This is a genomic window from Comamonas sp., from assembly GCF_009360615.1.
Lineage (GTDB): Bacteria > Pseudomonadota > Gammaproteobacteria > Burkholderiales > Burkholderiaceae_C > Comamonas.
The window spans coordinates 56,623-98,587 of the sequence record NZ_SPEY01000025.1; the positions used below are offsets into that span (position 1 = coordinate 56,623).

A 41,965-nucleotide genomic window follows, 5' to 3' on the forward strand; every position below is an offset into this window, starting at 1 on the left:
TGCCGAAGTCTCGGCCCGCTTCACCCTGGACGCGATGCCCGGCAAGCAGATGGCCGTGGACGCCGACCTGAACGCCGGCCTGATCGACGAGAAGGAAGCCAAGCGACGCCGCGCCGAAGTGGGCGAGGAAGCCAATTTCTTCGGATCCATGGACGGTGCCAGCAAGTTTGTACGCGGTGACGCGATTGCCGGCATCCTGATCCTGGTGATCAACGTCATCGGCGGCCTGATCATCGGCATGGCCCAGCATGGCCTGTCAGCGGGTCAGGCGGCCGACAGCTATATCCTGCTGGCCGTGGGTGACGCGCTGGTGGCGCAGATTCCGGGCCTGCTGATCTCGGTGGCTTCTGCCATGGTGATCTCGCGGGTGGGCAAGGAATCCGACATGGGCCGCCAGATCGTGCAGCAGCTGTTCATGTCCCCCAAGGTGCTGGGCATCACGGCGGGCGTGATGATCCTGCTGGGCCTGATTCCCGGCATGCCGCATCTGGTGTTCATCGGCATGGGGATCCTGCTCGGCTGGGGCGCCTGGATGCTGGACAAGCGCGAAAAAGCCCGTCAGGCCGCTCAAAGCAGTGCTCCGGCAACCCAGCAGCAGGCCGCGCCAAATGACGGCGAAGCGAGCTGGGACGATCTCCAGCCCGTGGACCTGCTGGGCCTGGAGCTGGGCTATCGCCTGATTGCGTTGGTGGACAAGAGCCGCCAGGGCGACCTGTTGACGCGTATCAAGGGCGTGCGCCGCAAGTTTGCGCAGGAGGTGGGCTTTCTGCCGCCGGCCGTGCATGTGCGCGACAACCTGGAGCTCAAGCCCAGTGCCTATCGCATGACGCTGCGCGGGGTCATGGTGGGCGAGGGCGAAGCCTTTCCCGGCATGTTCCTGGCCATCAACCCTGGCGGCATCACCACGCCGCTGATCGGCACGGCCACGACCGATCCGGCCTTCGGTCTGCCTGCACACTGGATTGACGAGCGGCAGAAGGAAGCGGCACAAATGGCCGGTTTTACCGTCGTTGATTCGGAAACCGTGATGGCGACGCATTTGTCACACTTGATGCAAGTGCACGCTGCCAAGCTGCTGTCTCGTACCGAGACGCAGCAGCTCGTTGACCATGTGGCCAAGCTGGCCCCCAAACTCATCGAAGAAGTCATCCCGAAAATGGTGCCCATCACAACGTTCCAGAAAGTGCTCCAGCTGCTGCTGGAGGACTCTGTGCACATTCGTGATATCCGCACCATCATCGAGACGCTGGCCGAAAACGCCACGCAGACGGCCGATCCGGTGGAGCTGGCGCGTCGCGTGCGCATTGCGCTGTCGCCTGCCATCGTGCAGCAGATCTACGGTCCGACCCGCGAGCTCAATGTGATTGCCATCGAGCCCGGCCTGGAGCGTCTGCTGGTGCAGGCACTGTCGAACCCCAATGCGCCATCGCTGGACCCCGGCGTGGCTGAAATCCTCACACAAAAAGCGGTCGATGTGGCCAACCAACAGGAAGAGCTGGGTCTGCCCGCCTGCCTGCTGGTGCCGGACGTCATCCGCAACTCTCTTGCCAAGCTGCTGCGCCGTGTGGCGCCGCGTCTGCAGGTGCTCGCGCACAGCGAGATTCCCGAGACGCACACCATCCGCATCGGCCCGATTCTTAAAGGTGCAACCGCATGAATATCAAACGCTTTTACGCCCCGACCGCCCGCGAGGCCCTGGCCAAGGCGCGCATGGTTTTTGGCGACGGCACCCTGATTCTCTCCAACCGCCAGACGCCGGACGGAGTGGAAGTCATGGCCACGGCCGAAGAGACCCTGCAGGACATGGATGCCGGCATGCAGACCGGCTCGCCCCTGCAGAAGGCGCTGGAACGCCGGGCAAGTGACGAAGACAGGAGTCTGCGCAAGGAGCACTCGCCCCTGGCGCCTGCTGCTGCCAGACGCAGCCCAGGCGGTGACGCCATGAGTACCCTGGAGCATGTGCAGGCGCGCCAGACGGCCAGAGAAGAGCAGGCCCGCGAGATGCAGGTCCAGACCAAGCCCGTCAAGGCCATCAACGAACTGGCCCAGCACTCCGTGCAGGACGATGTGGAGCAGCTGTCCATGAGCACGCTGACTTTCCAGGACTATGTGCGCGAACGCATGCTGCGCCGCCGCCATGAGTCGTCGCTGGAGGGCAGCGAAGCACTGCCCACTTTTGCCCAGCGCGTGCAGGAGCGCAATAGCGAGCGCCCGGCCATGGCTGCCAAGTCCCAGATGGCTGCGGCGGGGGTGGTTCGCCACAATCCTCTGCGCCCCGAGAAGATTCAGCTCAAGGAAAGCGCCAGGCCCGCCAGTATGGCCGTGCCCCAGAACTTCATGCAGGAAATGCAGTCCATGAAGGACCTGATCGAGGAGCGCTTCAACACGCTGACCTGGCTGGGCCAGACGCGCCAGAACCCGATCCAGTCCAGCCTGATGCACAAGCTCATCCGCGCCGGATACTCGCCCGCATTGGCACGTGCACTGATCGAGAAGCTGCCCGAGACGCTCTCCGCCGGTGACGCCGTGCGCTGGCTGATGCAGGTGCTGGAGCGCAATCTGCGCACCGATGCCGCCCAGCCTGCGATCTACGAGCAAGGCGGTGTGTTTGCCCTGGTCGGTGCGACCGGTGTGGGCAAGACCACGACCACGGCCAAGCTGGCGGCGCTGTGCGCGGCCAAGCACGGTCCTGCATCCGTGGGCCTGATCACGCTGGATACCTATCGCATCGGTGGCCATGACCAGCTGCGCACCTATGCCCGCATGCTGGGCATGGTGGCCCATCAGGCCCATGACAAGGCTGCGCTGCAGGACCTGCTTGGCCTGCTGCAGAGCAAGAAGATGGTGCTGATCGACACCACCGGCGTGGCCCCGCGTGATCCGCGCAAGGACGAGATCATGGATGTGCTGGCGATTGACGGCGTGCAGCAGCTGCTGGCTGTCAACGCGGCCGCACAGGGCGATGCGCAGGACGACGTCATGCAGGCTTTCAAGGCGCGCGGGTCGCAACACGCCATCCTCACCAAGGTCGATGAAGCCGTGAAGGTCGGCCCCTCGGTGGATACGCTGATTCGCCACCAGATCCAGCTGCGCGGCGTGACCAACGGCCAGCGCGTGCCCGAAGACTTCGAGCGCGCCAATGCGCAGCTGCTGGTCTCGGCCTCCATGCGCTCGGCTGCCAAGTCGGCGTTTGATCCCCAGTCGCTGGATCTGGACTTTTTCTTCACCCCTTCGTCCGCCAGCGGCCCAGAGGCGGCCCATGCTTGAGAGCCGCTCTCCACTGCATCAGGGCATGGCTTTGCATGTGAGCGATGCCAGCACTGTCGGCTTGCGCGTGTTGGCCGTGCTGCACAGCGCATCGGGTGCGGCCGCCGAGCAGGCCGTGCTCTGGCCGCTGTGTGCCCAGCTGCAGCGCCTGGGCCAGAAGGTGCTGGTGCTCGACGGCAGCCAGGCCGAATCCTTTCACACGCCCGGTCTGGCCCAGTTGCTGGCGCAGCATGCCTGGCACGCCCAGGCAGGTCTGCGCTCCGGCGCCGGCGATGCCCAGTCGGTGGCCAGCCTGCCCGCGCGGCTGGGTCTCAAGCAGCTCAAGGCCTCGGCCGACGAGATGGGGCTGGACATGCTGACGGCCCTGCAAGCCTATGTGCGCGGCTATACCACCGTGATCATCTATGCCAGCAGCGAAAGCTTGACGCCGCTGCTGCAAGGCCAGGGCCTGCAGCCGCTGCTGGTCGTGCCGCCCGACACTGAACACCTGATCGAAAGCTACCGCCAGCTCAAGCATCTGGCCGTGTTTGCCGGCGTGGAGTGCACGATTGCCGCACTGGAAGCACCGGTCGTGGCAGACGGCCCGCAGAAATACGACTGGAGCCGCAAGCAGAGCCGTTCGCAGACAGCCCAGCAAAACGCTCAGACACGTCTGCAGCGCCTGAATGCACTGCTACAGTGTTCGCAGCGCCACCTGGGCGATGCCCCGGTGCTCATGCGACTGCGCTGGCGCCAGTCCAGCGATCTGCATCAGCTCACGCTGCACATGCTCAAGACGGCCTGCATCCTGCCGATGCATGCCCAGCCCATGGCCGCTGCCGCGCCTGAACCCCTTGTCTGGAGCCATTGACTGCCATGTACACCGCCAAAGGCCAACTCGACCGCGACGCGCTGATTCGTCAGCATGTGCCGCTTGTGCGTCGGATTGCCTTGCACATGATCGCCAAACTGCCGCCGAACGTCGAACTGGATGACTTGATCCAGGTCGGCATGATCGGTCTGGCCGAAGCGCTGTCGCGCTTCGAGAGCGAGCAAGGCGTGCAATTCGATACGTTCGCCAGCCAGCGCATCCGTGGCGCCATGCTGGACGAACTGCGCGAAGGCGACTGGATGAGCCGCAGCTCGCGCAAAAGCCAGAAGGAAATCGAGCAGGCGCTCAACCGCCTGGAGCAGCGGCTGGGCCGGCCTCCGCTGGAGTCGGAAATTGCATCCGAGCTGGGCATGGCCCTGGACGACTATCAGTCCCTGCTGGGCAAGGTGCGCGGCACGCAGCTGGTCTATCTCGAGGACATCGGCGGCGGCGACGGCGACGATGGCGACGACTACCTGGAGCGGCATGTGGCCGACTCGGGGTCCGATCCCTTTGCGTTGCTGCGCGACCAGCGCATGCGCGCGGCGCTGGTCGAGGCCATCAAGGCCCTGCCGGAGCGTGAGCAATATGTGATGGGCATGTACTACGAGCACGACATGAACCTCAAGGAGATCGCTGCTGTGCTCGGCGTGACCGAATCGCGGGTCTGCCAGCTGCACAGCCAGGCCATCGCCCGCCTGCGCACCAAGATGCGCTCGCATTGATCCCCCTGAAACGGTGCGCCAGGCGCGGGCCGTTCACCACCACAGAAGCCGCCGGGCGGGCAGATTCCATCTGCCCGCCCGGCGGCTTTGCCTTTTGCGCTGCGGCAGCGCGGCTGTCTTCTGGTGCATTCCCCTTGATCGCTCGCAGCGCTTTGAGGAATCGGGCTCAAGGCCCTTCAGACTTGACTCCTCAGCCGTTGTTGCTGCCAGCAAAAAGCCCTGTTGCATCGCTGCAGCAGGGCTTGGGGCTGGATGATCCGGCGATCAGTGCATCACATGCGGCTGGCCGTCGAACATATGTTCGAAGCTGGCCAGCCAGGGCTCTGCCAGTACGCGAATCTGGGCATCGTTGCGCAGGATGCGCTGCATGATGCGCGCCTTTTCCTGGCGCAGCTCGGGTGCCAGCTTCTCGTCACGCGAGCGAAAGCGCAGCTGCTCGATCAGCACGGCACAAGTGCCCTCATAGCGCGCAACACCGTCCCAGTCCTTGGCCTGGGCGGCCTGCAGCATCTTGGCGCTGCTTTCCTCAATGGCGCGGTAGAAGTCGATCAATGTGTGCTCCATTTTCTAGTTAGGCGGTTTGGCCCATTTCGCGCCAACCCTGTGCGACGGGGGCAATCACATTCTGTGCAGCCTCGAGCAGGGACACATCATTGCGCAGGTTGGCCAGTGTGATCTGGGTGATGCTGTAGTCATAGAGGGAGGCCAGGTTCTGGGCAATTTCACCTCCCTGTTCCTGATTCAGCGCTGCTTTGAGCCCTTCTTCAAGAATGCGGACGGCCTTGCCAATCTGACGGCCTTTCTCATCCACATCGCCGCGTTGCATGGCGCCCTTTGCCGCGTTCAGAGAAGCTTCAAGAGCATCGAAAAGCAACTGGATCAAGGTGTGCGGCGAAGCGCCGTCCACCACGGATTGCACCCCCATCTGCTTGTAGACGTTGGCCGCATTGCGATTGAGCGATGTGTACATATTTTTTTCCAAGTGTCTGGCTTTTGTATCGACACTTCAGCTGCAAACTAAAGGCCGAATCAGCCCCTGTTCCACTGCGAGATTTGCTGCGACATATAGGCACTGAGCCCCGAATACGAGCCCATCTTCTTGTCCAGCGCTGCGTACTGCGCACGCATGCGCTGCTCGAAGAGCTGGGCCTGGTCGTTCACTCGATCCTGGGCCTTTTCGTTGTCCTTCTTGAGCTGCGTCAGGCTCTTGGTCTTGGTGTCGAACAGGCCGGTGTCGAACGTCAGCATCTTGTCTGCAAATTCGTACATGCGCACGGCCAGGCCCTGGGTTTGCGGTTTGCCTGCCTCCCCTTCCGCCGAGAACATCTGAGCCAGCTTGGCAGGATCCTGCAGAACAGACTCCAGCTTGGCCTTGTCGCTTGTAGAGGTGCCAAACTGAAGCTTGCCACCCTTGGCCAGTTGAATGCCCAGATCCGACAGATTGATCCCCCCAAGGCTCCCAGACAACACTCCCCGCAGGCCCGAGAGCAGGCCGACGATGGTTGAATCGCCTTGCATGGCTCCGGCGGTCTTGCTTTCGGAGTCGTACTTGGTCAGCTCACTCAGCTTGTCGTTGAGTGCGTTGTACGCATCCATGAACGTCTGCAGGTTCTTCTTCATGCCCTCGGTATCGGACACCACCGACACCACTGCTGGTGCGCCGGCCTGCGTGACTTGGCTCGCCGTGAAGCTCAAGCCTGGCAGAACCTTCTTGAATTCATTGGTGGCCGATTCCACGGCAATGCCGTTGACCGTAGCCTTGGCATTTTGTGCCGGCTGAAGCACGGCGGAGGGGGAGGCTCCCGTCGTGCCGAGGGCATCCGTGATCACGCTATCGCCGGAGACGGTGAAGGCGTTGGTGGCCCCCGAGTCTTTGGAGCGCATCACCAGACGCTGGCCGTTCGCATCCTGCAGCACTGAAGCCGTGACGCCACTGGCAGCCGATTTCTGATTGATGGCTGCCGCCACTTGGTCCAATGTCATATTGGCCGTGATGGCGATCGGCCCGGTCGTCTTGGACGGATCCGACGAATTCGTGATCGTAAGATTTCCCGCCGCACCGAAAACAGCCGAAGTGGCTCCATTCGCAACGGCAAAGTTTGCGCTGGCCAGCGACTGCGCACGCGCCAGCTGCTGCACCGAGATTTCCGATGCACCAGGCGCAGCCGCGCCGGTCACCTTGATCGCAACCGCCGTATTCGACGAGGACGCCGTGGTCAGCTGCCAGGCACTGCTGTCGCTGAGTTTCTTGGCGGAATCCTTCAGGGTGGACATCAATGACTTGAGTGTGCCCACTGTCGATATCTTGGTATCGATGGAGGATGCCTTGGTCTGCAACTGCGTCAATGGCTGCTTTTGCAGTGCGACCATTTGCGAAATCATCGACTCGACATCCAAGCCGCTGCCTATGCCTGCTGCCGTCAATCCCATGGCGTATCCCTTTCAATTATCAGCCCCGGCAAAGCTACCCTGGACCAGTCATGCAAACCGTCTGCACCTTCCTCGATCGTGCACTGAAAGCCCTGTCAACGTCTTGTCGGCATGCCATTGCCGAACTTGAGGGCAGAGCCATCCGCCACTTCACTTTTTACTGAATCAGCTTCAGCACCGACTGGGGCATCTGATTGGCCTGGGCCACCATTGCCGTGCCGGCCTGTTGCAGAATCTGCGTGCGGCTCAGGTTGGCGGTTTCTGCGGCAAAGTCCGCATCCATGATGCGCGAGCGTGAAGCCGATGCGTTCTCGGCGGCCACCTGCAAATTGGAAACCACCGCCTCGAAGCGGTTTTGTGCAGCACCCAGCGTGGCACGATTGTCATTCACCAGGTCCAGTGCCTTGTCGATGGAATCCATGGAGGCGCGGGCGGCCGTCGCATCCGTGGAGCCGGAAGACAAAGATCCCAGTGCACCGTTCAGCGAAGCCGGGCTACCTGCGGTCACATCGAGGGCCGATGCAGCGCTCAGATCCACAGACGTCAGCGTGATCTGGTTGTCAGACCCCGTGTTCGCGCCGACCTGGAATACCGTGGCAGCCGTATTGTTGAGCAGCTGACGGCCGTTGAATTTCGTGCTTGTGACCACGCGGGCGATTTCCTGGGCCAGCTGCTGATACTCCTTGTCCAGAGAACCGCGGTCTGCCGAGTTGTTGGTATCGTTGGCGGCCTGAACGGCCAGCTCGCGCATACGCTGCAGATTGTCGCCAATCTTGCTCAGCGCGCCTTCGGCCGTCTGTGCCATGGAAATTCCGTCGTTGGCATTGCGCATGGCCACATTCATGCCGCGGACCTGCGCATTCATGCGCTCGGCAATGGCCAAGCCCGCCGCATCGTCCTTGGCACTGTTCACGCGCAGGCCGGAGGACAGGCGTTGCATGGTCGTCGCCAGCGATCCCTGGGATGTATTGAGATTGCGTTGAGCGTTCAGCGAAATGAGATTGGTGTTGATGGTGGATGCCATGGGCAGCTCCTCGTTAGACACGAACAATGGCTAGCCGCTCCGCAGCCCTCACCCTTGAAGACTATGGAACGTCAGACAGCGCGCCGGAACATTGCCCAGCCTTACCTATCTGATGCCATGCATTGTGCTGATGATGCGTCACGCCTAAACAGCGATAAACGCCGGCTTCCCCCGCCAATTTCCATCGTTCATCTGCACGCGCATGGTTAGGCTTGGCTGTCTTTCACCCATAGCCGCTGCCCAGCGCACTTCTCTCATGACTCAGACCTTTTTGCATGTAGGCTGCGGCCCGCAGCGCAAGAGCACCACGACACCCGGCTTCAACACCGAGGCCTGGCAAGAGCTGCGACTCGACATTGATGAGCGGGTGCAGCCTGACCTGATCGGCACCATGACCGACATGTCTGCCGTAGCCGATGCGTCGGTGGATGCCATCTACTCCAGCCACAATATCGAGCATCTCTATCCTCATGAGGTACCTCTGGCGCTGGCCGAATTCCGGCGCGTGCTCAAGCCCGACGGTTTTGCCATCATCACTTGTCCGGACCTGCAATCGGTCTGCGCGCTCGTGGCCAAGGGTCAGCTGACCGAGCCGGCCTATGTGGCTCCTGCAGGCCCCATTAGCCCGCTGGACATTCTGTACGGCTGGCGCGCGGCGATGGAGCAAGGCAATCTCTACATGGCCCACCGGTGCGGCTTCACCTGGCAGTCGATGAACGACGCCCTGCGCGCCGCAGGCTTCCCCATCGTTGCGTCCATAGCCCGTCCCGAAGTGCTGGACATCTGGGCCATTGCCAGCAACAGCAGCCGCAGCGAGGCGGAAATCCACCAGCTGGCCGCCCAGTACTTCCGCCTGTAGCGGGAGCAGTCCGACATCGGGCGCCCGAACGCAAAAAAGGCCATGTGCCCAGCACATTGCCTTTTTTTTGAATGCCAGCCGAGTTCGGCTGACACAAGGTTCGGAATCGCTGTTGCGCGATCAGCGCAGCAGAGACAGAACGCCCTGGGGAAGCTGGTTGGCCTGGGCCACCATGGCGGTGCCTGCCTGCTGCAGGATCTGCGAGCGGCTCAGGTTGGCGGTTTCGCTGGCGAAGTCGGCATCCATGATGCGCGAACGAGCGGCTGCGGTGTTCTCGGAGTTGATCTGCAGACCGCTGACCACGGCTTCAAAACGGTTCTGGGTGGCACCCAGGTCGGCACGCAGGGCCGAGACGGCATCGATATCCTTGTCCAGGTTGTCCATTGCCGTCAGTGCGGAAGCCTGATCCGTCATGGCGCCCGAGGTGGCGTTCATGGTCACACCCAGCGAAGCCACGGTGATCTGGTTGTCGGTGGCGGTATTGGCACCCACCTGGAACTTCAGGTCAGCGCCGTTGAAGACGCTCTTGCCGTTGAACTTGGTGGCGGTCAGCAGACGGCTATTTTCCTCGGCCAGCTTGTTGTATTCCTTGGCCACGGAGCCCACGTCGGCAGTGCCATTGGTGCCGTTGGCGGCCTGGACAGCCAGTTCACGCATGCGCTGCAGGTTGTCGCCCATCTTGCCCAGAGCGCCTTCAGCCGTCTGAGCGAAGGAGATGCCGTCGTTGGCATTGCGCACGGCCACGTTCATGCCGCGAACCTGGGATTGCATGCGCTCGGCGATGGCCAAGCCAGCAGCATCATCCTTGGCGCTGTTCACGCGCAGGCCGGAAGACAGGCGCTGCATGGTGGTGCCCAGTTGGCTTTGCGAAGCGGTCAGGTTGCGCTGAGCGTTGAGCGATTGCAGGTTGGTGTTGATGGACATGGCCATGGTGGAACTCCTCAATGAAATCTGTTTGAACCCAAGGTCGCCGCCACATCCTTCCGCAACTTGCGGAGCGGGCGGCGTCGGCCCAGTCAACCTGCCAGTACCCAGTAATCAATGGGTTTCTGGAGGGGCGTTGGATGCTTTCATCCATCTGCTGAGAGTGTTTTCGGCGCCCCGATTCCGGACTTGAGAAGTTTTTTGATCTTTTTTGCCACCCTATGCTGCAGCCCCGAGGAGTGCCTGCATCCGGGTTTCAGGTGCTTCCAGCCCCAGATCCTCGTAACTGACACACAGATCGGCTGCTGCCTCTCCTTTGCACCAACGCGACCAGGCCTTGCGCAGCCCCATGGCCAGCGCCTGCGATACCACGCCTGCCTGGCTGCTCTCCTGAGCTTGCAGGGCACCGCGAAGCGCCTGACGGATATCGGCCAACTGCTCCAGGTGGCCGTTCCAGTAACGGGCCAGGTTCAGTAGCTCCTGCAAATCGCGCGCAGCGAAGTCGCCCGCCAGACCCACCCGCGCCAGCACTTCGGCGGACTGACGCCCACCCAGCAGATCGCCCACCAGCGTCAGCGTGGGTACACCCATCCAGAGCGCATGGTTGGTGACCACTCCCCCCGTGAACGGGAACGTATCCAGGCAGATATCGATATCGCCATGAGCCTTCAGGTAGTCGGCAAAACCGGAGCGAGCCACAAAACTCACGCGCTCGGCGGCGATGCCTTCCTGCTGCAGCCACTGGATCAGATGTGCCGGAGGCCCTGATGGCTCGCAGGCGCCGATGACCAGGCGCGCATCGGGGATGCTGCGCAACACCTGCGCCCAGACGGCCACGACTTCGCGGTTGACCTTGACCAGTCGATTGAAGGAACCAAAGGTGAGATGTCCTTTGCGCAGTGCGGGCAGTGGCGCCACGGGCTCGGCATGGATGCCGCCTTCGAACACATAGGCCAGCGGCAGGCGCAACATGTGCTCTGTGAGCTGCTGGCGCACGGCATGGCCGTCCAGCAGCAGGTCGCTCAGTACCATGTAATCCATGGTCTGAAGGCCCGTGCTTCCAGGGTTGCCGATCCAGGTCAGCTGCAGCGGCGCCGGCCGGCACGCAAAAACATCCAGTCTCTGGCCCGCTGTGTGGCCGCTGAGGTCGATGAGGATGTCGATGCCGTCCTCCCTCACCAGGTGCGTCATGGCTTCGGTGGACATTTCCCGCACGCCGCGCCATTGCTGGAACAGCGCCATGAACTCGTTGGTCACGGCGTCATGTACCTCGTTGTTGCAGTAGGCAATGCACTCCATATCCCGGCGACCGGCCAGATCTCGCATGACGGGCATGAAGAACTTGGCCGCCGCGTGGTGGCGCAAATCTGCCGAGACAAAACCAACGCGCAACACCTTGTCCGGGTCTTTGGCATTGGCATGTCCGATGTCCTCGGCTGCGCCGTGCAGGGACTGCATCAGTCGGCCATAGGCCCGGCATGCCTCGCCGATCTGTGCAGGGGAGACTCCGGGCTGATGGGCCATGGTCAGCAGGCGTCCGCTATGGCCTACCGCACTGTGTGGATATTTCGCCAGCAAGGCGTCATACTGGGCCATGCCACGCTGCACATCGCCGCGGCGACTCCAGTAAATGGCCTGGGCCTGCATCAGATCGTGCTCGTCGGGCCAGTACCGAAGCGCTTCCCGCAAGGCCGCATCCATGGCTTCCAGATCGTTTCTTTCCATGGCCATCCAGCAGCGCAGACGATGCACATGCACAGCTGTCTCGTCTTCTGCCTGGATTTCATCCAGGGTCTGTTCGCAGGCGCTCCAATCCCCTTGTTTGAAGTACACATCCGCCAGCACCGAGCGGATGTTCAGGCGCATCTCGGCGGACAGGTCTTCCTGGGCCAGAATCTGGCGCAGGCACGTGGCGCGCTCCGCCATCCGGCTCGAATCCTTGTTCAGTGCTTCGTGCAGCCCGATCAGCGCGGGTCTCCAGCCGGGCTGGACCTGTAAGGCCATGCGGTATGCCATCTCGGCCTGAAGGTGCCAGCCCAGCGTGCGCAGCACATCGCCACCGGTACGATAAAGTCGGGCACTGCGGTTTGGCTGCTGCATCAGCAGGGCCAGCAACTGTGCGCAGACCCAGGAGCGGCCGTCCGCATGCAGGGCTTCGATCAGCCGCACCTGGGCCTGTGTCTGAGAATCCTCATCTTCAGCCCTCAGCAAGGCATGCACATACCAGGGATAGGCTTCCGCTCCCTTTCCCTGTGCAAACAAGGCATCGCCCAGCAGCCAGTAGATCTTGGTCGATTGGGGCTGTAAGACCAATGCCTTGCGAAAAGATGACTCGGCATGTTCCGGCTGACGGCCCTCCAGCAACAATTCTCCCTGAAGCAACAGCAGGCCCGCGTCTTCGGGCAAGCGCCTCACGGCCTGGGCTGCGGCCTGAAGGGCAGCGGCCGGCCGGCCCCGTTCCTGCTCGAGATTGATGCGGGCATGCCACAGCAGAGCGCTGCGCGGGTACTGTCGCATCAGCGCAGTCAGTTTTTCATCGGCCTGGCTGAAATTGCGCTGTTGCAGCAGCTGGGCGAGTGCCTGCGACGGACCCGGCGGCAATGAGGGCTGTGCCGCCGCAGCGACCCTGACCTTCGGTGCAGGAGCGGACAGCAAGGCCGCCTGCTCTTCCAGAAAGGCGGCTGCTTCCTCTCCGCGAGACAGTGCCAGGTCTTTTTCCAGTTGTACCAGCGCGATTTCCTGCATGCCTTGCTCGCGGGCCATGCCGATCAGCGAAGACGCCATATCCAGCAGTCCTTCGCGGATCAGCATATTGATATAGGTACGCCAGTAAACAAAGGCTCTGGGGTTGGCGTCGATGGCGGCTTCGAGGTAGGGCAAGGCTTCGGCGCTGCGCAGCATGTGCTGCCCCAGCAACAGGCCCATGCCATAGAGAGCTTGAACATGGCCCGGCTCCTGCGCCAAGACCTGTGCATAGGCCTGTCTCGCGGCTTCGTATTTCCATTGTTCGTGCAATTGCAGAGCTTGCTGCAGGAGGGTGGTGTCAGTCATCGATGTGGCGGATTGCGGGCAAATAGCGTGCATGGTGCCCTGAGCTGCCCGGCTCCAAAGCCCGGATCAGCAATGGAAAGCTCCCTCAGCTCAGGCGCTGCCGCAACTGCGCCAGCTCGGCATCCCAAGAGTCTTGCTGTGTCTGGAACAGCAGCTCAACATGTGGATACCAGCCACAGCTTCTCTCGCACACCTGCCAGCGCCAATTCGGTAGATGAGGTACCAGTGCATAAGTCGGAGCACCCATGGCTCCGGCCAGATGCAAGGCGGTGTTGTCGATGCTCACTACTGCATCGCAACGAGAGATGACCCAGGCCATTCCTTCCACATCGGCAAAGCAGTCCGCCGTGCTGACGAGCTCAAACCCGGCCTGCCGCGCCCGCTCCAGATCCTGTGGGGGGGGCAGATATTGCAGATTGACCAAGGCATGCCGCGCCGGATCGAACGCCGACAGCAGCTCCTGCATGGCGACGGAGCGCCGGGCACCGAAGTCCTCGTTCATGCTCAACCAGCTGATGCCCACATATTGCTTGCCGGGCTGCCTCAGCCAACCCCACTCCGGCCGTACCGCCGGCACAGGATGCAGTACAGGCTCCATCAATGGCGGCGTATTGATCCGGTCTGACCAGAGTGTGAAGAGGCCCCCCAAGGGCAGATGGGCATCGAAGCAGGACAGTTGCCGCGGCTGCCCGCGTGGCAAAAAGCGCAGCCAGGGGAAATTTTCCGCATACAGCCCCAGCAGACGCCGGTCGCACTCCACCGTGAACTCGCCGGGCAGGTCTCTCAGGAAGACGAAGAAACGCGAGAACATGATTTCATCGCCCAAACCCTGCTCTGCCCAGATCAATACCTTGCGGGATGCCTCCGAAGGCTCCCAGAGAGCGAGGTGATGGAATTCCTGCAACTCCCCGTCACAGAATCGATGCGCGTAGTTTTGCGCACCGTCCGCCAAGTAGCCTGCCGAGAGCTGGGAAAGCGACAAATGGAAGATGCTTTTGGCGGAAGGTTCCAGTTCTATGGACTTCAGATAGCAGCCCACACTGCCCTGAAAATCCATTTTTTCATACAGAATCCGACCCATGTGGAACCAGCTGCCTGCATGATCCGGTTTCAACTGGAGCGCCGACTCCAGAATGACGCTGGCCATGTCGAGCTGCTGCGACTTGGCGCAGTACAAAGCCAGCGCATGGTACAGCGGAAGATGCTCCGGATACTGGCTGATGGCGGCAAGATGCTCTTCCACCACGTTTTCAAAATATCCATTCTCAGCGAGCCGGAACAGTTTCTGCAGGATTTCTGGTGGAGGGGTCATCGGGCAAACACCAGAAAGCTGCTTTCATTGCTCAGCTGATCATCCATGCCGAATGCGGATTTATGCGGTGTCTTGAGATATTTCACTAGCCGTAATCCGTTCATGTTGGCCTGCTGAATATAGGCTTCAGAATCCCGGTAAACATGGCCGTCCTCGAATGTCCGGCTCCAGCGGGAATCCATGATGCCCTGCAGCCACACCTGTGAGGCAGGCATTTCCGCCCACAGCTGCTGCAGAGTGTCGCTCTCCAGTGTCTGAAGCACCTCGGCCAGAAGCAGGCAATCGCCGGCATCTGCATCCAGGCATCGCAAGATATCCCGCAAACGGCGCCCTTGTTGCAGCACCCGGCCTGAAGCCGTATCCACCATGCGCCAGCCCGCCCGGATGTCGCCCTGCAACTCCAGAACCTTCCGGCCCTGTGCCTGCGCTTGAATGAAGTCTGTCAACGACCATCCGCACGCTGCCTGCTGCGGTGCCAAGGTCGTCTTGGGTTGCCACTGTCGGGTTGCCACTGTTCCGTTGCGATAGAAGTCCGGTCGCTCGACAATCGGGCATAGCAAGTAATTGCTTGCATGCACCAGCTCGAAGCTGCGGTGCACCCGGTAGCCACTGTCTGCCATCCAGGAGAAGAAGCGCCCCTTGTTGACGTTGCTGACTTCGATGAGGATGAGGGGGCGATGCTGAAGGATCAGCTGTCGCCCGCCCTCCAGGACTTCCAGCTCCATGCCCTCCACGTCGATCTTCAGCAAATCGACGGGCGCGCCGGGAACCTGGTTGTCCAGCGTGTCAATGCGGATGGCCCCTTGCTCTGCCAGGCTCAGGCGGCTTGCCCCCTGATTGGCAATATCGTAATTTTCCAGCGCCGCGGCACATGGCCTGTCGCCCATGCCCAGTTCATGCACCTGATAGCGTGATGGCTCAATGCCGTTGATTTCGAAATTCCTGTGCAGCTGAATCGCGTTGGACTTCACTGGCTCGAAACAGTCGACTCTGGCGGCATCGGCGATGCAGCTCCAGAATATGGCGTGGTTTCCGATATTGCTGCCCACATCCATAATGCGCGGCTTCTGTGGCAGCACGTAAAGGGTTTCAATCAGCTCCCTGGTTTCAAAGAATGTTTCGTTGGCCAGATAGTTCTGAATATGGTCCAGGGTGTTGCTCAGCTGGAACTTCGCGTGTCTCCCGGCAAAATCAATGTCCACGATTACGTCATTCTGCTTGCAGAACTGTGCAAACACATCGTGCACCATCCAGCGCCAATCTTGCCCGGATGCCGAGCGTGGCCCCGTTGAATGCTGGCCCCTGATATTGAAGAAGAGGGGCTGATCCAGCTTGAGGCAGGTATATTGGCGCCACAGCTGAAGATAGTATTTGAAATCTTCGCCACAATCCATGTTCTCGTCGAAGGGATTGTCCAACGCGATCCGAGCTTTGACGAAATGCCCCATCTGCAGGGTAAGAAACGGATCGTTTCGCAGTATGTCCTCAATGCGGTGAATCGGCATTACCTGGTTCGGCCGGCAGTGGCGTCCATGTCCATCGGGGCTGCATTCATGAATGGCTCCCCAGATAGCTTCATGATGTTCAAGATAGTCTGCAACCTGCTCGAAAGCCCGCTCGTCCAGCAGATCGTCTGCATCCAGAAAGAAAATCCAGTCCGCGCCCTCGGCCACGGCCTGCCGCACCGCCAGGTTTCTGGCCCTCGATCGGCCTTGCCCGGCGTTGTCGTCCCAGCACAGGACCTCGACCGCTGAAAACGCGCCCATGCCTTTTGACATGGCCTGATACACGGAAGCGCAGGCTCTTTCCGCCAAGATGGCATGACCCGGTCCAACGGGGATCACGACGCAGCATTTCATAATGGGTTCCTGGTTCGAGGCAGTCCGAAGCCGCAGCGGGAACGCATGCGCATGCCGGACGGCATTCATCTTTGCCACTGTGCCTCAATCAGCGCCCTACAAAGTCGCTGAAAAATGCCGATGTGAAGGGGGTTCCCCGGGCTTTTTCAGCCATCTCCACCTGCCAGTTCTCCCACAATCACTCCCCATGCTTGTCCTCATTGGTTATATCGTCGCCTTCGGCTGCATCTTCGGCATGTACGTGCTGCACGGCGGCAGCGTGGGCGTTCTTGTCAAGGCGCTTCCGTTCGAGATGGTGACCATTGGCGGTGGCGCCCTGGGCGCTTTCATCGTCAGCAACCAGCCCAAGGTTCTCAAGGCCACGGCCAAGGCGATTCCTTCGGCGCTAAAGCCCTCGCGCTATAACAAGGCGCGCTATATGGAAGTGATGGCGCTGCTGTACGAGCTGCTGCAGAAGGCGCGCAAGGAAGGCCTGATGTCGATCGAGGCCGATGTGGAAGATCCGCAGTCCTCGACGGTGTTTCAGAACTATCCTCAGCTGATGGCCGACCACCATGTCGTCGAGTTTCTGACCGACTACCTGCGCATGATGGTCTCGGGCAATCTCAACTCGCACGAGATCGAGGCGCTGATGGACAGCGAAATCGAAGCCCATCATGCCGAGGCCCATGCGCCGGTGATGGCGCTGAATCGCCTGGCGGGCGCCTTGCCGGCCTTCGGCATTATCGCGGCCGTGCTGGGTGTGGTGAACACCATGGCTTTCGTGGGGCAGCCCCCTGCGGTGCTGGGCGGCATGATTGCCTCGGCGCTGGTGGGAACCTTCCTCGGCATCTTGCTGGCCTATGCGCTGGTGGAGCCCATGGCCGCGCTGCTGGAGCAGCGTGCCCAGGATGCGGCCAAGGAGTTCGAATGCATCAAGGCGACGCTGCTGGCCAGCATGCAGGGCTACAACCCGGGCACGGCCATCGAGTTCGGTCGCAAGGTGCTGTTCTCCACCGAGCGTCCAGGCTTTCTGGAGCTGGAGTCGCACGTCAAGGGTAAGAAGTGATGAGTGCCCGCTCTCGCCAGGAAGTCGTGATGGAGCCCTGCCATGGCTGACAAGAAGCTGCAGCCCATCATCATCAAGCGCGTCAAGAAGACCGCCCATGCCCACCATGGCGGTGCCTGGAAGATTGCCTATGCCGACTTCGTGACGGCGATGATGGCCTTCTTTTTGCTGATGTGGCTGCTGGGCTCGACCGCCCAGGGCGAGCTGCAGGGGATTGCAGCGTATTTCAATTCGCCGCTGAAGGTGGCCATGTCGGGCGGCAGCGGTGCGGGCAACAGCTCCAGCATCGTGCCGGGCGGCGGCAACGACCTCTCCAAGGTGCACGGCCAGGTGCGCCGCTCGGAGTCCGAAGACAATGCCAACCGCCGCTCCAGCCAGGCCATGGGCCGGGCCGAGGAGTCGGCGCGCGATGCACAGCGTCTGCACGCGCTCAAGGCCAAGGTGGACAGCATGATTGCCAACAATGCGCGCCTGAACGAGTATCGATCGCAGATTCGCACGGAGATCACGCATGACGGTCTGATGATCCAGATCGTCGATGATCAGAACCGCCCCATGTTCGATAGCGGCAGTGCCGTGGTCAAGCCCTATATGCGCGACATCCTGCGCGAGATCGGTGCGGCCATGGGCAATGCCGAAAACCGCATCAGTCTCTCGGGACACACCGATGCCGCACCTTACGGCAATGCCGATCGAGGCTACAGCAACTGGGAGCTGTCGGCTGACCGTGCCAATGCATCGCGTCGTGAGCTGGTGGCCGCCGGCATGCCGCTGGACAAGCTGGCGCGCGTGGTGGGTATGTCCAGCAGCGATCTGCTGCTGCCCGAGGAGCCTCGTGCGGCGCAGAACCGCCGAATCACGATCACCGTGCTGACCAAGGAGGCCGAGCGCCGCGTGCTGGGCAACGACAAGGAGCGCAGCACGGAGCGCGTGGCCAGCGCCGAAGAGGCTGCCAGCACGATCAACCAACCCAAGGTCCGTCGCGCAGCCCCCAGCGCTGTCGACAGGCAGTCCCTGGATGCCAAGGAAGAGTTTGTTGTAACAAACCCTGAAGTTGCCACGGAGACTGTCGAAAAGCCTGACAATGCACGTCCAACGCCATGAGGTTGACAAATTGTTACCATCACGGCTGAAAACTTGTTCCCACGCACCTATTCCGACCGAAAGGGCCTCTCGTGGCTAATGCCCTGCGATTTTTGATTGTTGACGACTTCTCCACCATGCGCCGCATCGTGCGCAATCTGCTCAAGGAGAGTGGCTTTGCCGATGCCGATGAGGCCGAAGACGGTGTGGTTGCCATCACCAAGCTGCGTGCTAGCAAGTTCGACTTTGTGGTGACCGACATCAATATGCCGAACATGAACGGCTTTCAGCTGCTGAGCGAAATCAAGCAGGATGAGAAACTCAAGCACCTGCCGGTGCTGATGGTGACCGCCGAAGCCCGCAAGGAAGATATCGTGGCTGCTGCCCAGGGCGGTGCAGCCGGCTATATCGTCAAACCCTTCACCAAGGCTACGCTGGAAGAGAAGGTCAATCTCATCATCAAGAAACTCGACCTCTGAGCCATGAGTAGCGACCAGGCTTCCGCCAACGTCCATTACAAGATTGGCGTGCTCACGCGCCAGTTGCATAACTCGCTCAATGAGCTGGGCTATGCGGATCGTTTGCGCGGCAGTGCAGGGGAGCTGCCCGATGCGCAAAGCCGCCTGTCCTATATCGCCCGCCTGACGGGGGAAGCTGCCGACAAGGTGCTCGGTCAGGTCGAGGTGACGCAGAGCCACCAGGATGCCCTGGCCGAGCGTACCCGTTCCATGCGTGCAGAGCTCATCCAGGATCCTGTGGCCGCCGTGGCCAAGGGGCGCGTGATGAACTATCTGCAGGAGGTGGAAGAGGCCACGGAGCGGACCAATAGCCACCTCACCGAGATCATGATGGCTCAGGACTTCCACGATCTCACCGGCCAGGTGATTGCACGCGTGGTAGCGCTGGCGGCCGATCTGGAGTCGCAGTTGCTGGAATTGCTGATCCAGACTTCGCCGGACGTTGCGCAGGCACCGGTCCTGGCCCCGGTGGAGGCCCTGCAGCCGAAGCTGGCCGGCCCTGTGGTGGATCCGGAGAAAACGGCCGACGTGGTGACCTCGCAGTCCCAGGTGGATGATCTGCTGGCCAGTCTTGGCTTCTGAACATAATGCTGCCTGCGCTTTGCCGGTAAGCGTTTCAGACCGGAAAGCCTGATCCTTCGAGTGGATCAGGCTTTTTTATGGGCGTTGACAGGCGTGCGGAGTGCAAAAAGCCCGCATGCCATCACGACATGCGGGCAAGCCTTGGAGGGCAATCTGCCTTTTGAGGATCTGCGGCGTCTCGCCGGTCACACCTGCATGTTCATCACATCGGAGTAGGCCTGCACCAGGCGGTTGCGCACGTGCAGCGTGGCCTGGAAGCCGATCTGCGATTTCTGCAGGGCCACCATGGTCTGCTCCAGGCTGACTGCCGGGTTTTCCAGCTGTACTTCGCGCTGCAACTGGCTGGAATGGTTCTGCGCGGCGCTCACCGACTGCAGTGCATGTTGTAAAGCCTGGCCAAAGCCGCCGGCCACGGGCGCAGTGCCGGCACTTGCGACCTTGCTGAGCTGGTTGCCCAGTTGGGCGGGATTGATTGCTGGGATCTTCAGGTCCATATCTTTATCCAACAGGCTTGGTGAGTTGGGGGTGATCGTAGGTTTTTCGCCGGATCGCAGACGGGCAATAAGTGGGTGAATCGGCTCGCTTATCGGGGGAACGCCAGGGGCCCCAGTCCGAATAATCCACTGGACGCTAGACCTCGTGTGGGGTCTGACACCATGGAATCAAGATGTCTGCTGTAGCTGAAGTACCTGTCCCCAATGCCGTTCCCGGTGCCACGTATGCGCCCAGCCCTGCGCTTGCGCAGCGCTGGAATGCGCTCGATCGTGGCCAACGTCTTCGCTGGGGCGCGCTGGCGGCCTTGGTCGCCGTAGGCCTGGTGGCGGCGGCGGTGTTCTATCGCCAGCCTGATTACAAGATGCTGTTCTCCAACGTCAGCGACAAGGATGGCGGCGCCATCGTGGCGCAGCTGACGCAGATGAACGTGCCCTACAAGTACACCGAGGGCGGTGGCGCCATCCTCATCCCCGCAGACCGCGTGCATGACGTGCGCCTGAAGCTGGCTACGCAAGGTCTGCCCAAGGGGTCGGTGACGGGCTTCGAGCTGATGGAGAACAGCAAGTTCGGCATCACCCAGTTCCAGGAGCGACTCAATTTTCAGCGCGGCCTGGAGGGCGAGCTGACCCGGTCCATCCTGGCGCTCAATGCCGTGCAAAGCGCCCGCGTGCACCTGGCCCTGCCCAATCAGAACGGATTTTTCCGTGAGCAGCAAAAGCCTTCGGCTTCCGTGCTGCTGAGCCTGCATCCGGGACGCATGCTCGACCGTGCGCAGATCGCGGGCATCGTGCATCTGGTGGCCTCCAGCGTTCCCGAGATGGAGCCTTCGGCCGTCAGCGTGGTGGACGACACCGGCAAGCTGCTGTCCCAGTCGCCCGACGGCAATGCCGGCGGCGTGGACATGCAGCAGTTTCTCTACACCCAGCAGGTGGAGCAGCAATATGTGCGCCGGATTCTGGACATTCTGGAGCCCGTGGTCGGCAAGAACAATGTGAAGGCCCAGGTGTCGGCCGAGCTGGACTTCAGCCAGACCGAATCGACTTCCGAACAGCATCGTCCCAACCAGTCGGCCGACGGCGGGGCCGTGCGCAGCCAGCAGGTCATGGAGACCAATGGCGAGAAGACGGCCACTCCACCGACCGGCGTGCCGGGCGCGACCAGCAACCAGCCGCCTCAGAACTCTACCGCGCCCATCAACGGTGCCAACCCCGCACCGCAGGCCGCGGGCGCAGGCCAGGGCAATGGCCAGGGCAGCAAGCGCGAGTCCATCACCAATTACGAGGTGGACAAGACCGTCAGGGTCACACGCGGCAGCACCGGCACCGTCAAGCGCCTGACGGCGGCGGTGGTGGTCAATGCACCTCTGGCCGCAGCGGCGGGCACCGATGCGGCCACAGCGGCAACGGCAGCCGCAGTCAGCTCCGGCCTGCGTCCCCTGACGGCGCAGCAGCAGGAGCAACTGCTCACGCTGGTGCGCGAGACCGTGGGCTACAGCGCCGATCGTGGCGACTCGGTGAATCTGGTCAGCGCGCCCTTCGTGGACAGCGGTGCCGCGCCGGCCGAGCTGCCGATGTGGCGTGACCCCGAGGTTCAGGCCATGGCCAGGAGCCTGGGCGTGCCGATTGCGCTGGCGCTGTTTGGTGCGCTGGTGCTGCTGGGCCTGGTTCGCCCCCTGCTCAAGGGACGCAAGACCGGCCCCGGCGGCCAGCTCAACGCCATTGAAGCCGAGGCGCTGGATCGACCGGCTCTGCCCGCCCCGGCAAAGGAGCTGTCGCCGACCAAGGAGCAGGAGCGGCTGGAGCAGGCCCGTCATCTGGCCAAGCAGAACCCGATCGCGGTGGCGAACATCGTCAAGACATGGATTAACGGAGAGGGCTAGCCCCCTGAGCGGCTGCGCCGCATCCCCCCGATGAGGACGGCAGCCTTGCTGCGGGGCGGCGGGGCCGCCTAGGCCCCTGCTTGCTGTCACAGGGGAAAGAGTCGATGGCAAGGCTGGTGATGAGCTGGCCCGGTTTTTGGATCATTGAATAGAGAGTTTTGAATATGGACGATAGAGGTCTGAACGACGCTGCCATCTTGCTGGTCTCCCTCGGTGAGGAAGAGGCGGCCGAGGTGTTCAAGCACCTCACGCCCAAGGAAGTGCAGAAGCTGGGCGAGACGATTGCCCGCATGCGTGGCGTGACGCGGGAAAAGGTGGACTTCGTGATCGACCGCTTCACCAGCGATGCTGCGTCACAGAGTCTGCTGGTGGACGATGCCAGCGACTATGTGCGCTCGGTGCTCAAGCGTGCGCTGGGCGATGACAAGGCAGCTTTGCTGATCGACCGGATCATGCAGGGAGGCGACATCTCGGGCATTGAAAGCCTGAAGTGGATGGATCCGCTGTCCGTGGCCGAGCTGCTGCGCGGCGAGCATCCGCAGATCGTGGCGGCGATTCTGGTGCACCTGGAGTATGAGCAGGCTGCGGCAGTGCTGATGCAGTTCCCCGACCGGGCGCGCAGCGAGGTCATGTTGCGCGTGGCCACGCTGGAAGGCATTCAGCCCACGGCGCTCAAGGACTTGAACGAGGTGCTGTTCAAGGTCCTCGCGGGTGGCGACAAGGTGCGCAAGACCTCGCTGGGCGGCGTCAAGACCGCAGCCGAGATGCTCAACCAGATGGGCGGCAATGCCGATGTGGCAGTGCTGGACACCATCCGCAATTACGACCCCGAGCTGGCGCAGAAGATCATGGACAAGATGTTTGTCTTTGACGATCTGGTCAAGCTCGACGACCGCTCCGTACAGCTGGTGCTGCGCGAGGTGGTGTCCGAGACGTTGATCGTGGCGCTCAAGGGCGGGTCCATGGAGGTGCGCGACAAGATTCTGGCCAATATGTCCATGCGGGCAGCCGAATCGCTGCGCGAAGACCTGGAAGGCCGTGGTCCCATGCGGCTGTCCGAAGTGGAAGCCCAGCAGAAGGAAATCCTCAAGGTCGTGCGTCGTCTGGTCGAAGAAGGCCAGGTAACCATCGGCAGCGGTCCGGAGGACAGCTATGTCTAAGGGCCAGGCACCGCGCTCGCACTCGCGCTTCATCCCGCAGGAAGAGATCGACGACAGCACCGTGGTGCAATGGCACTTCGGCGCGGTGGATGCGAAAGGCAGTGGTGTCTTTGCGCCTGCACAGCCGGCGGCGTTCATCCCGGCGGGGACCACGCATTTCAATGGTTTTTCCCCCTCGATTGCCCATCAGCCTCAGCCACAGCCGGAGATGCAGGCCGTGGAGCCCGTGGAGCCAGCCGTCCCGGCTTTCGACGAGGAGCAGCTGCAGCAGATGCTGGAGCAGGCGCGCGCCGAGGGTCATGCCCAGGGCCTGACCGAAGGCCGCGCCCAGACCCAGCAGCAATGGCAGCAGCACCTGGACGACCATATCAATGGCGCGGGCCGCGAGAGTGCGCAACGTGTCGATGGCGTGTTGCAGGGCCTCGAAGACAGCTTCAAGCAACTGCTGTCGGGCATGGCCCAGGAGTTGCTGAACCTGGCCTGCGACATCGCACGCCAGGTGGTGCGCCAGGAGCTGCGTAGCCAGCCCCAGGCCTTGCTGCCCGTGATTCGGCAAGCGCTGGACATGCTGGTCGAGGAGAGCCGCCCGGTGACAGTGCGTCTGAATCCCGCCGATTTCGAGCTGCTCGATGAAGCCCTGCGTACCGAGCATGGAGCGCACAGCCGTATCCAGTGGCTGGGCGATGCCTCGATTGAATCCGGCAATGTCAAGGTGGAATCCGGCGGTGCCGAGGTCGACGGCAGCCTGGACAAGCGCTGGCGCCGTGCCGTGGCGGCTCTGGGCCTGGTCTCCACCTGGTATGACGGAGACAAGGCATGAATCCCTGGCAGCAGTTCATGAGCCAGGCGCGCGCGCGCTATGACGAGCCGGTGCCGCTGGAATGCCAGGGGCGTCTGACCCGGCTGACCGGCATGGTGCTGGAGGCCTCGGGGCTGCGTGTACCCGTGGGAGCGCAATGCCATATCCATCAGCAGGGGCAGGAGCCGGTGCTGGCCGAGGTGGTCGGCTTTTCCGACGAGCGCGCCTTTCTGATGCCTGCGGGCGACATTCAGGGACTATCCAGCGGCGCCATGGTGACGCCGGCTGCCCCCTTTGTTCCTGTGCCCCGTCTGGGCGTGGCGGAGACCGAGAAAGTCAGCCAGACCGTGGGGGTGCTGCGACTGCCCATGGGCGATGGCTTGCTGGGGCGGGTGGTGGATTCGCAAGGCATTCCGCTGGACCATGCGGGCGAGCTGGGCAGTGTGGTGCCCGAGGTGCTGGACCGCAACCCGATCAACGCCATGGACCGGGACCCCGTGCGCGAGTCGCTGGATACCGGTGTCAAGGCGCTGAATGCACTGCTGACCGTGGGGCGCGGGCAGCGTCTGGGCCTGTTTGCCGGCTCGGGTGTGGGCAAGTCCGTGCTGCTGGGCATGATGGCGCGCTATACCCAGGCCGACGTGATCGTGGTGGGTCTGATCGGCGAGCGCGGCCGCGAGGTCAAGGAGTTCGTCGAGGACATTCTGGGCGTCCAGGATCGAAGCCGTGCCGTGGTCGTGGCCGCTCCCGCCGATGCACCGCCGCTGCTGCGCATGCAGGGGGCCAGCTACGCCACGGCGATCGCCGAGCATTTCCGCGACAAGGGCAAGCATGTGCTGCTGCTCATGGATTCCTTGACCCGCTATGCCATGGCCCAGCGCGAAATCGCCCTGGCCATCGGCGAGCCGCCGGCCACCAAGGGCTATCCGCCGTCCTGCTTTGCCAAGCTGCCCGCGCTGGTGGAGCGCAGCGGCAACGGCCTGCATGGCGTGGGCTCTATCACGGCCTTCTATACCGTGCTGTCCGAGGGGGACGACCAGCAGGACCCGATTGCCGATGCGGCCCGGGCCATTCTCGACGGCCACGTCGTGCTCTCGCGGGCCCTGGCCGAGACCGGGCATTACCCGGCCATCGACATCGAACAGTCGGCGTCGCGCGTCATGCACAACGTGGTCTCGCGCGAGCATTTCGAGCTGGCACGTCGCTTTCGCGCCGTCTATTCGCGCTATCAGAAAGGGCGCGATCTGGTGCAGGTCGGTGCCTATGTGCCGGGCTCCGATCCGCAACTGGACGAGGCGATTGCGCTGCAGCCCGCCATGACCGGGTTTCTGCAGCAAAGCATGTTTGAAAGCTCCAGCATGGAGCAAAGCCTGGCCGGCATGGCGCAAGCCATGCAGCGGGGCTGAGACTAAACGGGTTAGCCAGAGGGAGAGTCGCAGATGTCGTCCTTGAATGCCTTGAACGTTGCCATTGATGCCGCAGAACGCAAGCGTGACGCGGCGCGGACTGCCATGCAGGAGCGACAGCGCGCCCAGCAGGCAGCGCAGGCCCAGATGGATCAGTTGCAGGGCTATGTCCTGGAGATGCAGGCGCGCTGGGGGGCTCAGGAAGGTCAGGCCGTGCAGCCCGAAGTCATGCATCACCAGTATCAGTTCATGGAGCGCCTTCAGCACGCCATCGGCTTGCAGACCCGTGTGCTGGCCGATCAGGACATTCGCCTGGAGACGGCGCGCCAGGCGCTGCTGGCGGCCGAGCTGCGCGTGAGCAGCCTGCAGAAGGTGGTACAGGCCCGCCGCCGTGATGTGGCACTGGCCCAGATGCGGCGCGAGCAGAAAGATACCGACGAGCGCGCCAGCATGGCCTTTTTTCGACGCAGCTTCGGCCTGCAACTTCAGGAGGCCTGAGCATGGCGGAAACCAGAATTGAGGGACCGCGCAGCGTCGAGGCGCGCACCGGCAAGGCCGTGGCGCAGTCCATGAGTGCAGCCAAAAGCGTGACGGCCGCAACTGGCGAGGCCGGACAGGGTTTTTCATCGCTGTTGGCGTCGCTGGACGGCATCGGCACTGCGGGCCTGCCGCAGGCTGTGTTGCAGAGCACCGAGATGTCGGACACCAGGTGGGGGCCGGGCGAGCAGGAGGCACTGCTGGTTGCTCAGGGCCATGCGCCGTGGATGAGCCTGGTCGGCCAGACTGCACAGCTGGACGGTCAGGGCGATACCGATCTGCGCCAGGGCGTGGCCACAGACTTTCTTTCGGGCCGAGGCCATGCCGCGCAGCTGGCACACCGCCAGGCTCTGCAGCCCGAGTCCGGGCAGGCGCATGCTGCATTCATGGGCAAGGAACTTTCGTCAAATCAGACGCAGGCATATGGAGAGCAGGCGCAGGTAGCTATCAATTCTGAGGGGGCTGCCTTGCAGTCGCCGCAGGACGTGAGGACGCAGGCAGGGGATGGCGTGCACAGTACGCTGGCGTCGGTGGCAGAAGAAGCGCCTGCTGCACGCATCGAGTCTGCGGTGCATAAGGCGCAGGCATTGCCGCAGCAAGGCATCAGCCTGCAGGGCATGACGGGCGTACAGCCGCAGGCTCTGGAAGGGCTCAAGGATTTGCTGCGTGCGGCCCGCTCGCCCCAGCAGGATGAAGCTGCGCCGCAGGGCAGGACGGCCGCCGTGCCGGGCGGACCCGACCTGCAGGCTGCAGCCGCTGCCGTCGGGGCAGCCATGGGGGCGGCGAGCGCGGGCACGCAGGGCGGTGGCCAGAGCGGCTCCGACGTCGGCCAGAGCCTGGCGGGCCAGGATGCGGCGCCTGCCGAGCGCGAGCAGGAGGTTTCCGAGCAGGTGGCCTTCTGGGTGCACCAGAAGACGCAGAATGCCGCACTGTCGATCCAGCATGAGGGCAAGCCGATCCAGGTTCAGGTGCAGCTGAACGGCCAGCAGGCTCATGTGCGTTTTGCGGCGGGCGATGAGCAGGCTCGCCAGCTGCTGTCCGATGGTCAGGCTCAGCTGCGCGAGCTGTTGCAGGCCCAGGGTTTGCATCTGAGCGGCGTCAGCGTGGATGCGGGCGGTGCCGACGCACGATCCAGTGGCAACAGTCAGGACGATGACGCCCGGCGCGGCCAGGCCAGGGTGTCCCGGGTCTCGGTCAATGCGGCCGAGCTGCCCTCGGGTGCAGCAGTTGCCCGCCATGGCGCGCGGCCAGTGCAGCCCGGTGTGGACCTTTTCGTGTGAATGAGCAGATCCGGATCACGGCAACGGTGAGCCGTTCATGACGCGAAACCCGGAATGAAGCCGGGTTTCGCGCTTTTATTCGGGCAATGGCCGGCAGGGCGGGCGGCGAATAATTCAGGCGTGGATCTTCCGTGTCGCGGCAATGGCTGCGGGGTGGATGCAGTCCCCCACTCTTGAGGAATACCCGCCGTGTCAGCCAATCCCAATGCCGCCCCAGTCGCTCCTGCTCCTGCCAAAAGCAAGAAGCTGATCGTCATCGTGGCCATCGTTGCCGTGCTGGCCATCGTGGCTGCTGCAGCCTATGTGCTGATGATGCAACGACAGCACAGCAGCGCCGATGGCGAAGAAGACGTCAGCGCCAAAGCCACGGTGCCCACTTTCCTGCCGCTGGACAACATGGTGGCCAACCTTGCCGATCCCGGCGGCGACCGCTTTGTGCAGCTGGGCATCACGCTGGAGCTGGCCGACGAGAAGACGGCATCCACCGTCAAGCAATACCTGCCCAGCATCCGCAACGGCATTCTGATGCTGGTGTCGCAGCGCACGGCCGACGAGCTGCTAGCGCGCGAGGGCAAGGAAAAGCTGGCCGCAGACATTCTCACCGAGGTCTCTGCGCCACTGGGCTTCGGTGCGGGTGCCAAGAAGCGCTCTCGCGACGACGAGGACGCCGACGAAGACAGCCCACGTGCCAACCGCAAGGGGCCTGTGCGTCGCGTGCTGTTCTCCAGCTTCATCATTCAGTGAGCAGGGAGGGAGTGCATGAGCGATTCTTTTCTCTCCCAGGAAGAGGTTGATGCTCTTCTTGAAGGCGTTACCGGCGAAAGCCAGCGTTCCGAGGTGGTGGAGGTCGATCTCGGCCAGGTTCGCAGCTACGACATCTCCAGCCAGGAACGTATCGTGCGTGGGCGCATGCCCACCATGGAAATTGTCAACGAGCGCTTTGCCCGCAACTTCCGCATCGGCCTGTTCAACTTCATCCGCCGCAGTCCCGAGGTCTCCGTCGGCACGGTGACGGTGCAGCGCTACAGCGCCTTCCTGCGCGAGCTGGCCGTTCCCACCAACTTCAACATCATGGCCATTCGCCCGCTGCGCGGCAATGGTCTGATCGTCTGCGATCCCTCGCTGGTGTTCGGCGTGATCGATACGCTGTACGGCGGCACGGGGCGCCTGCAGACCCGCATCGAGGGGCGCGATTTCTCGACCACCGAGCAGCGCGTGATCAACCGCATGGTCAATGTGATCTGCGAGGAATACAAAAAAGCCTGGCATGGCATCTATCCGCTGGAGCTGGCCTATCAGCGCTCGGAAATGCAGCCGCAGTTCGCTAATATCGCCACGCCCAGCGAAATCGTCGTCTCCACGGCCTTTCAGCTGGAAATCGGCGATATCTCGGGCTCCATCCACATCTGCATGCCCTATGCGACGCTGGAGCCCATTCGCGACGTGCTGTATTCGTCCACCCAGGGCGATGCCATCGAAGTGGACCGCCGCTGGGTCAAGGTGCTGACGCGGGAGATTCAGGCTGCCGAGGTCACGCTGGTGGCCGAGCTGGCCCGTGCCGATGCCACGGTGGAGCAGCTGCTGGCCATGCGCCCGGGTGACTTTATCGAGCTCGACCGCGAGCCACTGATTCGCGCCTCCATTGGTGGGGTGCCGGTTTTCGAGTGCCAGTACGGCACGCACAACGACAAATATGCAATCCGCGTGGAACGCAGCCTGCGCGGCGGCGATACCAGCTGGATGGGAGAGAAGCATGGCAATTGACGACAACAACAAGCCCGCGGGTGACGATCCGTTCTCCGGGTGGGCCGAAGCGCTGGAAGAGCAGCGTCAGCATGACCAGGCCGTCGAAGGCCCCGATCTGTCGGATCAGGGCGGGCCGCTGGCGGGCGAACCCGCACGCAGCTATGGCGATGTACCGGTACACGATATCAACATGGTGCTGGACATTCCGGTTCAGCTGTCCGTGGAGCTGGGTCGCACCAAGGTGCCGATCAAGTACATCCTGCAACTGGCTCAGGGCTCCGTCGTGGAGCTTGATGCTCTGGCAGGCGAACCCATGGATGTGCTGGTCAACGGCTACCTGATCGCCCAGGGCGAAGTGGTGGTGGTCAACGACAAGTTCGGTATCCGTCTGACGGACGTGGTGACGCCGTCCGAGCGCCTGCGCCGGGTCAGCCGTGGTTGAGAGCACGGCCCACTCTGCGGCAGCGGCCCCTTCCATGTGGCCCACGCTGCTGCTGGTCATGCTCTTTGTGGCAGTCATGGCGGCGTTGCCCTGGCTGGTGCGTCGTCTCCAGCAGAAAAACCTCCTGCCCCGCGGCATGGGCATGGCCCGCGGTGCCGCAGCCGTGCCGGCACAGGTCCTGGGCACCCTGGCCATCGGCCCGCAGCAGCGGGTAGTGACCGTGCAGCTGGGTGACGGTGAGCAGGCCGTGCGTCTGGTGCTGGGCGTGACGGCACAGCAGATTCAATGCCTGCATGTGCTGCAAGAGCCGTCGGCTGCCTTGCCACCAGCCCGTGCAGCCCATTCACCTGCCGTTTCGTCGTTCACGGACTCGCTGATGCGCGCGCAGGCCGACGAAGCGGCCCGGAATTCTGGAAATGTCTAAATTCGTCTCTCGTGCTGCCGCAGCCGTCCTGCTGGCGATGCCCCTGATGGCAGGCGCCCAGGGCGCACCCGCCAGTCTGCCGCTGCTGGTGGGCCAGGGCGCGGGCGGCACCAGCTATTCGGTGCCCATCCAGACGCTGCTGTTCTTCACGGCGCTGTCGTTTCTGCCCGCCATCTTGTTGTTGATGACAGGCTTCACCCGCATCGTCATCGTGCTGAGCCTGCTGCGCCAGGCGCTGGGCACGCAGTCTGCACCGCCCAATCAGGTGGTGATAGGCCTGTCGTTGTTTCTCACCATGTTCGTGATGGGGCCCACGCTGGACAAGGTCTATCAGGATGCATACCTGCCCTACACGCAGAACAGCATCAGCTTCGAGCAAGCCGTGGAAAAGGCCGAAGCCCCGATGCGAGGCTTCATGCTCAAGCAGACGCGCCAGTCTGACTTTGCGCTGTTCAAGCGCCTGGCCAAGCTGGATGCGAACGTCACGGCGGAAACGGCCCCTCTTCGCGTGCTGGTTCCGGCCTTTGTGACCAGCGAGCTGAAAACCGCTTTCCAGATCGGTTTCATGATCTTCATTCCGTTTCTGATCATCGACATGGTGGTGTCTTCCATCCTCATGTCGCTGGGCATGATGATGCTTTCGCCGGTGCTGGTGGCCCTGCCGTTCAAGCTGATGCTGTTCGTGCTGGCCGATGGCTGGAACCTGATCATCGGCTCTCTGGCGGCGAGCTTTGCAGTGTGAGAAGTCCGCCTGAGGCGCTTGCCCAGACGGCCCCGCGCCTTCCCCCATGGGGACGACAGCTTCGGTGCGGGACGGCCCTTCCTCGGCGCCTCGCACATTGAGCCGTGCCGGTTGCAAGTGTATTGGATTCATTGAATTTTTAAGAGAACGTCATGACCTCTCAGTTTGTTCTGACCTTTGGCCGCGAGGCACTGACCCTGCTGCTCATGATCTCCATGCCGGTGCTGGGGGTGGTCATGGGCGTGGGCCTGCTGGTGAGCGTCTTCCAGGCCGTGACCCAGGTGCATGAGGCCACGCTGGCCTTCGTGCCCAAGCTGATCGCCGCCGTGCTGGTGTTTGCCGTGGCGGGACCATGGATGCTGTCCACGTTGGTGGATTTCATTCGCCGCACCATAGAGAGCATTCCAGGTTCGGTGGGATGATTTCCTTCAGCGAAGCCCAGATCGCCGCCTGGCTCTCGCCGCTGATCTGGCCATTTGTGCGCGTGCTGGCGCTGTTCACCACGGCGCCTGTGTTTTCTCAGAAAGCCATTCCCATGCGGCTCAAGGTCGGGCTGGCTTTTCTGGTTGCGCTTTGCGCCCAGCCCGTGCTGGGCGTGCAGACGGTGGTCAGCATTGCTTCGGCCCAGGCACTGGGCACGCTGGTGCAGCAGGTGGTGATCGGCCTGTCCGTGGGCTTTGCCGTCCGCCTGGTGATGGCGGCCATCGAGGTCGCGGGTGAAGTGATCGGCCTGCAGATGGGCTTGAACTTCGCTTCGTTCTTCGACCCGACCAGCAATGCCCAGCTCAGTGCCGTGGCGCGCTTCATGGTGCAGATCGCCACCTTGCTGTTCATCGTCATCAACGGCCATCTGCTGGTGCTGATGGCGGTTCTCAAGAGCTTTGAGGCCTTCCCTGTCGACGGCAACTTTCTGCAGGCCATCTCCCAGATGCGGATTCACGAAATGGGCAGCGCCGTATTTGCCAGCGCGTTCTGGATTGCCCTGCCCATGATTGCCATGCTGCTGTTCGTCAACCTGGTGCTGGGCATCATCTCCCGGGTCGCGCCACAGATGAATATCTATGCCGTGGGCTTTCCGGTCACCCTGACTGTGGGTCTGCTGGGTCTGACGGCGACTCTGCCGTTGCTGGAGCAGCCTCTGGTGGCCCTGCTGCAAAAGGGAATGACGGTGTTCGGGGTCTAGGGCGAGTGACTACTCTTTTGAGGGCTTGATGCGCTTTGCAGGGAAACGCATGAAGTCATGCCTGGCTTTTGACCAGCGGCTCAGGGCGTATCAATCAGTCCGTTCTTGATGGCATAGGCGGTCAGCTCCGCGTTGCTGCCCATCCCCAGTTTCTCCAGCACCCGTGCCCGGTACACGCTGACCGTCTTGGGGCTGAGCATCAACTCCTGTGCAATCTCGGTCTGGCGCTGACCGCTGGCAATCTTCAGCAGCGTCTGCATCTCGCGCTCGGACAAGGTTTCGTGCGGCACGGGGGCCGCAGGCTGGGCCAGGCTGTCGGCCAGCATCTGAGCCACCTCGGGAGTCAGGTATTTGCGTCCGCTGTGGACGGTGCGCACCGCGTCGATCAGCAGCACCGGATCCCCTGCCTTGTTGGCATAGCCGGCCGCACCGGCCTTGATGCTGCGCAATGCATACTGGTCTTCGGGATACATGGAGACCATGATGACGCGGATCTGTGGATGCGTTTCGCGCACGCTGGCCAGCACTTCCAGGCCGCTGCGGCCCGGCATGTTGATGTCCAGCAGCAGCACGTCACAGGTGGCGTCGCGCAATTGCTCGCGCAGCTCGGCATAGCTGCCTGCTTCTGCAGTGACGCTGATGTCCGTCGCCTCTGCCAGGGTGTCGCGTATGCCCCGGCGCAAAATGGCATGGTCGTCGCACAGCACCACGTGAATCAAAGTCGCTCTCCCAGGAAGTCAGATGGCAGGCCGGGCAAGCGCGTGTTCGGGGGCTCATGCCGGTGTCTCTGCCAGAGGAATGGTGAGGATGATAGAGGTTCCTCGGCCGGGGTGGCTGCTCACATCCAGCCAGCCCTGGATGGTTCGTGCGCGCTCACTCAGTCCTCGAAGTCCGAAAGATTGGGGCTTCTGTCGATCATCCTGGCTCAGGCCTACCCCGTCATCTGTTACTTCCAGTGTCAAAAAACCCTCGTGGTCGGACAAATCCAGCGTCACCCGGCTGGCTTGTGCGTACTTGCTGATATTGGTCAGGGATTCCTGTGCCGTACGGTAGACCACCACCTGCTTCGCAGGGGCTATATCCATATGTTCGCGGCTGGTGCGCAGGCGTGCGGGTATGCCGGTGCGGCGCTCGAAGTCCTGGGCCAGCCATTGCACGGCGGCCACCAGTCCCTGGTCCAGCACGGGAGGGCGCAGGTTCTGCATGATGCGCTGGCTGGCACCCAGGGCGTGTTCCAGCATCTCCAGTGCCGAGCTGGCATGGTCGCGCTGCTTGCCTTCGGGGCTGTTGCGGATCAGCCATGCCAGATCGAACTTGACGGCAGTGAGCGAGCCGCCGATGTCGTCGTGAATCTCCCGCGAGATGTTGGCGCGTTCCTGCTCGATGCTGGTGTGCAGGTGTTCGGTCAGCTCGGCCAGGCGTCTTTCGGACTCGGCCAGCTGCAGCGCGGCGCGGCGGCGGGCCAGTCGCGCCTCATGGACTTCCATGGCTCGCTTGATGACATGGGGCAGGCCGTTGATCTGCTCCTTGAGCAGATAGTCGCTGATGCCCAGGCGCATGATGTCCACGGCGGCGGATTCGCCGATGGCCCCTGAAAGCAGCACGAAAGGGGGAGCGTCGGCACGGCCTCGCACCAGGTCCCAGACGTCGAGCGCCGTGAAGCCGGGGAGGTGATAGTCTGCCAGGATCAGGTCGAAATCTTCCGACTCCAGGGCGTTGCGTACCTCCTGCAGACTGTCCACGGCCGTCAGCGTGCAGGGCAGTTGGCCGCGCTTGAGGCTCAGGCGCGCCAGCGCCTGATCTGCGACAGAGTCTTCAATATGGAGGATTTTCAAGGTCTGATTCCGGAATTGAATATCGCCAAGGAGGCTATCATTGGATACATTTTGGAACATCGAGGGCTGTTGTCGTCAGGTCGTGGCAGTGTGGTCACGAGGGACGGACTGCTGATCGGTTCATTTCGTGGAGCATGGCGGCAGGGCCGTCATGATGGTTTTACGCAGTTGGAGTAACAATGCAGACGATGCAAAACCCTTCGGGTGTGCCTGCAGTTGCCGTGCCGGTGATGGTGGCTGCGGAGCTGCAGGATGCCTTGCTGGTCACGCTGCGTGATCTGCAGCGTCTTGAAGGGCTGCTGGACCATGCCACGCACAATCTGCTGGAGCGCTTCGAGCAAGTCAATGGGCAATTGTCGCAGCCGGCCTTGCCTGATTCCACTGCGCTGGCAACAGCACGTGAGTCGTTGCGCCTGGCTGTGACCGAGCTTCAGTTTCACGACATGTCGTCTCAGCTGATTGCCCATATGGCACACACCTTGCAAGCCTGTGCTTTCAGGCTCGGGGCTGCCGCCATGGGTAGGGACGAGGACGAGGCGGAGTCCGCCATCAGTCTGCCAAACCTGCCCGAAAAGCCCAATCCCGTCACGCAAAGCGAGATGGATGCCGGCTCCGTGGAGCTGTTTTGAACTTCTACCCTGTTTTCCGTTGCCCGTCTGTTGGAGCTGTACATGCGATCGATTCTGGCTGTTGATGATTCCCCCTCGATGCGAAAGATGGTGTCTTTCACATTGAGCAGTGCTGGTTTTAAGGTGGTGGAAGCCGTCGACGGTGTGGATGCGCTGGAAAAAGCGCAGGCGCAGAACATCGATCTGGTGCTGGCCGACCAGAACATGCCGCGGCTGGACGGCATCGGTCTCACGCGCAAACTGCGTGAAAACCCGAAGTTCAAGGGCACGCCCATCCTCATACTGACCACGGAATCCAGCGATCTGATGAAGCAGGCGGGCCGGGCTGCAGGTGCCACAGGCTGGCTGGTCAAGCCCTTCGATCCCAATCGATTGATCGAAGTTATTCAAAAAGTGCTGCGTTAAGCCGATAACAACGAATCACAGCAGGAAACACCATGGCGGATACACACCAGGATGGCGCAGGTTCGGGCGCAGACTTCGACCTCAGCCAGTTCTACCAAATCTTCTTCGAGGAAGCCAGCGAGAACCTCGACCAGATGGAGCAGATGCTGCTCAGCCTGGACCTTTCGGCCGCCAATGATGAAGAGCTCAACGGTATTTTCCGTTGTGCCCACTCCATCAAGGGCGGTGCGGCGACCTTTGGCTTCTCGGATGTGACCGAGCTCACGCACCGCATGGAATCCCTGCTGGACCGCCTGCGTCGCCATGAAATCACGCCCATCCCCGAGATGGTCGATGTGCTGCTTGAGTCGGCCGACGCCAGCCGCAGCCTGCTGGCACGTCACCAGTCCGGTGACGAGGGCGAACCGGTTTCCACCGCAGAGCTCGTGGTGCGCATCGAGGCCCTGGCTCAGGGGTTGACCGAGATTCCTCAGGTCAGCCGCAGTGCTGCGGTGACCGAGCCGGTACAGGAGGCTGCCGCTGCCGTCGTGCAAGCGCCCGTGCAAGCGCCGGCGCCGGCCGCAGACCCGGCAGCGGAGCCTGGTCTTGTGATCGGAACCGAGCCTCCCGAGGGCGCGCGCGAGCTCACGATCGAGATCGGCCCGCTGTCCCGGCTGGAGCTGGGCGATGCCATCAAGGAGCTGTTTCGCGATATTCCCGGTCTGGGCACGATCCAGGACCAGATTGGAGCCAGGGCCGATCACCGACTGTTCAAGGTCAGAACGGTGTCCACCGATGACGAGTTGCGCGATCTGTTCGTCTTTCATGTCTCCAAGGACCAGGTCCGGATCAGCGAGGAGGCCAGACCGCAGTCCCCAGCCGAGCAGCAGACCAAGGTCGACGAAGAGGCGGCCATGCCTCCCCACAATCTGCCTGCCGAAGAAGCCTACGGCTTTTTCGCGGGGGCTCCGGGCAGCCCCGAGGCGCAGCAGAACCAGGAGCATGCCGCGCTTGGCAGTGCTGTCGGCGTGGTGCAGAAGGCTGCACCCAAGGCGGCTGCTGCGCATATGGAGTCCACCAGCATCCGCGTCGATGTGAAGAAGGTGGACCAGCTCATCAACCTGGTGGGCGAGCTGGTCATCACCCAGGCCATGCTGGCGCAGAACAGCCAGGGGCTGGACCCGACGACCTATCAGCAGTTGCTGGCCGGTCTGGCCGATCTGGATCGCAACACGCGTGACCTGCAAGAGTCCGTGATGTCGATCCGCATGATTCCCATGTCCACCGTGTTCAGCCGCTTCCCGCGCATGCTGCGCGACCTGGCGGGCAAGCTGGGCAAGAAGATCGACCTGGTCACGCTGGGCGAGGCCACCGAGCTGGACAAGGGGCTGGTCGAGAAGATTACCGATCCGCTGACCCATCTGGTGCGCAACAGCGTGGACCACGGCATCGAGATGCCGCAGGACCGCATCGCTGCGGGCAAGTCAGAACATGGCACGCTGACGCTGGCGGCATCCCATCAGGGCGGCTCCATCGTCATCGAGGTGCGTGATGACGGCAAGGGCATGAATCGCGAGAGGATCCTGAGCAAGGCCCGCGAGCGCGGCATGGATGTCTCCGACAGCATGCCCGACAGCGAGGTCTGGCAGCTGATCTTTGCACCGGGCTTCTCGACGGCCGACGTGGTCACCGATGTCTCGGGCCGTGGCGTGGGCATGGACGTGGTCAAGCGAAACATCACATCGCTGGGCGGCACGGTGGAGATCGAGTCCGTCGCCGGCGTGGGCATGAAGGTGGCGGTGCGCCTGCCGCTGACGCTGGCCATCATGGACGGCATGTCCGTCGGGGTGGGCGAAGAGGTCTATATCCTGCCGCTGTCCTCGGTGGTCGAGTCCTTCCAGGTCAAGGCCGACGATGTCAACACCGTGGCCAATGGCACCCAGCTGGTCAAGGTGCGCGACGAGTACATGCCGGTGATCGCGCTGGAGCGCACTTTCAAGGTGCCGCGCGCCGATGAAAGCCAGACCAGCAACATCATGGTGGTGGTCGAGGCTGAAGGCAGCCGCGTGGCGCTGCTGGTCGACGAGCTGCTGGGCCAGCACCAGGTGGTGGTGAAGAACCTGGAAAGCAATTACCGCAAGGTGCCCAATGTATCGGGTGCCACCATTTTGGGCGACGGATCCGTGGCGCTGATCCTGGATACGGGCGCTCTCGTGCGCCGTACCCGCCACTGAGGCAGCCAACCGAACAACGCAGAGAGAGCCGACATGAACATCATCAACAAGACTGCCGAAGGCGTGGCCACCGGGGCCCGCGAATATCTGACCTTCCGCCTGGGTGAGGAGGAGTACGGCATCGACATCCTCAAGGTGCAGGAAATCCGTGGCTACGAGCAGCCCACGCGCATTGCCAACGCGCCCGAGTTCATCAAGGGCGTGGTCAATCTGCGCGGCACCATCGTGCCCATCGTGGACATGCGCCTGCGCTTCAACTGCTCCGAGGTGGAGTACAACGCCTTCACCGTGGTGATCATCCTGAACCTGCGCAATCGCGTGGTCGGCATCGTGGTGGACTCGGTCAGCGATGTGATGGAGCTGCCCGCCGATGCCGTGCGTCCGGCGCCCGATATCGAAAGCGCCATCGACAGCGGCTGCATTCTGGGTCTGGGTTCGGTGGGCGAGCGCATGCTGATCCTGCTGGACATCGAGAAGCTCATGGGCAATGTCGACATGGGCCTGGTGGCCTCCGAAGCCTGAGCGCGCCTGAGGTCCCTGTGCTGAACCTGGGTCGTCACGCTTCATTCCCCGCCTCCCCTGCCAGGCTTGAGCAGGATGACGAGGCGCTGCCGGGCGGCATGTCCGGCCCGCTGGCGCAGGGGCGCGAGTTCGTCTGGTCCAATCGCGACTTTGCCCGTGTCCAGGCCCTGATCTACAGGCGCGCCGGCATCAGCCTGCATGATGGCAAGCACGCCATGGTCTACAGCCGTCTGTCGCGCCGCCTGCGCGAGACCGGGCACGAAAGCTTTGTCAGCTACCTGGACTGGCTGGAGAGCATCAATGACGGGCCTGAATGGCAGGAATTCGTCAACGCGCTGACCACCAATCTGACCTCGTTCTTCCGCGAGCAGCATCACTTCGACATCCTGGCACAGCATCTGCGCAGTCACAAGCCCGGCGGAAATGGCTGGAAGGTGTGGTGCAGCGCGGCCTCCACAGGAGAGGAGCCTTATTCCATCCTGATGACGGCCATGGAGAGTCTCGGCGCCTCGGCCAGCTTTCAGCTCACGGCCAGCGATATCGACTCGCGCGTGCTGGAAACCGCCTCGCGCGGCGTGTACCGGGCAGAGAACCTCAAGGGTGTGAGCACCGAGCGGCTGCACCGCTTTTTCCTGCGCGGGCGCTCTGCCAATTCGGGCATGGTGCGGGTCAAGCCGGAGCTGCGCCGCATGGTGGACTTTCTCAACGTCAACCTGATTGCCGGCGATTGGCCGTTCCGGGAGACCTTCGACATCGTCTTCTGTCGCAATGTGATGATTTATTTCGACGCACCGACCCAGCGTCGCGTCCTGGAGCGCATTCATCAGGTGATGCGTCCGGGCGGGCTGCTGTTTGTCGGACATGCCGAGAATTTCAGCGACTCGCGCGATCTGTTTGCGCTCAAGGGCAAGACCGTCTATGAGCGTCAATGAAGCCGAAGGGCAGGGCTGCACGTCATGAGGAATCTGAGCTCTCCGCTGGATCTGCCGGGGGCCGCCGCTGCAGGCAGGCCCCTGCGCGGCAGCAGCTTCACGCCCCAGGGCTATCCTGATCCGGCCATGCCGGCTCCGGCCGCATCGCTGGAGCAGCTCAAGCGCCAGCCGCGCCAGCCGGGCGAGGCTTCGTTCTTCTACTACGACCCGCACTTCCAGCTCAATTCGGCCAAGGTGTTGCCGGGCGAGTACTTTGTCTCGCGTGACGAGATGGCCATCGTCACCGTGCTGGGCTCCTGCATCGCGGCCTGCCTGTGGGATCGTTTCATGCGCATTGGCGGTATGAACCACTTCATGCTGCCCGACGGCGACAGCAGCGACGTCTCGGGGCGCTATGGTTCGTACGCCATGGAGCTGCTGATCAACGAGATGCTCAAGCTGGGCGCACGGCGCGAATCCATGCAGGCCAAGATTTTTGGCGGCGCCCAGGTCATGGCCAATTTCACGACCATGAATGTGGGCGAGCGCAACACCAGTTTTGTGACAGAGTATCTGCAAACCGAGCGCATTCCCATCGTCTCCGAGGACGTGCTGGATATCTATCCGCGCAAGGTGGTGTTTTTCCCGTCCACGGGCAAGGCCATGGTCAAGCGCCTGGCCCACGCCCATCCCGAGGCGTTGGTGCAGCAGGAAATCAGCCGCGGCAGCGCGGCTGCGGTTGCGCGCAATACGGCGGGCGGCTCGGTGGATCTGTTTTGAGGAAGGTTGAGCGTTGTTAAAGCCAAAAATCCGGGTGATCGTGGTGGACGACTCTGCGCTGGTGCGCAGTCTTCTGGCCGAGATCATCAACCGCCAGCATGACATGGAGTGCATCGGCTCGGCCAATGACCCGTTGATCGCGCGTGAAATGATCCGCGATCTGAACCCCGACGTCATCACGCTGGATGTGGAAATGCCCCGCATGGACGGCATCGATTTCCTCGGGCGGCTCATGCGCCTGCGACCCATGCCGGTGGTGATGATCTCCACGCTGACCGAGCGCGGTGCCGAAGTCACCATGCGCGCCCTGGAGCTGGGTGCCATCGATTTTGTGGCCAAGCCCCGCGTCGGCGTGGCCAACGGCCTGCAGGAGCTGGCCAGCCAGATCGTGGACAAGATTCGCGTGGCTGCCGTGGCCCAGGTACACCGCCTGCCGGTGGTGCCGCACGGCGTGGCAGCGTCGGCAGGTGCGGGTGCCAAGCCGGCTGCGGCCCGCTCGCCGACGGCACCCGGTCTGCTGGGGCGCATCTCGACCGAAAAAATCATCGCCATCGGCGCTTCCACGGGCGGTACGGAGGCGATCCGTGAAGTGCTCACCCATCTGCCGGCCGACTGCCCCGCCATCGTCATCACGCAGCACATGCCGCCGGGTTTCACCACCAGCTTTGCGGCCCGGCTCAACAGCCTGTGCCAGATGACGGTCAAGGAAGCCACGCACGGCGAGCGCTTGCTGCCCGGCCACGCCTATATCGCCCCCGGGGGCAAGCATTTCTCCATCACGCGCAGCGGTGCCAACTATGTAGCCGTGGTCGATGATGCGCCGCCTGTCAACCGTCACAAGCCCTCGGTGGAAGTGCTGTTCAAATCCGTGGCGGCCAGCGCCGGGCGCAATGCCTACGGCATCATGCTCACCGGCATGGGCGCCGATGGTGCTACCGCCATGCGCGAGATGCGTGATGCCGGCAGCTACAACCTGGTGCAGGACGAAAGCACCTGTATCGTCTTCGGCATGCCCCGCGAAGCCATTGCCCACGGTGCGGCTGACGAGGTGCTGCCACTGCCGCAGATCGCCCATGCCCTGCTGGGCAAGCTGCGTGGCGGCTCCGACCAGGTGCACCACCGTATCTGAGGTTGCACAGGAAGAGAGCGCCTTGCGCCTGCCATTCAAGGATCTCAGGCTTTTGGAGCTTTGAAATCCAGGTCCGGCAGGCGCAAGGCGCTCCTGTATTTAGTGGCTTGATTACTCGGACAACAAGGTCCAGCGTTCCAGAGCCTCCATCAGCGCCTCATCGATCTCCGCGTCGCGCTGGTGCATGGCGACGGCCCTGGCGTTGTCGCTGGCAAACAGGCTGCCGTCGGCGAGCGCCTCCTGGATCTGCTTCTGCTCGGCCTCCAGTGCGGCAATCGTGGCCGGCAGGGCTTCGAGTTCGCGCTGGTCCTTGTAGCTGAGCTTTTTCTTGGCGCCTGCGGGCGCTTCGGTGCGGGCGATGGCGGGCTTGGGCTCCTCCTTGGGGAGGGATCTGGCCTGTGCGGCATCGGCCATGGTCCTGCTGCGGCGCGATTGCTCCATCCAGTCCGTCACGCCGCCTTCGTACTCACGCCAGTGGCCGGGGCCCTCCCAGGCAATCGTGCTGGTGACCACGTTGTCGAGGAAAGTACGATCGTGGCTGACCAGAAAGACCGTGCCGTCATAGCTTTGCAGCAGGTCTTCCAGCATGTCCAGCGTCTCGATATCCAGATCGTTGGTGGGTTCGTCCAGTACAAGGACATTGGCCGGTCGCGCAAACAGGCGGGCCAGCAGCAAGCGATTGCGTTCACCGCCAGACAGCGACCGGACCGGGGAATGCGCACGCGCCGGAGAGAACAGGAAATCGGCCAGATAGCTCTTGACGTGCTTTTTCTGGCTGCCGATCTCGATCCACTCGCTGCCGGGGCTGATGAAGTCTTCCAGCGTCGCATCCAGATCGACCTGATGGCGCATCTGGTCAAAGTAGGCCACCTGCAGATTGCCGCCCAGGCGCACCTGGCCGCTGTCCGGAGCCAGTTCGCCCAGAATCATCTTCAGCAGCGTTGTCTTGCCAGCGCCATTGGGGCCCAGCAAGCCCACCTTGTCGCCGCGCAAAATGGTGCCGCTGAACCTTTCGACGATCTTCTTTTTGCCAAAGGACTTGCTGACATCGGTCAGCTCGGCCACGATCTTGCCCTGATAGCCGTCACCCTTGCCGGATGCGATATCCATGTTCACGCTGCCCAGGACGTCTCGGCGCTGGGCGCGGCTGGCACGCAGCTCCTGCAGGCGGGTAATGCGGCTCTGGCTGCGGGTGCGGCGGGCTTCCACGCCCTTGCGGATCCAGACCTCTTCCTGGGCCAGCAGCTTGTCCGCCTTGGCGTTGATAACGGCTTCCTGGTTGAGCTGCTCTTCCTTTTGCAGCACGTATTGAGAGAAGTTGCCCGGATAGGTGCGCAGAACGCCCCGATCCAGCTCCACGATGCGGGTGGCGATGCGGTCTAGGAAGCTGCGGTCGTGGGTGATCGTGATCACGCTGCCCTTGAAGGCGATCAACAACTCTTCCAGCCACTCGATGGAGTCCAGATCCAGGTGGTTGGTCGGCTCGTCGAGCAACAGGACATCTGGGCGGGCCACCAGAGCCTGGGCCAGTGCCACGCGCTTGCGGGTGCCGCCGGACAGGCTGCCCACCAGGGCGTTCGGGTCCAGATGCAGGCGCTGCAGCGTTTCTTCCACGCGCTGCTCCCAGTTCCAGGCGTCATAAGCCTCGATCTGCGTCTGCAACTCGTCGAGATCCTCGCCCTCGCCGCCAGCCAGGTAGCGCTCGCGAATCGCAATCACGGTCGCAATGCCGTCCGACGCCGACTCGAAGATGGTGTGCTCCGGGTTCAGGTCGGGCTCCTGCGCCACATAGGTAATGCGGATCCCGTTCTGCACCTGAAGCTGGCCGTCATCGGCCTTTGCCAGGCCGCCCAGAATCTTGAGCAGTGAAGACTTGCCGGCGCCGTTACGGCCGATCAGGCCGACGCGCTCGCCGG

41 protein-coding genes (1 of these 41 cut by a window edge) are annotated in these 41,965 nt (G+C 62.6%); 29 read left to right on the top strand and 12 right to left on the bottom strand.

Going from position 1 to position 41,965, the window contains the following annotated elements:
* The 4 genes in view from flhA to E2583_RS09355 are tightly spaced (at most 5 nt apart) and all read left to right on the top strand, a layout consistent with a single transcriptional unit that may run on beyond the window.
* On the top strand, positions 1-1,657 hold the 3' portion of the coding sequence (gene flhA, locus E2583_RS09340) for a flagellar biosynthesis protein FlhA (RefSeq protein WP_291595143.1). It extends 446 nt beyond the left edge of the window; only the last 1,657 of its 2,103 coding nucleotides appear in the window; its start codon lies off the left edge, out of view; its stop codon occupies positions 1,655-1,657.
* Positions 1,654-3,267 carry a flagellar biosynthesis protein FlhF gene (gene flhF / locus E2583_RS09345; protein WP_291595145.1) on the top strand — a complete coding sequence of 538 codons (1,614 nt, stop codon included), beginning with the start codon at positions 1,654-1,656 and terminating at the stop codon, positions 3,265-3,267. The genes flhA and flhF overlap by 4 nt, the downstream gene beginning before the upstream one ends.
* Positions 3,260-4,117, top strand: coding sequence for a hypothetical protein (locus tag E2583_RS09350; protein ID WP_291595146.1), 858 nt, complete (start codon positions 3,260-3,262; stop codon positions 4,115-4,117). Before flhF ends, E2583_RS09350 begins: the two co-directional genes overlap by 8 nt.
* 5 nt (positions 4,118-4,122) lie before the next feature.
* Complete coding sequence (locus E2583_RS09355; protein ID WP_291595148.1) at positions 4,123-4,842, top strand: RNA polymerase sigma factor FliA; 720 nt, start codon at positions 4,123-4,125, stop codon at positions 4,840-4,842.
* A gap of 264 nt (positions 4,843-5,106) precedes the next feature.
* Here the strand turns inward: E2583_RS09355 and E2583_RS09360 are convergent, their stop codons facing one another.
* The 4 genes from E2583_RS09360 to E2583_RS09375 form a co-directional block, all read right to left on the bottom strand.
* Positions 5,107-5,406 (bottom strand): flagellar protein FliT, encoded by a 300-nt coding sequence (locus tag E2583_RS09360; RefSeq protein WP_291595149.1) that lies wholly within the window; start codon positions 5,404-5,406, stop codon positions 5,107-5,109.
* A gap of 7 nt (positions 5,407-5,413) precedes the next feature.
* Complete coding sequence (gene fliS / locus E2583_RS09365) at positions 5,414-5,812, bottom strand: flagellar export chaperone FliS (protein ID WP_291595150.1); 399 nt, start codon at positions 5,810-5,812, stop codon at positions 5,414-5,416.
* A 59-nt stretch (positions 5,813-5,871) separates the two neighbouring features.
* The gene (fliD, locus tag E2583_RS09370; RefSeq protein WP_291595151.1) at positions 5,872-7,272 is read right to left on the bottom strand and encodes a flagellar filament capping protein FliD; all 1,401 of its coding nucleotides are present in this window, start codon (positions 7,270-7,272) and stop codon (positions 5,872-5,874) included.
* Between the two features lie 157 nt (positions 7,273-7,429).
* The gene (locus tag E2583_RS09375; RefSeq protein WP_291595152.1) at positions 7,430-8,296 is read right to left on the bottom strand and encodes a flagellin domain-containing protein; all 867 of its coding nucleotides are present in this window, start codon (positions 8,294-8,296) and stop codon (positions 7,430-7,432) included.
* A gap of 256 nt (positions 8,297-8,552) precedes the next feature.
* Here E2583_RS09375 and E2583_RS09380 point away from each other — a divergent pair, with 256 nt between their 5' ends.
* Positions 8,553-9,155, top strand: a complete 603-nt coding sequence (locus E2583_RS09380) for a methyltransferase domain-containing protein (RefSeq protein WP_291595153.1) — start codon at positions 8,553-8,555, stop codon at positions 9,153-9,155.
* 120 nt (positions 9,156-9,275) lie between these two features.
* Here the strand turns inward: E2583_RS09380 and E2583_RS09385 are convergent, their stop codons facing one another.
* The 4 genes from E2583_RS09385 to E2583_RS09400 form a co-directional block, all read right to left on the bottom strand.
* Complete coding sequence (locus E2583_RS09385) at positions 9,276-10,085, bottom strand: flagellin (protein WP_291595154.1); 810 nt, start codon at positions 10,083-10,085, stop codon at positions 9,276-9,278.
* A 213-nt stretch (positions 10,086-10,298) separates the two neighbouring features.
* Positions 10,299-13,130: a tetratricopeptide repeat protein gene (locus E2583_RS09390; protein WP_291595155.1), complete on the bottom strand. Its 2,832-nt coding sequence runs from the start codon at positions 13,128-13,130 to the stop codon at positions 10,299-10,301.
* A gap of 85 nt (positions 13,131-13,215) precedes the next feature.
* Entirely contained in the window at positions 13,216-14,442 is a 1,227-nt protein-coding gene (locus E2583_RS09395) for a hypothetical protein (RefSeq protein ID WP_291595156.1), read from the bottom strand.
* Positions 14,439-16,301 (bottom strand): FkbM family methyltransferase, encoded by a 1,863-nt coding sequence (locus tag E2583_RS09400; RefSeq protein WP_291595157.1) that lies wholly within the window; start codon positions 16,299-16,301, stop codon positions 14,439-14,441. The genes E2583_RS09395 and E2583_RS09400 overlap by 4 nt, the downstream gene beginning before the upstream one ends.
* Positions 16,302-16,488: 187 nt before the next feature.
* On the opposite strand from E2583_RS09400, the gene motA reads away from it, so the two are divergent.
* The 4 genes from motA (at position 16,489) to E2583_RS09420 (ending at position 19,532) form a co-directional block, all read left to right on the top strand.
* A complete protein-coding gene (gene motA / locus E2583_RS09405) occupies positions 16,489-17,349 on the top strand; it encodes a flagellar motor stator protein MotA (protein WP_291595158.1) in 861 nt (286 codons plus the stop codon).
* Between the two features lie 42 nt (positions 17,350-17,391).
* On the top strand, positions 17,392-18,453 hold the full coding sequence (gene motB, locus E2583_RS09410; protein ID WP_291595159.1) for a flagellar motor protein MotB: 1,062 nt from the start codon (positions 17,392-17,394) through the stop codon (positions 18,451-18,453).
* 71 nt (positions 18,454-18,524) lie between these two features.
* On the top strand, positions 18,525-18,911 hold the full coding sequence (gene cheY, locus E2583_RS09415) for a chemotaxis response regulator CheY (protein ID WP_003065483.1): 387 nt from the start codon (positions 18,525-18,527) through the stop codon (positions 18,909-18,911).
* A gap of 3 nt (positions 18,912-18,914) precedes the next feature.
* A complete protein-coding gene (locus E2583_RS09420) occupies positions 18,915-19,532 on the top strand; it encodes a protein phosphatase CheZ (protein WP_291595160.1) in 618 nt (205 codons plus the stop codon).
* 185 nt (positions 19,533-19,717) lie between these two features.
* Here the strand turns inward: E2583_RS09420 and fliE are convergent, their stop codons facing one another.
* Complete coding sequence (gene fliE / locus E2583_RS09425; RefSeq protein WP_291595161.1) at positions 19,718-20,026, bottom strand: flagellar hook-basal body complex protein FliE; 309 nt, start codon at positions 20,024-20,026, stop codon at positions 19,718-19,720.
* Positions 20,027-20,199: 173 nt separating this feature from the next.
* Between fliE and fliF the strand changes: the two genes are divergently transcribed.
* The 13 genes from fliF to fliR all read left to right on the top strand — a co-directional run bounded on the left by fliF (position 20,200) and on the right by fliR (position 31,625).
* On the top strand, positions 20,200-21,906 hold the full coding sequence (fliF, locus tag E2583_RS09430; RefSeq protein ID WP_291595162.1) for a flagellar basal-body MS-ring/collar protein FliF: 1,707 nt from the start codon (positions 20,200-20,202) through the stop codon (positions 21,904-21,906).
* A 164-nt stretch (positions 21,907-22,070) separates the two neighbouring features.
* A complete protein-coding gene (gene fliG, locus E2583_RS09435; protein ID WP_003059149.1) occupies positions 22,071-23,066 on the top strand; it encodes a flagellar motor switch protein FliG in 996 nt (331 codons plus the stop codon).
* The gene (locus E2583_RS09440; protein ID WP_291595163.1) at positions 23,059-23,886 is read left to right on the top strand and encodes a FliH/SctL family protein; all 828 of its coding nucleotides are present in this window, start codon (positions 23,059-23,061) and stop codon (positions 23,884-23,886) included. Before fliG ends, E2583_RS09440 begins: the two co-directional genes overlap by 8 nt.
* Positions 23,883-25,271 (top strand): flagellar protein export ATPase FliI, encoded by a 1,389-nt coding sequence (gene fliI / locus E2583_RS09445; protein ID WP_291595164.1) that lies wholly within the window; start codon positions 23,883-23,885, stop codon positions 25,269-25,271. Before E2583_RS09440 ends, fliI begins: the two co-directional genes overlap by 4 nt.
* 33 nt (positions 25,272-25,304) lie before the next feature.
* Positions 25,305-25,769 (top strand): flagellar export protein FliJ, encoded by a 465-nt coding sequence (gene fliJ / locus E2583_RS09450; RefSeq protein ID WP_291595165.1) that lies wholly within the window; start codon positions 25,305-25,307, stop codon positions 25,767-25,769.
* A 2-nt stretch (positions 25,770-25,771) separates the two neighbouring features.
* On the top strand, positions 25,772-27,088 hold the full coding sequence (locus E2583_RS09455) for a flagellar hook-length control protein FliK (RefSeq protein WP_291595166.1): 1,317 nt from the start codon (positions 25,772-25,774) through the stop codon (positions 27,086-27,088).
* A 189-nt stretch (positions 27,089-27,277) separates the two neighbouring features.
* Positions 27,278-27,832 carry a flagellar basal body-associated FliL family protein gene (gene fliL, locus E2583_RS09460; RefSeq protein WP_291595167.1) on the top strand — a complete coding sequence of 185 codons (555 nt, stop codon included), beginning with the start codon at positions 27,278-27,280 and terminating at the stop codon, positions 27,830-27,832.
* 15 nt (positions 27,833-27,847) lie between these two features.
* Entirely contained in the window at positions 27,848-28,852 is a 1,005-nt protein-coding gene (fliM, locus tag E2583_RS09465; protein WP_003059133.1) for a flagellar motor switch protein FliM, read from the top strand.
* Complete coding sequence (gene fliN, locus E2583_RS09470; protein ID WP_291595168.1) at positions 28,842-29,276, top strand: flagellar motor switch protein FliN; 435 nt, start codon at positions 28,842-28,844, stop codon at positions 29,274-29,276. Before fliM ends, fliN begins: the two co-directional genes overlap by 11 nt.
* 34 nt (positions 29,277-29,310) lie before the next feature.
* The gene (locus E2583_RS09475; protein ID WP_291595169.1) at positions 29,311-29,700 is read left to right on the top strand and encodes a flagellar biosynthetic protein FliO; all 390 of its coding nucleotides are present in this window, start codon (positions 29,311-29,313) and stop codon (positions 29,698-29,700) included.
* Between the two features lie 37 nt (positions 29,701-29,737).
* On the top strand, positions 29,738-30,442 hold the full coding sequence (gene fliP, locus E2583_RS09480; RefSeq protein ID WP_291595179.1) for a flagellar type III secretion system pore protein FliP: 705 nt from the start codon (positions 29,738-29,740) through the stop codon (positions 30,440-30,442).
* Positions 30,443-30,594: 152 nt separating this feature from the next.
* Positions 30,595-30,864, top strand: a complete 270-nt coding sequence (fliQ, locus tag E2583_RS09485) for a flagellar biosynthesis protein FliQ (RefSeq protein ID WP_003059126.1) — start codon at positions 30,595-30,597, stop codon at positions 30,862-30,864.
* Positions 30,861-31,625, top strand: coding sequence for a flagellar biosynthetic protein FliR (fliR, locus tag E2583_RS09490; RefSeq protein ID WP_291595170.1), 765 nt, complete (start codon positions 30,861-30,863; stop codon positions 31,623-31,625). Before fliQ ends, fliR begins: the two co-directional genes overlap by 4 nt.
* Positions 31,626-31,705: 80 nt before the next feature.
* On the opposite strand, the gene E2583_RS09495 is transcribed toward fliR, so the two are convergent.
* Positions 31,706-32,344, bottom strand: coding sequence for a response regulator transcription factor (locus E2583_RS09495; RefSeq protein WP_291595171.1), 639 nt, complete (start codon positions 32,342-32,344; stop codon positions 31,706-31,708).
* Between the two features lie 54 nt (positions 32,345-32,398).
* Positions 32,399-33,520, bottom strand: a complete 1,122-nt coding sequence (locus E2583_RS09500) for an ATP-binding protein (RefSeq protein ID WP_291595172.1) — start codon at positions 33,518-33,520, stop codon at positions 32,399-32,401.
* A 119-nt stretch (positions 33,521-33,639) separates the two neighbouring features.
* On the opposite strand from E2583_RS09500, the gene E2583_RS09505 reads away from it, so the two are divergent.
* From E2583_RS09505 to E2583_RS09535, 7 genes are read left to right on the top strand one after another with little or no spacing between them, the layout of a single operon-like run.
* The gene (locus E2583_RS09505) at positions 33,640-34,089 is read left to right on the top strand and encodes a hypothetical protein (protein WP_003059122.1); all 450 of its coding nucleotides are present in this window, start codon (positions 33,640-33,642) and stop codon (positions 34,087-34,089) included.
* Positions 34,090-34,131: 42 nt separating this feature from the next.
* Positions 34,132-34,494, top strand: coding sequence for a response regulator (locus tag E2583_RS09510; protein WP_003059121.1), 363 nt, complete (start codon positions 34,132-34,134; stop codon positions 34,492-34,494).
* 32 nt (positions 34,495-34,526) lie between these two features.
* Entirely contained in the window at positions 34,527-36,707 is a 2,181-nt protein-coding gene (locus tag E2583_RS09515; RefSeq protein WP_291595173.1) for a chemotaxis protein CheW, read from the top strand.
* A 33-nt stretch (positions 36,708-36,740) separates the two neighbouring features.
* Positions 36,741-37,229, top strand: a complete 489-nt coding sequence (locus tag E2583_RS09520; RefSeq protein ID WP_003077929.1) for a chemotaxis protein CheW — start codon at positions 36,741-36,743, stop codon at positions 37,227-37,229.
* A gap of 17 nt (positions 37,230-37,246) precedes the next feature.
* Positions 37,247-38,161, top strand: coding sequence for a CheR family methyltransferase (locus E2583_RS09525; RefSeq protein ID WP_291595174.1), 915 nt, complete (start codon positions 37,247-37,249; stop codon positions 38,159-38,161).
* Between the two features lie 24 nt (positions 38,162-38,185).
* Positions 38,186-38,920 (top strand): chemoreceptor glutamine deamidase CheD, encoded by a 735-nt coding sequence (gene cheD, locus E2583_RS09530; protein WP_291595175.1) that lies wholly within the window; start codon positions 38,186-38,188, stop codon positions 38,918-38,920.
* A gap of 13 nt (positions 38,921-38,933) precedes the next feature.
* A complete protein-coding gene (locus E2583_RS09535) occupies positions 38,934-40,049 on the top strand; it encodes a chemotaxis response regulator protein-glutamate methylesterase (protein WP_291595176.1) in 1,116 nt (371 codons plus the stop codon).
* A gap of 111 nt (positions 40,050-40,160) precedes the next feature.
* Here the strand turns inward: E2583_RS09535 and E2583_RS09540 are convergent.
* On the bottom strand, positions 40,161-41,965 hold a 1,805-nt coding region (locus E2583_RS09540; RefSeq protein ID WP_291595177.1), incomplete at its 5' end, for an ATP-binding cassette domain-containing protein.

What these genes read in the sequence shown, in the direction of transcription:
- E2583_RS09380 (WP_291595153.1), top strand. Translation starts at nt 8,553, where the DNA reads ATGACTCAGACCTTTTTGCATGTAGGCTGCGGCCCGCAGCGCAAGAGC.
- E2583_RS09355 (WP_291595148.1), top strand. Translation starts at nt 4,123, where the DNA reads ATGTACACCGCCAAAGGCCAACTCGACCGCGACGCGCTGATTCGTCAG.
- E2583_RS09510 (WP_003059121.1), top strand. Translation starts at nt 34,132, where the DNA reads ATGCGATCGATTCTGGCTGTTGATGATTCCCCCTCGATGCGAAAGATG.
- E2583_RS09400 (WP_291595157.1), bottom strand. Translation starts at nt 16,301, where the DNA reads ATGAAATGCTGCGTCGTGATCCCCGTTGGACCGGGTCATGCCATCTTG.
- fliE (WP_291595161.1), bottom strand. Translation starts at nt 20,026, where the DNA reads ATGGACCTGAAGATCCCAGCAATCAATCCCGCCCAACTGGGCAACCAG.
- fliJ (WP_291595165.1), top strand. Translation starts at nt 25,305, where the DNA reads ATGTCGTCCTTGAATGCCTTGAACGTTGCCATTGATGCCGCAGAACGC.
- flhF (WP_291595145.1), top strand. Translation starts at nt 1,654, where the DNA reads ATGAATATCAAACGCTTTTACGCCCCGACCGCCCGCGAGGCCCTGGCC.
- E2583_RS09500 (WP_291595172.1), bottom strand. Translation starts at nt 33,520, where the DNA reads ATGTTCCAAAATGTATCCAATGATAGCCTCCTTGGCGATATTCAATTC.
- cheD (WP_291595175.1), top strand. Translation starts at nt 38,186, where the DNA reads ATGAGGAATCTGAGCTCTCCGCTGGATCTGCCGGGGGCCGCCGCTGCA.
- fliN (WP_291595168.1), top strand. Translation starts at nt 28,842, where the DNA reads ATGGCAATTGACGACAACAACAAGCCCGCGGGTGACGATCCGTTCTCC.
- E2583_RS09475 (WP_291595169.1), top strand. Translation starts at nt 29,311, where the DNA reads ATGTGGCCCACGCTGCTGCTGGTCATGCTCTTTGTGGCAGTCATGGCG.
- E2583_RS09515 (WP_291595173.1), top strand. Translation starts at nt 34,527, where the DNA reads ATGGCGGATACACACCAGGATGGCGCAGGTTCGGGCGCAGACTTCGAC.
- fliP (WP_291595179.1), top strand. Translation starts at nt 29,738, where the DNA reads ATGCCCCTGATGGCAGGCGCCCAGGGCGCACCCGCCAGTCTGCCGCTG.
- E2583_RS09440 (WP_291595163.1), top strand. Translation starts at nt 23,059, where the DNA reads ATGTCTAAGGGCCAGGCACCGCGCTCGCACTCGCGCTTCATCCCGCAG.
- E2583_RS09350 (WP_291595146.1), top strand. Translation starts at nt 3,260, where the DNA reads ATGCTTGAGAGCCGCTCTCCACTGCATCAGGGCATGGCTTTGCATGTG.
- fliG (WP_003059149.1), top strand. Translation starts at nt 22,071, where the DNA reads ATGGACGATAGAGGTCTGAACGACGCTGCCATCTTGCTGGTCTCCCTC.
- fliR (WP_291595170.1), top strand. Translation starts at nt 30,861, where the DNA reads ATGATTTCCTTCAGCGAAGCCCAGATCGCCGCCTGGCTCTCGCCGCTG.
- fliM (WP_003059133.1), top strand. Translation starts at nt 27,848, where the DNA reads ATGAGCGATTCTTTTCTCTCCCAGGAAGAGGTTGATGCTCTTCTTGAA.
- E2583_RS09375 (WP_291595152.1), bottom strand. Translation starts at nt 8,296, where the DNA reads ATGGCATCCACCATCAACACCAATCTCATTTCGCTGAACGCTCAACGC.
- E2583_RS09395 (WP_291595156.1), bottom strand. Translation starts at nt 14,442, where the DNA reads ATGACCCCTCCACCAGAAATCCTGCAGAAACTGTTCCGGCTCGCTGAG.
- E2583_RS09360 (WP_291595149.1), bottom strand. Translation starts at nt 5,406, where the DNA reads ATGGAGCACACATTGATCGACTTCTACCGCGCCATTGAGGAAAGCAGC.
- fliF (WP_291595162.1), top strand. Translation starts at nt 20,200, where the DNA reads ATGTCTGCTGTAGCTGAAGTACCTGTCCCCAATGCCGTTCCCGGTGCC.
- fliD (WP_291595151.1), bottom strand. Translation starts at nt 7,272, where the DNA reads ATGGGATTGACGGCAGCAGGCATAGGCAGCGGCTTGGATGTCGAGTCG.
- fliI (WP_291595164.1), top strand. Translation starts at nt 23,883, where the DNA reads ATGAATCCCTGGCAGCAGTTCATGAGCCAGGCGCGCGCGCGCTATGAC.
- E2583_RS09520 (WP_003077929.1), top strand. Translation starts at nt 36,741, where the DNA reads ATGAACATCATCAACAAGACTGCCGAAGGCGTGGCCACCGGGGCCCGC.
- E2583_RS09390 (WP_291595155.1), bottom strand. Translation starts at nt 13,130, where the DNA reads ATGACTGACACCACCCTCCTGCAGCAAGCTCTGCAATTGCACGAACAA.
- E2583_RS09420 (WP_291595160.1), top strand. Translation starts at nt 18,915, where the DNA reads ATGAGTAGCGACCAGGCTTCCGCCAACGTCCATTACAAGATTGGCGTG.
- fliQ (WP_003059126.1), top strand. Translation starts at nt 30,595, where the DNA reads ATGACCTCTCAGTTTGTTCTGACCTTTGGCCGCGAGGCACTGACCCTG.
- fliS (WP_291595150.1), bottom strand. Translation starts at nt 5,812, where the DNA reads ATGTACACATCGCTCAATCGCAATGCGGCCAACGTCTACAAGCAGATG.
- motB (WP_291595159.1), top strand. Translation starts at nt 17,392, where the DNA reads ATGGCTGACAAGAAGCTGCAGCCCATCATCATCAAGCGCGTCAAGAAG.
- motA (WP_291595158.1), top strand. Translation starts at nt 16,489, where the DNA reads ATGCTTGTCCTCATTGGTTATATCGTCGCCTTCGGCTGCATCTTCGGC.
- E2583_RS09505 (WP_003059122.1), top strand. Translation starts at nt 33,640, where the DNA reads ATGCAGACGATGCAAAACCCTTCGGGTGTGCCTGCAGTTGCCGTGCCG.
- E2583_RS09385 (WP_291595154.1), bottom strand. Translation starts at nt 10,085, where the DNA reads ATGGCCATGTCCATCAACACCAACCTGCAATCGCTCAACGCTCAGCGC.
- E2583_RS09455 (WP_291595166.1), top strand. Translation starts at nt 25,772, where the DNA reads ATGGCGGAAACCAGAATTGAGGGACCGCGCAGCGTCGAGGCGCGCACC.